Origin of the sequence: Ectopseudomonas chengduensis (assembly GCF_900102635.1) — a bacterium.
GTDB lineage: Bacteria > Pseudomonadota > Gammaproteobacteria > Pseudomonadales > Pseudomonadaceae > Aquipseudomonas > Aquipseudomonas chengduensis.
Genome location: NZ_FMZQ01000014.1, coordinates 42,558 through 100,228 on the forward strand (window position 1 = coordinate 42,558; position 57,671 = coordinate 100,228).

Consider the following 57,671-nt stretch of genomic DNA (forward strand, 5'->3'; position numbering starts at 1 on the left):
GCCATTGAATATGGCGGACTCAGGAGGATTCGAACCTCCGACCGCTCGGTTCGTAGCCGAGTACTCTATCCAGCTGAGCTATGAGTCCGTTTGGTGTTTTTATACCAGATCACCTCTGGTTGATTCGCCAGCCAGGCTTACGCCTGACTCGCTGAATAATGGCGGAGAAGGGGGGATTCGAACCCCCGACACCCTTTTGAGGTGTACTCCCTTAGCAGGGGAGCGCCTTCGGCCACTCGGCCACCTCTCCGCAACACGGGGCGCATGATAAACATGTTTTCCCCGTTTGCAAACAAAAATTTGTAGAAAAATTAGTGGCTTGGTTCGTCACCCTTCTCTTTCTGGATGCGCTGGTAGATTTCTTCACGGTGTACGGCAACCTCTTTCGGCGCATTGACACCAATGCGCACCTGGTTACCTTTCACACCCAACACGGTGACAGTCACATCATCACCGACCATCAGGGTCTCTCCGACCCGGCGAGTCAGAATCAGCATTCCTTTCTCCTCAACGGATTACATTTCTCAGGACAACAGTCTGCAAAAAGAAAATGGTGCCAGCTTCCCGCTAAATCAAGCCTGAAAGCCTCCACCCAAGTATTGACCAGCGCGCGCAGAAAGAAAGTTCCCACGTACCAGTCAAAAAGACGAAAGGCGCGGAACCAGCCGCGCCTTTCAAATCAGTTGAATCACTCGCCCTGTCGGGCCGGGGCATCCAGCTCGAAAGCGGTATGCAGAGCGCGTACCGCCAACTCCAGATACTTCTCTTCGATGACCACGGACACCTTGATCTCCGAGGTGGAGATCATCTGGATATTGATGGTCTCCTTGGCCAGGGCTTCGAACATACGGCTGGCAACACCGGCATGGGAGCGCATACCGACACCGACGATGGACACCTTGGCGATATTGGTGTCGCCGACCACTTCACGGGCGCCCAGCTCGTCTGCAGTTTTCTGCAGCACGCCGAGGGCGTTGTTGTAGTCATTGCGGTGCACGGTGAAGGTGAAATCGGTGGTGTTATCGTGCGAGACGTTCTGCACGATCATGTCGACTTCGATGTTGGCGGCGCTGATCGGGCCGAGAATCTTGAAGGCGATGCCGGGGATATCCGGTACCCCACGGATGGTCAGCTTGGCTTCGTCGCGGTTGAAAGCGATGCCGGAAATGATCGGCTGTTCCATGGATTCCTCTTCATCAAGGGTAATGAGGGTGCCCGGCCCCTCCTGGAAGCTGTGCAGGACGCGCAGCGGGACGTTGTACTTGCCGGCGAACTCCACCGAACGAATCTGCAGCACCTTGGAGCCGAGGCTGGCCATTTCCAGCATCTCTTCAAAGGTGATCTTTTCCAGGCGCTGGGCCTTGGGCACCACACGCGGGTCGGTGGTGTAGACACCATCGACGTCGGTGTAGATCTGGCACTCGTCGGCTTTCAGCGCCGCAGCCAGAGCCACGCCGGTGGTGTCGGAACCGCCACGACCGAGGGTGGTGATATTGCCGTGCTCGTCGACACCCTGGAAGCCGGCGACGACGACGACGCGACCGGCCTTGAGATCAGTACGAATCTTCTGGTCATCGATCTGCAGAATGCGCGCCTTATTGTGCGCGCTGTCGGTAAGGATGCGCACCTGGTTGCCGGTGTAGGACACCGCAGGCACGCCGCGCTTGATCAGCGCCATGGCCAGCAGGGCAATGGTCACCTGCTCACCGGTGGACACCATGACATCCAGCTCACGCGCAACCGGCTCGCCATCGGTGATCTGTTTGGCCAGATCGATCAGGCGGTTGGTTTCGCCGCTCATGGCGGAAACCACGACGACGATGTCGTCACCGTTCTCGCGGAACTTCTTCACCTTGTCGGCCACCTGCGCGATACGCTCGATGGTGCCGACGGAGGTGCCCCCAAACTTCTGTACGATCAAAGCCATTTCAAAAAGCCGCCTGATTCCTCGAAGGGCGCCCATTAAACCCGCATCGGGTCATACTGCCAAGGCCCGCCGGACGCACTGCGGGCCCCGCTTTCTCGCTCGTTACGAAGCCTGCTCGACCAGAGTAGCGGCCAGAGCCAGGGCATCATCCAGCTTGCCGGCATCAACGCCGCCGCCCTGAGCCATGTCCGGGCGACCGCCGCCCTTGCCACCCACAGCTGCCGCGGCCTGACGCATCAGGTCACCGGCCTTGACCTTGGCGGTCAGATCCTGGGTCACACCAGCGACCAGCACCACCTTCTCGTCGAACACACCACCGAGCAGAATCACAGCGCTGCCCAGCTTGTTCTTCAACTGGTCGACCAGCGCCAGCAGCGCCTTGCCGTCCAGACCATCGAGACGCGCAGCCAGCACCTTGGTGCCCTTCACGTCCACGGCCGAACCGGCCAGGTCGTTACCGGCGGCGCTGGCGGCCTTGGCCTTGAGCTGCTCCAGCTCCTTTTCCAGCTGACGGTTACGCTCGATCAGGGCCGAGAGCTTGTCCAGCACGGTGTCGCGGCTGCCCTTGACCAGAGAAGCGGCTTCCTTGAGCTGCTCCTCGGCGCCATTGAGCCAGGCCAGCGCGGCTGCGCCAGTGACCGCTTCGATACGACGCACGCCAGCGGCCACGCCGCCTTCGCTGGTGATCTTGAACAGACCGATGTCGCCAGTACGCGATACGTGGGTACCGCCGCAGAGCTCGACGGAGAAGTCGCCGCCCATGCTCAGCACACGCACCTGATCACCGTACTTCTCGCCGAAAAGCGCCATGGCGCCCTTGGCCTTGGCGGTTTCGATATCGGTTTCTTCGGTCTCGACCTCGGAGTTCTTGCGAATCTCGGCGTTGACGATGTCTTCCAGCTGCTTGATCTGCTCGGGCTTGATCGCCTCGAAGTGGCTGAAGTCGAAACGCAGGCGCTGACTGTCGACCAGCGAGCCCTTCTGCTGCACGTGATCGCCCAGCACCTGACGCAGCGCGGCGTGCAGCAGGTGAGTCGCGGAGTGGTTCAGCGCGGTGGCCTGACGCACGCCGGCTTCGGCTTCAGCCTTGACGCTGGTGCCGACACTCAGGCCGCCCTTGGCCACCACACCGTGGTGCAGGAAGGCGCCGCCGGCCTTGGTGGTGTCGCGCACGTCGAAGCGTACGCCGGCACTTTCCAGGTAACCGCAGTCGCCGATCTGGCCACCGGATTCGGCGTAGAACGGGGTCTGATCCAGCACCACCACGCCCTCCTCGCCTTCGGCGAGGCTGTCGACCGCAGCACCGGCCTTGAACAAAGCAATGATCTTGCCGCTGCCGCTGGTGCCTTCGTAGCCGAGGAAGCGGGTGTCGGCGTCGACCTTGACCAGGGCGTTGTAGTCCATGCCGAAGGAGCTGGCGGAGCGGGCGCGCTCGCGCTGCGCCTCCATCTCACGTTCGAAGCCTTCCTCGTCCACCGACAGCTCGCGCTCGCGAGCGATGTCGGCGGTCAGGTCAACCGGGAAACCGTAGGTGTCGTACAGCTTGAACACCACGTCGCCCGGGATGACCGAGCCTTTCAAGCCAGCCAGATCCTGCTCGAGGATCTTCAGGCCCTGCTCCAGGGTCTTGGCGAACTGCTCTTCCTCGGTTTTCAGCACACGCTCGATGTGCGCCTGCTGCTGCTTGAGCTCGGGGAAGGCTTCGCCCATCTCGGCCACCAGGGCGGCGACGATCTGGTAGAAGAAGCTGCCCTTGGCGCCCAGCTTGTTACCGTGGCGGCAAGCGCGACGCACGATGCGGCGCAGCACGTAGCCACGGCCTTCGTTGGACGGGGTGACACCGTCGGCGATCAGGAAGCTGCAGGAACGGATATGGTCGGCCACCACTTTCAGCGAAGCCTGGCCTTCATTGCTGCAGCCAATGGCCTTGGCCGAGGCAGCCAGCAGGTTCTGGAACAGGTCGATCTCGTAGTTCGAGTTGACGTGCTGCAGCACGGCGCTGATGCGCTCCAGGCCCATGCCGGTGTCCACGCTCGGCGCCGGCAGCGGGTGCAGCACGCCGTCTGCAGTGCGGTTGAACTGCATGAACACGTTGTTCCAGATCTCGATGTAGCGGTCGCCATCTTCTTCCGGGCTACCGGGTGGGCCGCCCCAGATGTGCTCGCCGTGGTCGAAGAAGATCTCGGTGCACGGGCCGCACGGGCCGGTATCGCCCATTGCCCAGAAGTTGTCGGAAGCGTATGGCGCGCCCTTGTTGTCGCCGATGCGGATCATGCGCTCGGCCGGTACGCCAATTTCCTTGTTCCAGATCTCGTAGGCTTCGTCATCGGTGGCGTAGACGGTGACCCAGAGCTTTTCCTTGGGCAGGTTCAGCCACTTGTCGGAGGTCAGGAATTCCCAGGCGTAATGAATGGCGTCACGCTTGAAATAGTCGCCGAAGCTGAAGTTGCCCAGCATCTCGAAGAAGGTGTGGTGACGCGCGGTGTAGCCGACGTTTTCCAGGTCGTTGTGCTTGCCGCCGGCACGCACACACTTCTGGCTGGTGGTGGCGCGGGTATAGGCGCGCTTTTCCAGGCCCAGGAAGCAGTCCTTGAACTGGTTCATGCCCGCGTTGGTGAACAGCAGGGTTGGGTCGTTCGCCGGAATCAGCGAGCTGGAAGCGACACGGGTGTGCCCTTTTTCTTCGAAGAAGCTCAGGAAGGCTTCACGGATTTCTGCGCTTTTCATAGGGATATCCACGGAATCAGGCGGCCATGGCAAAGCCGGCGAAGCAGACAAAGTGAAAACGTAGCGAGCGAAGGTCAGGCAAGGCGCCACGACCAACGGGAGTAACAGCCAAAGGCTGGCCCGAAGGATGAGCGCCAGCGAATCAAACCGGCGAAGAACGCACTGGGCTCGCAAACGAGTTTACGAGTTGTAAATGAGCATTCTGAGCCGGTTTTTAACGCAGCATGACCGAGCGCAGTAGTTTTCACGCAGTCTGCAAAGGGCCGCATTATATCGGGCCCACCGCGCGCGGCTAGTACCTTGTTGATAGCCGACAGCTATGAACTGTCGGCATATTGCTCAATGAGAGCGAAAAGCGGCGAACGCCTCGATCACCCGCTCGATTTGCTCAGCGCTGACATCCAGATGAGTGACCAGACGAAGGCGCGGCGCGGCACTGACGGCGATGCCGCGTTCGGCCATGAAGGCCTTGATCTGCCCGGCGCGCTCACCAAGTTGCACATAGACCATATTGGTCTGCACCGGCTCGACGCTATAGCCCAGTTCGGTCAGTGCAGCGCCCAGGCGCGCCGCGTTGGCGTGATCCTCAGCCAGGCGCTGAACCTGATGCTGCAGGGCATACAACCCCGCCGCCGCCAACACCCCGGCCTGACGCATGCCGCCACCGACCATCTTGCGCAGACGCCGCGCCTTGGCAATCAGCGCAGTACTGCCACAGAGCACCGAACCGACCGGCGCACCGAGGCCCTTGGACAGGCATACCGAGACCGAGTCGAAGTGCTGGGTAATTTCGCGCGCCGGCACACCGAGCTTGACCGCGGCGTTGTACAGGCGGGCACCATCGAGGTGCAGGCTCAAGCCACGGCGGCGAGTGAGTTCGCGGGCGGCAGCCAGGTAGTCGAGCGGCAGCACCTTGCCCTGCATGGTGTTTTCCAGGGCCAGCAAGCGGGTACGGGCGAAATGAAAGTCATCCTGCTTGATCGCCGCCTCAACCTTGGCCAGATCCAGCGAGCCGTCGGCCTCACCCTCAATCGGCTGCGGCTGGATGGAACCGAGCACGGCCGCACCACCGCCCTCGTACTTATAAGTGTGTGCCTGCTGGCCAACGATGTACTCGTCACCGCGCTCGCAATGAGCCATCAGGCCCAGCAGGTTGCTCATGGTGCCGGTGGGGACGAACAGCGCCGCCGCGAAGCCCAGCTCATTGGTCAGCCAGGCCTCCAGACGGTTTACCGTGGGGTCTTCGCCATACACGTCATCGCCCAACTCGGCAGCCATCATGGCTTCGCGCATGGCAACAGAGGGTTGGGTGACGGTGTCGCTACGCAGGTCGATCAGGGGCATGACAGGCTTTCCCGGCAATTGGCGAAAGGCTCATGCTAAAGAGGTCGCACAGACGGTGAAAGATACAGTTGCGCGATAAAGCAACTTGCCGACACCGTAGCCCGGATGCAATCCGGGGAAAATGTGCCGGTCATCCCCGGATTGCATCCGGGCTACAGCAAGCCGGCACCATCGTCCGGGACGATGAGAATGGCGGCGCGCAGGCCATTCTTGACCTTGGGATTGGGGAAAATGATCCGCGCGCCCTTCTCCTCCACCATCCAGCGACTGTCGGCGATGTCTTCGGCGAGCAGGTAACCGGGCTCCAGTTCGGTGAAGTTTTCGATATCCGCCGGCAGGTGCAACTGGAAGCTGTCGCTGTGCTTGATGACCTCACGTGATACCGAAAACAGCTGCAAGCCATCGAGCGTCGGCTCACCGCTGATCACTTCGCGCCCTTCGATCAGAGCGTGCAGCGCATTCTCCAGCAGGTCGAGGTTGACCAACTCGTTCTGACCGAAGGCGCGCGCCTTGCCCAACTCTAGGGTGAAAGCCTCGGCACCAAGCTGCGCATAGGTGTAGGCGCTGAAGGTGATCGAAGACTTGTTCTGCAGCAGCACCGCCTCGATGCCGGCAGCACGCAGGCGCTCCAGCTCACGCCGTGAGTGAGCGCGACCTTCCTGCCAGGGATAGAGGGCAAACTGCTCGATCTTCGAGCCGCGAATGGCGGTGTGCAGGTCGTAATGCAGGCGAGTGCGGCCTGTTTGCTTGCCGAAAAAGGTGGCGGCCAGATGCTCCAGGTCGCAGGCGCGAATAGCCTCGAAGCCACTGGATTGCTCGTGACGACCACTGAACAGGCGATTGAGATCCTGCTCGATATAGCGCTCACCGCGGCGCATGGCCTCGGGATTGCCGAACAGAAAGAGAATACGAGCCGCCGGATGCAGTTCATTGCGCGCGATGCCGCGCAGCAGACGATCGAGCAGCTCGATTGGCGCGGTTTCGTTGCCATGGACGCCGGCCGATAGCAGCAGGTCAAGGCCATTGTCGCGCGCTGCAGGCGGAGTCACCTCCAGCGCACCTTCGTCGAGCCAACGCAGACGCGTACCATCGGGCGTCAGTTGAATCTTCGCCGACGGCTCGTGGCCGGCCAGGGTCAGTTCAAGCAGTTTGCCGAGGGCAAGCATGGGGACTCCTTGGTTCGCAGCATTTCCGTAGGGTGGGCTGAAGCGGAGCGCCGCCCGGCCCACCCTACCAGGTTCAATCAGTGGTTGCAGTCCGGGCCATGAACATGATCATCCTCGTCGGCAATCATCGGCTCCATCTCCAGTTGCAGGCTGACCAGGTTGGTGGCCTGCGGACGCAACAGCAGGTTGACGTACTCGGTATCGCCCTCTTCCACATCGACACCGATCAGCAACTGATCGCCAACGGCCTGGACCCACAGCTCCTTGCCCTGCCAGACCACGGCAAAGCGGCTGCAGGAGGTTTCCAGTTGGGTACCGTCGTTGTCTTCAAGAATCAGTTGCAGCGCGTCGCTCATAAAATCTCCGGGAATCGAGGTCAGGTTCAGGCTATCTGGAAAGGATAGACCGAGCCCAGTTTAAGGATCTGCGTCAGTTCATCCAATGCCGTGCGGCATTCGGTGAGCAATTGCGGGTCGGCCAGATCGGCTTCGCTGAGGCGGTCGCGGTAATGCTTGTCGACCCAGGCCACCAGGGTGTCATGCAGCGCGTCGCTCATCAGCACGCCCGGATTGACCGCAGCCAGCTCCTGCTCATTGAGCGCCACACGCAGGCGCAGGCAAGCAGGACCACCGCCGTTCTGCATGCTCTGCTTGAGGTCGAACACCCGCACCTCGCGGATCGGCCCGCCACTCGCGGTCAGTTGCTCCAGGTAGCGCCAGACGCTGGCGTTGCTCTTGCACTCCTCTGGCACCACCAACAGCATGCTGCCATCGGTGCGCGTCAGCAGTTGGCTGTTGAACAGGTAGGAACGCACCGCATCCTGCACGCTGACGGCAGAAGCTGGCACGCAGATGGCCTGGAAGTTACCGCCGCGCCGGGCCAGTTTTTCACCCAGTTCGGCCAGTACCTTGTCGGTGCCCAAGAAGGCATCCTGGTGATAGAGCAGCACCTCGCCGTTGCCCACGGCGATCACGTCGTTGTGAAACACGCCCTGATCGATCACCTCCGGATTCTGCTGGGCGAACACCACCCCGGCCTTGCCCAGGCCATGCAAGCGAGCCACCGCGTGAGAGGCTTCCAGAGTCTGCCGCGCCGGGTAGCGCTGCGGGGCCGGATAGCGGCTGTCGAAAGCGCTGCGGCCGTAGACGAAGAACTCTACACCGGCGTCGCCATAGCCCTTGCAGAAACGCGTGTGGTTGGCCGCACCTTCGTCACCGAACTGACTGACCGCCGGCAACGCCGGGTGATGAGCGAAGTGCTTCTCGCTGGCGAACATCGCCTGCAACACCCGACTGGTGGTGGGGTGCTCGATACTGCGGTGGAACTTGCAGTTGAGGTTGGCGGCGGTGAAGTGCACGCGGCCATCTGCCGTGTCGGCGCTGGGACTGACAGTGCAGGAATTGGCCGTCCACATGCTGGAGGCCGAGCTGCTTGCAACCAACAAAGGCATGGCGCCCTTGGCGGCCTTCTGGATCACCTGCGCGTCACTGCCGGTAAAGCCCAGGCTGCGCAGCGTGGCGACGTCCGGACGCTCCTGCGGGGCCAGTACGCCCTGCTTGAAGCCCATGTCCATCAGCGCCTTCATTTTCGCCAGCCCCTGCTTGGCGGCCTCCTTGGGGCTCGACACGGCCTGACAGTTGCTCTGCGACGCGACGTTACCGTAGGACAACCCACCGTAGTTGTGAGTCGGCCCGACCAGGCCGTCGACATTCATTTCAAAAGCGGACATCTCATAAGCGGTCATTACAGAGTCACTCCCGGGGTCAGGGTCGCGGGTAAAGCCAGGCTTTCGCTCTCAAGCCCGGCCACCGGGTAGGCGCAGTAATCCGCTGCATAGTAGGCACTGGCGCGATGGTTGCCCGAAGCGCCGATGCCACCGAAAGGCGCAGTGCTGGCGGCGCCAGTGAGCTGTTTGTTCCAGTTGACGATACCGGCGCGGCTGTGCAGCCAGAATTGCTCAAAGCGCGCCTTCGAGTCCGACAGCAGGCCCGCCGCCAGTCCGTAAACGGTGGCATTGGCCTCGGCGATGGCAGCCTCGAAATTGTCGTAGCGGATCACCTGCAGCAGCGGACCGAAGAATTCTTCGTCAGGACGGTCGTTCACGGCCGTGACATCGAGAATACCGGGCGTCAGTAGCGCGGCACCCGCCTGCGGCTGGGTCATCGCCAGCAATGCCGTGGCGCCGCCGGCCAGCAAGTCCTGCTGCGCCTGCATCAGTTGTGCGGCAGCCTGCAGGGAAATCACCGAGCCCATGAACGGTGCCGGCTGCTCGTCGAAACGACCGACCTTGATCTGCCCGGCAACCTGCACCAGACGCACCAGCAGGGCGTCGCCCCACTCCCCTTGCGGCACCAGCAGACGGCGCGCGCAGGTGCAGCGCTGGCCAGCCGAGATGAACGCGGACTGGACGATGGTGTACACCGCGGCATCGACATCCGCGACCTGATCGACGATCAGCGGGTTGTTGCCGCCCATCTCCAGCGCCAGGATCTTGTCCGGGCGCCCGGCGAATTGAGCGTGCAGCAGGTTGCCGGTGCGGCTGGAGCCAGTGAAGAACAGCCCGTCGATACCAGGATGGCCGGCCAGCGCGACGCCGGTTTCGCGACCGCCCTGCAGCAGGCTGAGCACGCCCTCGGGCAGCCCGGCCTCGATCCAGCATTTGACCGTCAGCTCGGCCACCTTCGGCGTCAGCTCGCTGGGCTTGAACAGCACGCAGTTACCGGCCAGCAGCGCCGGCACGATATGGCCGTTAGGCAAGTGGCCGGGAAAGTTGTAGGGGCCGAACACCGCCACCACACCGTGCGGTTTGTGGCGCAACACCGCGGTGGCGTCGCCCAGCGGGCCGCTCTTCTCACCGGTGCGCTCGCGATAGCTCTGAATGGAAATGGCGACCTTGCCCACCATGCTGTTCACTTCGGTGGCAGCTTCCCACAATGGTTTGCCGGTCTCCTCACCAATCGCCCGGGCCACTTCGTCGGCACGCGACTTCAGGCAGGCGGCGAAGCGTTCCAGCACGGCGATGCGGCCATCCAGCGAATGCGCCGCCCACAACGAGAAAGCGCCACGCGCAGCGGCTACGGCTGCATCGACCTGCGCAGCGGTGGCGCCCTGGCCCTGCCAGAGCACGGCCTGGCTGACTGGGTCGAGCGATTGCAGCGACTCGCCCTGACCGGGCTGCCACTGACCTGCGATGTAATGAGTGTTCATCTTGTTTTACCACTCCCAGCATTTTCCGGCGGCCGGCTTGGGCCGCCACGCAAAACCAATAACTCAGCGGTGCGCCGCCAACGGCACGGCGCGTACCTGATCACCCGCCGAAAGGCGTAGGCGCTTGGCCGTCAATGGATCGACCACCAGGGTGCCGGCCGCCAGGCGCGCAGGTGCAACGGTGATACGGCAGTCCTGGCGCTTGCGGTTGTGCACCAGGAACGGCTCGGCGTCATCACCCGGCGTACCGATGGCCAGTACCAGATTCTGGCTGCCCTGCACGGCGCGAATCTTCGCGGTTTCCGCCTCGATGGCCGGGCCCGCGTCGAAGATGTCGACATAGCCCTGATAGCTGAAACCCTCGGCCTTGAGCATGGCCAGCGCCGGTTCGGTATCCGGGTGCACCCGGCCGATCACGGCGCGTGCATCCTCGGACAGAAAGCAGGTATAGAGCGGAAACTTGGGCATCAACTCGGCGATGAAGGCCTTGTTGCCGACGCCGGTTAGGTAGTCCGCCTGGGAGAACTCCATCTTGAAGAAATGCCGACCGAGGCTTTCCCAGAACGGCGAGCGTCCACGCTCGTCGGACATGCCGCGCATCTCGGCGATCACCTTGTCGCCGAACAGCTCGCGAAACTCGGCGATGAACAGAAAGCGCGCCTTCGACAGCAAACGGCCGTTGAGACCAGTGCGGTAATCGGCATGCAGGAACAGCGAGCACAGTTCGGAGTTACCGGTCAGGTCGTTGGCCATGAACAGCGTCGGCACTTGGCGATGGATGTTCAACTCCTGAGAAGCGCTGACGGTCAGGCCGACCCGGTAGTTGTACCAGGGCTCGCGCAGGCCGACGGCGCCGGCCACCGCAGAAATGCCCACCACCTTGCCGGCATCGTCTTCGAGGACGAACAGGTAGTCGGCATCGGCACGTTCGGCCTCGCCACGAAATGCCTTCTCCGCCCAGCCGACCCGGTGCGCCAGGCGCTCCTCGTTGGCCGGCAGCGTGGTCAGGCCAGCGCCGGTGCTGCGAGCCAGGTCGATCAGGGCCGGCAAGTCGGCACTGCGCACGGGACGAACGATCATAAAGCCTCCAGATTCCTCAAGAGCGCCGCCGGCACTCTCCTTCGCCCTTGAAGGGCGCCCTCTCCAGCCGGAGAGAGCCTGTTAAACCGCTACCAACCTGACGCTGGCGCCTTCGCCGACACCCAGGGCCTCGGCCACCTGTGCGCTGAGCACCACAGGCTTGCCCGGCACCCAGTCGAGATCGGCGACGATGGCGCGGAAATCCTGCAGTTGGCCGTTGCTCACCAGATACTGGCGCCCGCCCGCCTCGGCCTCGCCGATCTTCACCGGCACCAGGCGGCTCTGCGCGATGCTGCGGATGCCCGAGGTACGCGCATGCAGGGTCGGGCCACCGTCGAAGATGTCGATGTAGTGGTCGGTCTCGAAGCCTTCGCGCATGAGGATGTCGAAGGTGATCTGCGCACGCGGATGCACCTGGCCCATGGCCTCCTGCGCCTCGTCGGAGAGCAGCGGCACATAGATGGGGTAATGCGGCATCAGCTCGGCGAGGAAGGTGCGGCTCTTCAACCCGCACAGACGCTCGGCCTCGGCGTAGGTCATGTCGAAGAAGTTGCGCCCCAGCGCGTCCCAGAACGGCGAATCACCGTTCTCGTCGCTGTGACCGACGATCTCCACCACCACGGCATCGGCGAAACGCTCCGGGTGACCCGCCATGAACAGCAGGCGGCCGCGCGAATTGAGCTCGGCGAACACGCTGCTGACCAGCGGGCGCTCGACGTAGAAGCTGGTGAGCAGGCTATTGCCGGTCAGGTCATGACACAGCGACAGCACGTGAATCTTGTTGTGGATCTTCAGCTCACGCGAGTTGTGCACGAAGGTTTCGTTGCGAAAGCTGTAGAAGGGCTCGGAATATCCCGCCGAAGCGACGATGGCGGAACAGCCAACCAGGCGGCCGCTCTCGGTGTCCTCGAGGACGAAGAAGTAGCTCTCCTCGCCGTTGAAACTGACCTCGGCGGCGAATGACGCATCCGAGGCGGCGATCTTGTCGCCCAGCCGGTCTGCATCGTCCGGCAATGAAGTGACACCTACCGGGCTGTCAGCAGCCAGTCGCTGCACTTCGGCCAGGTCCGCCATTTGCGCAGGGCGCATCACCAGCATGGGTCACTCCTTCTAAACAGGGTATTTCATAGCCCGGGTCGGGCAAACAGCCGTGGGAGGCGCTTTCGGCTCGGGCATCCTGCTTCGCTCTACCTCCTGCATCCATGCAGTCGCAGCGGCGATTGTCGCGGCTGAAGCGCCTCCCGCAGCAAGTCAGCAAGGACTCAGGCGGCCGTCAGTTTGCTCAGCGCACGTTCGAAACGAGCCAGGCCTTCGTCGATATCGGCATCTTCGACCACCAGGCTCGGAGCGAAACGCACCACGTCCGGGCCGGCCTGCAGAATCATCAGACCCTCGGCAGTAGCGGCATCGAGCACCTGCTTGGCCTTGCCCATCCACGCCTCGTTGAGTACGCAGCCAAGCAGCAGGCCCATGCCACGTACCTGCTCGAACAGACCGTACTGCTTGCCCAGAGCCAGCAGGCGCGTCTTGAACTGCTCGCTCTTGGTCTTCACACCGTCTAGGGTCTGGCGGGTGTTGACGATATCCAGCACCGCCTCACCGACCGCACAGGCCAGCGGGTTGCCGCCGTAGGTGGTGCCGTGGGTGCCGGGCGAGAAGTGCTTGGCCAGGTCGGTGGTGGTGAGCATCGCCGCGATGGGGAAGCCACCACCCAGGCTCTTGGCGCTGGAGAGAATGTCCGGCACCACGCCGTAATTCATATAGGCGAACAGCTCGCCGGTACGACCCATGCCGCTTTGTACTTCATCGAACACCAGGAGCGCGTTGTGTGCGTTGCACAACTCGCGGGCGCCCTGCAGATAGGCCTTTTCGGCCGGCAGCACGCCGCCCTCGCCCTGCACGGGTTCCAGCACCACGGCGCAGGTCTTGTCGGAAATCGCGGCCTTCAGCGCCTCCAGGTCGTTGTACGGCACATGGGTGATGCCCTGGATCTTCGGCCCGAAACCGTCGGAGTACTTAGGCTGGCCGCCGACGCTGACGGTGAACAGAGTGCGGCCGTGGAAGCTGTTGGTAGCGGCGATGATCTCGTGCTTTTCCGGACCGAAGCGGTCATGGGCAACGCGACGCGCCAGCTTGAACGCTGCCTCGTTGGCCTCGGCGCCGGAGTTGCAGAAGAACACGCGCTCGGCGAAGGTCGCTTCGACCAGCTTCTTGCCCAGACGCAGGGTCGGCTCGTTGGTGAACACGTTGGAGATGTGCCACAGGGTATTGGCCTGCTTGGTCAGCGCCGCGACCAGTGCCGGGTGGCAGTGACCCAGCACGTTGACGGCGATGCCGCCGGCGAAGTCGATCAGCTCTCGACCACTCTGATCCCAGACTCGCGAACCCAGGCCGCGCACGGGGACGAAGGCAGCAGGGGCGTAGTTGGGGACCATGAACTGATCGAAATCGGCGCGTTGCACCGCATCGTGCTGAACGGACATCAAAGCTCTCCTGATGAGAAATACCGGCCGCAGAGAGGCGACGAAGCGCCCGAAACGACAGGGGATGCAAGGATTGTAGGGACTGAATCGGGGTCGGCATTGTCGCCATGCGACAACTTCTTACAGCGCCACCCCAGGTTTTCCGCGGGTTTTCGTCCAAGCGACAGAAAGCGTCGGAAAGGCGCAGTTTAATCGCAGATCGCCGCCTGGAGCACGCCGCTGGAAAAATTCTCCGCAAGCTGACCGATCGGTATCGAAAGTCCTGCCTGCGTAGCCCGGATGCAATCCGGGACTGACACCCGATCGCCCCGGATTTCATCCGGGCTACTGCAGTGTAGGAGCGAGCTCTGCTCGCGAAGCTTTGGCGTTACCCCCCGGTTCGCGAGCAGAGCTCGCTCCCACAAGACGGATCAACCGCGCTCGACCGGCGTCGACGTCAGCTCGAAGGGGCTGTTGCTGCGGCGCTGGTTGCGATCGTCGCGCGGCGTGGCGCCGAAGAAGTTGCGGTAGGCGCTGGAGAAGTGCGGGCCCGAGGAGAAGCCGCAGGACAGGCCGATCTGGATGATCGACTTGCTGGTCTGCATCAGCAGCTGCCGTGCCTTGTTCAGGCGCAGCTCCAGGTAATACTGGCTGGGCACGCGGTTGAGGTACTGCTTGAAGATACGTTCGAGCTGACGACGCGACACGCACACGTGCTGGGCGATCTCGTCGGTGGTCAGCGGCTCCTCGATGTTGGCTTCCATCAGCAGCACGGCCTGGGTCAGCTTCGGGTGGCTGGAGCCGAGGCGATTCTGCAGCGGAATGCGCTGACGCTCACCGCCCTCGCGAATGCGCTCGACCACCAACTCCTCGCTCACCGCACCGGCCAGCTCGGCGCCGTGATCGCGCGCCAGCACCGCCAGCAGCAGATCGAGCACGGCCAAGCCGCCGCAGGCAGTCAGCCGGTCGCGATCCCAATCGAACAGATGGCTGGTGGCGATGACCTTGGGGAAACGCTCGGCGAAATCGTCCTGCCAGCGCCAGTGCACTGCCGCGCGATAACCATCGAGCAAACCGAGCTGAGCCAGCGGATAGACCCCGGCAGACAGCCCGCCAATCACACAACCACTACGCACCTGCTGCTTGAGCGCCGCCGCCAGCCCCGCAGACACCTGCGCTGGCGGCGCATCGGCGAGCAGGAACAGCTTGTCCAACCCTTCCAGATGTCCGGCCCAGGGCTCGCCCGGCAGACGCCAGTCACCCGCAGCCAGCGGCTCGGCCTGGAGGAACACCAGCTCGTACACCACTTCCGGATGCACGCGCTGGGCGACACGCAGGGCCTCCTCCGCTAGGGACAGGGTCAGGGCCTTGGTGCCGGGCCAGTACAAAAAGCCGATTCGATGGGGAGTCATTAGTGTCTATTCAATGGGTTCAACGCACCAGTTAAGTGCGAAGTCTAGCTTCTTATTATTTGAGACTGCCGGAAAGGAACTGCTGCAGCCGTTCGGATTGCGGATTGGCCAGCACTTCCTTCGGGCAACCGCGCTCCTCGACCAATCCCTTGTGCAGGAATACCAGCTGATTCGACACCTCGCGGGCAAAACCCATTTCGTGGGTCACCACCACCATGGTGCGACCTTCGGTGGCCAGGTCCTGCATTACCTTGAGCACTTCGCCGACCAGCTCGGGGTCGAGCGCCGAAGTGGGTTCATCGAACAGCATCACCTCCGGCTCCATGGCCAGGGCACGGGCGATGGCCACGCGCTGCTGCTCACCACCACTCATGTGCGCGGGGTAGGCGTCCTTGCGGTGCGCGACGCCGACCTTGGCCAGGTAATGTTCAGCCTTGTCGCGGGCCTCAGCCTTGCTCATGCCGAGTACGTGTACCGGCGCCTCCATCACGTTCTCCAGGGCGCTCATGTGCGACCACAGATTGAAGTGCTGGAACACCATGGCCAGACGCGAGCGCATGCGCTGCAGCTGTTTGGCATCGGCGGCGCGCAGCGAACCGTCCTTGGCCGGTACCAGCTTCAGCTCTTCGTTGTTGAGCAGAATCTTGCCGGCATGCGGCTGCTCGAGCAGGTTCAAGCAACGCAGGAAGGTGCTCTTGCCCGAGCCGCTGGAGCCGATGATGCTGATCACATCGCCAGCCTTGGCCGCCATCGACACGCCCTTGATCACTTCATGGCTGCCGTAACGCTTGTGCAGGTCCTGAACTTCGAGTTTGTACATGTTCGGGTTCTCTTGAATCGTCATGGCATCAGGCCTTGCGCGGGGCCATGTAGGCCAGCCAGCGGCGCTCAGCCAGCTTGAACAGGCGCACCAGGATGAAGGTCAGCGCCAGGTAGAACAGGCCGGCGGTGATGAAGGCCTCGAAAGGCATGTAGTACTGCGAACTGACGGTGCGCGCGGCGCCGGTGATGTCGATCAGGGTCACGATCGAGGCCAGCGAGGTGGTGTGCAGCATCATGATCACTTCATTGCTGTACTGCGGCAGCGCCCGGCGCAGCGCCGAAGGCAGGAGGATGCGCCGATACAGCTTGCCGCGCGACATGCCCATGGCCTTGGCCGCCTCGATCTCGCCGGGCGGCGTGGCCTTGAGACTGCCAGCGAGGATTTCCGCAGTGTAGGCGCTGGTGTTGATGGCAAACGCCAGGCAGGCGCAGAAGGTCGCACTGGAGAAATACGGCCACATGAAGCTGTCACGAATGAACTCGAACTGGGCCAGCCCGTAATAGATCAGAAACAGCTGCACCAGCATCGGTGTGCCGCGAATCACGTAGGTGTAGAGCCAGGCCGGGAAGTTGACCCAAGGCGATTTCGACACTCGCATCAGTGCCAGTGGCAGCGCCAGGCTGAGGCCGAACGCCAGGGAGATCAGCAGGATTTTCAGGGTCACCAGCACGCCGCCCCAGTACAGCGGCAGGTTCTCCCAGATCATTTGATAGTCGAAGATCATAGGTCAGCCACCTTGGTACCCACCGAGTAGCGCTTCTCGAGGAAACGCAGCGCCAGCAAGGAAACGCTGGTCAGCACCAGATAAAGCCCCGCCACCGCCAGGTAGAAGGTGAACGGCTCACGCGTCGCGTCGGCCGCGCTCTTGGCCTTGAACATCATGTCCTGCAGGCCAACCACGGAAATCAGCGCGGTGGCCTTGGTCAGCACCAGCCAGTTATTGGTGAAACCGGGAATGGCGAAACGGATCATCTGCGGCACGAGAATGCGGAAGAATACCTGCATCCCGCTCATGCCATAGGCCGCACCGGCTTCCGCCTGCCCCTTGGGGATCGCCATGAAGGCACCGCGGAAGGTCTCCGACAGGTAGGCCCCGAAGATAAAGCCCATGGTGAACACGCCAGCGACGAAGGGGTTGATGTCGATGTAATCGTCATAGCCGAGCATCGGCGCGATACGGTTCACCATGTCCTGGCCGCCGTAAAAGATCAGCAGGATCAGCACCAGGTCGGGAATCCCGCGAATCACCGTGGCGTAGGTATCACCCAACGCCGCCAGCCAGCGGATCGGCGACAGACGAAAGGCCGCACCCAGCAGGCCGAGGAAGATCGCCACTGCCATGGACGTCAGCGCCAGAAGCAGGGTGAGCCAGGCACCATCGAGAATGGTCGAGCCGTAGCCTTGAAGCATGCGCTAATACCTCTCAGGCACCCCAGGCGCCGCCTAGCACAAAGAAAATTCATGTCGCTCACGCGACGGGCCGCAGGTTGAATACCTAGATTGGTATTTAACGACCCCGCAGAACCAAGAAAAAAGTGGCACAACCTCAAAAGGTTAGTGCCACTTCATCTATCTGGGACGCTTACTCGCCGTAAACGTCGAAGTCGAAGTACTTGTCCTGCACTTCCTTGTATTTGCCGTTGGCGCGGATGGCCAGGATAGCGGCGCTGATCTTGTCGGCCAGCGCCTTGTCACCCTTGCGCACGGCGATGCCCTGACCTTCGCCGAAGTACTTCACGTCGGTGAAGTCCGGGCCGGCGAACGCGAAGCCCTTGCCTGCGTCGGTCTTGAGGAAGCCGTCATCGATGTTCACCGAATCGGCCAGGGTGGCGTCCAGGCGGCCGGACTGCATGTCCAGGAACACTTCGTTCTGCGAGCTGTAGCGCACGACTTCGGCGCCAGCCGGGGCGAAGATGTCGGTGGCGTAGCGGTCATATACGGACGAGCGCTGCACGCCGATCTTCTTGCCTTTCAGGTCGACCAGCGGGTCCTTGATCTCGGTACCGGCCTTCATCGCCAGCTTGGCCGGCGTGGCGTAGTACTTGCCAGTGAAGTCCACGGACTTCTTGCGGTCTTCGGTGATCGACATGGAAGACAGCACAGCGTCGAACTTGCGCACTTTCAGGGCCGGGATCAGACCATCGAATTCCTGTTCGATCCACTTGCACTCGACCTTCATCTCTTCGCACAGGGCGTTGCCGATGTCGTAGTCGAAGCCGGCAATCTGGCCATCAGGAGTCTTGAACGCGAAGGGCGGGTAAGCCGCCTCGATGCCAATGCGCAGCGGCTTCTCGGCCATGGCCAGGGGCGACATCAGGGACAGCGCCAGGGCGCCAAGCAGTGCGATCTTCTTCATTCTTTGCTCCTTCGAATTGGGTATGACATCGATGGCAGTGAGGGGCCCGGGCCTTTTATGGATTGTAGAAGGCGGTGCTGCGCTGTCGTGGTGGACGAGCGACAAAGGGGCCTTGGCTGGGTGTGCGGCATTCTAGCGGCAGGCAATGAGGCGATATTTCCTCAATGCGACAACTAATTACAGAAGCACAGGAAGCGCCGGCGGCAGATATTGACAGCCAGCAAAAGGAGTGATCAAGCAGAAAAGGGTAAACAGATATCTGCAGCAATACTCAGGCCATAAACTGCATAACGCCCGAAGCATGGGCGTTGGAGCCACTTCGTAGTATTCCATGGCGCCACTGACGGCACCTTATCAGGGCAGCGACGTTCCCTAACCGCCCAATCGGGTGCGCGCTGTTACCGCGGCGCCATGCAAATCGTAGGGTGCGCCGCGCGCACCGCGAGAACATTCCATGCAACAGCCGTCGTTACCCCGCGAAACAAGCGCCATTACTTCATGGAGCAACCGTCATTCCCGCGCAGGCGGGAACCCAGAGGCCGCCTGGACTCCCCCCTGCGCGGGAGTGACGGGAGTACTTGTCAATAAATGCACCAGATCAATCGCCCACACGCAAGCTGAGGCGCGCAGTCACGCGGTTTTCCTCGGCGCGGTCCAGCCCTGCTTCCTCGATGCGCACGCCCTGCCCCTCCAACGTCTGAATCCAGCGCAGCAACTGGGCGAATGCCACTGGCTGCAGGTTGACCTGCACCGCGCCAAAGCCCTCGGTATCCAGACGTTCGATCACCAGGCCCTGCTCGGCCGCACTTGCCGTGACCACCCCCTGCAGACGCGCCGGGTCGAGGCTGGCGCGTGGCTGTAGCTCGCGCCCCTGCACCTGTGGCGCACGGCTCTGCATATAGGCGTACAGGGCGCGCTGCTCTTCGAACGCGGCACGCGCGGCCTGAGCCTGACGCTGCACCGGTTGCCACAACGCCAGATAGAACAGCACCAACAGCAGGAAAACGCTCAGCGCCACGAGTGCCAGACGATCACGTGCCGGCAGCGTTTGCCAGCGTTGCGCCAGCGGTGAGCGCTGCCAGTGCAGTTGCACACTTTCGCTCAAACCCGTCCTCGACATGCCCATCATCCTCCTATCACCACGCGTGCACTGACGCCCTCGGCTTCACGGCTGGCCGAGCCCATCTGCACCGACAGGCCGGATTCCTCCAGACGCTCACGCAAACGCTCCAGCTCGGCAAAACCCGGCGCCTGCAATTGCAAAGACAGATCGCCACGGGTCGCGCTGTAATCGAGCTGATTGACCTGCACCAGCGCTGCGCCATCGGCCTGCAGCGCCGCCGCTACTTCGGCCAGCAGGCCCAGCACCGGGCTATCGCCGCCCGTGGACTGCGCCAGATGTTGATCGAACTGCGCCCGCAGGTTGATCAGCTTGCTGTCCTGAGGAAACAACTCACGGTACAGCGCCTCGCTGGACGCGGCATAAGCATCGGCTTCGCGCTGCAGGTACCAGCCCTGCGCGAAATTGAAACCCCACTGCAGCACGAGGCACAGTGCCAACACCCCCACCAGCGGGCGCCAACGCCGCCAACTGTGGCCACTCTGGCGCAGGGCGAACTCCCCCTGAGCCAGATCGACACCGTTGCCCTGAAGCACCAGCCATTGATGCGCGTCCTCCAGCAGATGCACCTCATCCACCGGCTCGGGCAGCACCTGCCCAGCTGGCGCACTGGCGATGCATGGCGATGGGCAACGACCTGCCAGCGCTGGCCAGTCCTCAGTCTGCAAAGCCAGGCGCCAGGGCACCTCGCCACCGAGCAACCAGCGCGACTGTAACCAGAGCAGCTGACTGCCCTGGCGTGGCAGCAGATCGGCATCGACGCGAATCGCCTGCGGCGGTTGCGCCGCGCACAGAGCCAGGCGCTCGCGCAGCCAGCTGGCGCGCAGCGCATAGACGCGGTGACGGCCATCGGCCAGTTGCTCACCCAGCGCCAGGTGCATCAACTCGACCTCTTCAGCCAGCAGTTCCTCCACCGCGAACGGCAGCGCCTGGCGCATCCAGCGCGCCTTCTGCGTCGGCAGTTGCACAGCGCAGGCGGTGACCGCCTCAACCGGCAGCACCAGCTCCCAGTGTGCCGGCAAATCGGCCAATGCCTCGGCCAGGCTCAAGGCGCGACTGTCATCCGCCGTAACGCGCTGCACGGGTAGATCCGCTGAGAGCACGTGGCACGCCTCAGGCGGCAGAAAAATCCATAACGGGTTCATTCTTGTTCTTCCTCGATGGGCCGTGGCGGCATACCGCCCTGCCCCAGATCACGCGCCAGGACACTGACCTGGCCATCATTGCTGCGCTGCAGCAGGCTACGCAATACCACCCGGCGTTCACCCAGGCTCACCTCGCTGAACACCTCGAAATACTGGCTGCCGACCGCCAGCCCCTGTACCACCTGTTCGCCCAACCCGGCGAGCGCAGGCTGAGCAGCGAACGCGGCCGGGCTTAGATACCCCTCGTCACCACGCCCGGCGATCAATGCCAGGGCCGCATCCGGCGTCAATCCATCGGACAGGCTGGAGAGCACCATCGCGCTGGCGGTGTTGACGTTAAGCAACGCCTCGCTCGGCAGCGCACTGACGAAAGGCCGCAGGCGGCGATAGTCGGCCTCCTCCATCTCCAGCAGCAGGCGCAGTTCAGACACGTCGGTGATCTCGCGATTGGCCGTGCGATAAGGCGGTATCGCCAGCAGGTACTGGCCGTCCTCGGCGCCATTGCCTCCCTGCAACTCACTGTCGCTATCGAGCCAGTCCAGCAAGCGCTCGGCATAGGGTTTATCGATGCCCAGACGCAACAGCAGGCGGCGCAGGCGCAGCACCGCCAGCTCGTTGGGCCGCCCCTGGCGCACCAGGCTGTTGAGGTTGAAGCGGCCGTTGGGGTCGACGATGCGTACCCGTAGCTCGCCGCCCTCATCCAGCGGGAACGTCAGCGGCCTGGCCCAAGGTTCCAGCAGGTGATCAACCGGCTGACGTGGATCGCCACGGCGCAAGTCGCGCTCGAGCATCGCCTTAGCCAGCGTCTCGCCCCCCAGGGCGTAGTGCCAGGCCTGGGTCACGTGCAACTGGTTGGCGCTGCTGCGAATCGACAGTTGCTGACGGGCGATCAGCCCGGCGCAGACCACCGTGACCACGGCGACCACCAGCAGCACGGTGATCAACGCCACCCCATTCTGCCGCTTCATGACTGCGGCACCTCGTTAGAATCCGCTGGCGGCACGCCGGCAGCGTTCTGCGCCGGCAGATCGGGCAGGCGCAGCAGACGGCGCAGTTCGCCATAGCGGCGATGCTGCAGGCGCAGTTCCACAGCGCGCGGCAGCTCGGTGAGCAAACCGTCGCCAGAGGCATTGGCTGGTGGCCAGTCAGGCTGCCACTGCCCGTCCTTGTCCAGATAACGCAGGCTCAATGACTCGACACCATCGAGCGCCTGCTGGATCTGCGGCGTGCTGTCCTGCGCGCGATCCAGCACGCGCCAGTAACGCCGCTGCCACTGCTCGCCACTGAGCTGCCAACGCACCCGCTGTACCTCGGCACGCGGTTGGCCGAGTGGGTTGCGCCAGCCGACGCGACTCAGCTCCAGCGCCGTGGCATCAGCCAGATCGCCGTGCAACGCTGGCTGGGCATCACCGAAAGCATCGCGAATCGGCCGTACCGTCACCTGACGCAGATCACGCTCGAAGGCTGACAGGGCGCGGGTCAACTCGCGCAACTGACGCTCGTGCTCGCGGGTGACGGCATCGGCGCTGAGCACGCTGTCGAGCATGCGGTAGGTGGCCAACCCCAGCAGGGCGAAGATGGCGATGGCGATCAGCAGCTCCAGCAGAGTGAAGCCGCGCTGAGCGCTCCAACACATCATGGAGCCCCCAGAAAGCCGCTGAGGGTCACCAGTTGGTAGGGTGGGCTTTAGCCCACCAAGGCTGGCCGCTGTTGGTGGGCTGAAGCGGAGCGCCGCCCGGCCCATCCTACGGGCTGGAGCGAGCGTCGCGAGCGAAATGGCGTCGCCACGGATTCGCGAGCAGAGCTCGCTCCTACGAGGGAGGCAGGTCACTGTGGCGCCCCCAGGAAACCGCTGAGCGTGACCTGCGCCCGCTCACGCAGATCGCCCCTGGCGCCCCGCTCCTCGGCGGCAACCCACAGCGTCACGCGGCGCATGGCCGGCTCGCTGGTGGCCTGAATTTCGCTCTGCCACAACCAGCGACGGCCGGCGAACTCCACCTGGCCCTGGTCGCGGCCATCAGCCGGTGGCGTGTCGGCCAGTTGCAGCTCGGTCAGTCGGTTGTCCGCCACCCACATGGCCAGGGTCTTGTTCTCAAGCTGGCTGGCCGTGCGCACGCTGCGTGCGCTGGCAGTCAGCACGCTGGCGGCAATCAGGGCGAAGATGGCCAGGGCCACCAGCACTTCGAGCAGGGTAAAGCCGCGCGCTGATCTCATCTGGCGCGCCCCGTGCCCAGCTCCTCGACACGCGGCAGACCGAAGCCATCGCTGGACAGTTGCAGACGCAGGCCGTCACGACGGCGTTCGGCGATACGCAGGCGAAACGGCGTCAGCTCGCCACTGGAAAGGATCAGCAACTGCGGTGCATCAGCACTGGCCTCGCCCCCGAGAGTCAAGGCCTCGCCTTCCACTTCGCCCTCCACCTCAAGCGTCACTTCGGCCCACTCCGGCAGGCGATGAGCCTGACGATCCAGCGCCTGCCATTCGTCGCGCTGCGGGTCGTAGCGCAGCACCCGGTAACCCTCGCGGGTAAAGCTCAAGCCATATTCGCGATTGTCCAGCACCGCCTCGTCGACCAGCACACCGATCAACCCACCCAGGCGCTCGGCCTCGCTGCGCAATTCGCGCGCCGGTCCGGCGATACCGGTGCTGAACACCGCCAGACCGATCAGGCTGCCGAGAATGACCAGCACCACCAGCAGTTCGATCAGGGTGAAGCCGCGCTGCGCCTTCAACGTAGGAGCGAGCTCTGCTCGCGAAGTTTTTCTACGACGCATGCTTCGCTCGCGACACTCGCTCCTACAGGCGAACGACGGCATGGTCGAGTCAGAGATCCCAGTTGCCGATATCGGCGTTCAGGTCACTGCCACCCTGCTTGCCGTCGGCGCCAAGCGAATACAGATCGAATGCGCCCTTGGTGCCGGGAGCCAGGTATTGATAGGGGTTGCCCCAGGGGTCGATGGGCAGGCGCTTGAGGTAGCCGTCCTTGTTCCAGTTCTTCGCTTGTGGGTTACCGCTCGGCTTGCTCACCAGCGCCTCCAGGCCCTGCTGGGTGCTGGGGTAGTTGTGGTTGTCGAGCTTGTACATGTCCAGCGCGGCGCCGATGGCGCGAATGTCGTTTTGCGCAGCGGTGACCTTGGCCTGATCGGGCCGACTCATCACCTGCGGCACCACCAGTGCCGCCAGAATGCCCAGAATCACCACCACGACCATGATTTCGATGAGCGTGAAGCCCGCCTGAGATTTTCTCACCTGCTATCCCACCATTTGGTTCAAAGAAAGAATCGGCAGCAGGATGGCCAGTACGATCACCAGCACCACTGCCCCCATGAATACCAGCATGAACGGCTCGAACAAGCCGACCAGCAGAGCGATCTGTGCACCGAGGTCGCTCTCCTGATTCTTCGCCGTACGCGCCAGCATCTGATCCAGCTCGCCGGAGCGTTCGCCGCTGGCGATCATATGCAGCATCATCGGCGGGAACTGGCCGGTGGCCTCCAGCGAGCGGGTCAGGCTGCCACCTTCGCGCACCTTCTGCGCCGCTACCAGCACCTCGCCACGGATCACCCGGTTGCCGATCACCTCGCCAGCAATCGCCAGCGCCTCCACCAGCGGCACACCACTGCGGGTGAGGATCGCCAGGGTCGAGGCAAAACGCGCGCAATCGGTGGCACGCCCCAGCCGTCCGACCAGCGGTATGCGCAGCAGAAATCGATGCCAGCGCAACCTGAACGCCTCGTCACGCAGGGCTGCGCGCAAGGCGACGACCGCCAGGATCAGCGCCACCAGGGCAACCAGCCCCCAGGCCTTGACCCAGTCGCTCAGGGCGATCAGCCCGCGTGTCAGCGCCGGCAGGGTCTGCCCCGAGTCGACGAATACCTTGACCACGTCCGGCACCACGTAGCCGAGCAGGAAGCCGACGATCAGCAAGGACGCGCACATCAGGATCACCGGGTAGAGCAACGCCAGTTGCACCTTCTGCCGCGACTGCTGGCGCTGTTCGGTGTAGTCGGCCAATTGCTCCAGCACCGGGCCGAGGTGCCCGGCATGTTCCCCGGCCGCCACCGTGGCGCGGTACAACTCGGGGAAGGCGGCCGGAAATTCCTTCAGACTGCCGGCCAGGCTATGGCCCTCCAGCACGCGGGCGCGCACCGCCAGGAGCATGCTTTGGATACGCGAACTGGTGGATTGCGCCGCGGCGGCGCGTAGCGCTTCTTCGATGGGCAGCGCCGCCTGGATCAGCGTCGCCAGTTGGCGAGTGACCAGCGCCAGGTCGCGCGCCGACAGGCCACGTACAAAACCCAGGCGTGCCTGCCCACTGTCCTGCTCGCGGCTGCGCGTGGCCTTGACCTCCAGCGGCGCCAGTTGGCGCTCGCGCAGCAGTTGACGCACCTGGCGCGCGCTATCGGCTTCCAGCACGCCTTTCTGCTGGCGGCCGCGCCCGTCGAGGGCGATATATTCAAAGGCAGCCATCGGCAAATCGCTCCGGTTGTTCCCGTAGAGGCGGCTTCAGCCGCGATCTGCGCCAACTCGCGCCCGAAGCCGCACCCACAAGAGCCAATGCCAACATCCCACTTGCCATCATTCCTCTCGCGTCACGCGCAGCACTTCCTCGACCGTGGTCACCCCTTCCAGCACCTTGCGCCGGCCATCGTCACGGATGCTCGGGCCCAGGGTGCGGGCGTGGCGGGTCATGTCCTGCTCGGAAGCGCGGCTGTGCACCAGAGTGCGCATGGTTTCATCGAACACCACCAGTTCGTAGATGCCGGTACGCCCACGATAGCCCTGTTGATGACAATGGGCGCAACCACGGGCGTGGTAAAGCGTCGGCGGCGAACTGGCCGGCACACCGAGCAGCGCGCATTCGGCCTCATCGGCCGCATAGGGTTCCTTGCACGACGGACACAGCACCCGCACCAGACGCTGGGCCAGCACGCCAAGCAGCGATGACGACAGCAAAAAGGGCTCCACGCCCATGTCCACCAGACGGGTAATGGCGCCAATGGCGCTGTTGGTGTGCAGCGTCGACAGCACCAGGTGGCCGGTCAGCGAAGCCTGCACGGCGATCTCGGCAGTTTCCTTGTCGCGGATCTCGCCGACCATCACCACGTCCGGGTCCTGGCGCAGGATGGCGCGCAGACCGCGGGCGAAGGTCATGTCCACCTTGGTATTGACCTGGGTCTGGCCGATGCCTTCGAGGTGGTATTCGATGGGGTCCTCGACGGTGAGGATGTTGCGCGTATGGTCGTTGAGGCTGACCAGGCTGGCGTAAAGCGTGGTGGTCTTGCCCGAGCCGGTGGGGCCGGTGACCAGCAGGATGCCGTGCGGCTTGCGCACCGTCTCTTCCATGAGCTTGCGGTCCTCGGCGCGCATGCCCAGGTGCTGCAGAGACAGGCGCCCGGCCTGCTTGTCGAGCAGGCGCAGCACCACCCGCTCACCATTGGCCGAGGGCAATGTGGACACGCGAATGTCCACCTCGCGCCCGCCGACCTTGAGCGAGATGCGCCCGTCCTGCGGCACGCGCTTCTCGGCGATGTCCAGCCGCGCCATGACCTTCACCCGCGAGACCAGCAGCGCCGCCAGCTCGCGCTTGGGCTCGAGCACCTCACGGAGGATGCCATCGACGCGAAAGCGCACCACCAGGCGCTTCTCGAAGGTTTCCAGGTGAATGTCGGAGGCGTTTTCCTTGATCGCTTCACCCAGGATGGCGTTGATCAGGCGGATGATCGGCGCATCGTCCTCCTGCTCCAGCAGGTCTTCGGTTTCCGGCACCTGATCGGCGAGCGAGGCCAGATCGAAACTGCCGCCGATGTCCTCGGCCAATTGCATGGAAGCGGAATCGTGTTGATAGGCCGCACCCAGCACCTGGGCGAACTCAGGCGCACTCAACACCTGCAGCGGCAGGCGGCGCCCGGCGAAGCGCTGCGCCTCGGCCAGCGCCACCGGGTCACAATCGGCGCGATGGGCCAGGCTGGCGCGCTCATCCTGCATGACGAACACCACACCGTGACGCTTGGCAAAGCTGAAGGGCAGACGGCGCAGCGGAATTTCGAGCAACGAAGTGTTCATGCGTGGCCTTAGAACAGAACCTTATTCGGGTAGCACAGCCTAATCTGGCTATTTGACCCAATGGCTACCTCTAGGACGGTCTTTTTGTGCGTTTATTCAACTATCTTTAACACATCGTCTGTAACTGTACACCCACCCTATTTGGGGGATGCCAACCTCGCGCAGGCTGCTATGATCAGCGCGCGACGCCCAGCACATAAGAAGAACTAGACTGTCGTTTGCGGAGTAATGCTTTTGCCCACCTCGGCCCTTTCCCAGCGGATCAAGGACAATGCCCCGAGCCTGATCGGTATGCTCGTGCTGATCGCCCTGAGCGTGAGTCTGGCCTGGCAGAGTGCCGAATTGCTGCGCCTGGTGCGCGGCCCCGTGCAGCAACCGCTCAGTCAGACTGCGCCAAATCTGCAACAGCGCGCACAGGCGCCCATCGCCCAGTTGTTCGGCAGCCCGCGCGAGGCCGACAGCGGCCCGCCACCGGCCACCAACCTGCAACTGACCCTGCTCGGCAGCTTCGTTCACAGTGACCCGCAACGCTCCAGCGCGGTGGTTCAGCGCCAGGGCCAGAGCGCCCAGCGTTACACCGTCGGCATGGAGGTGGACAGCGGCGTGCGCCTGGATGCCGTCTATGCCGACCGCGTCGAACTGCTGCGCAACGGCCGCCGCGAAAGCCTGGCCTTCCCTCGTCAGCAGAGTGGCCAGTACAGCGTCTATACGCCAGCGGAAGAAACGATCAACGACCCCGTCGAACAACTCGATCAACTCGACCAGAACAACCTCGAACAACTGCGCCAGCGCATGCAAGACCTGCGCGAACAGATGGAAGCCTCTGGCACCCTGCCAGAGGAAACGCCCGCCGATCAGCTCATGGAAAGCGACTGAACCGATGCATGTTCTCCGAAGCAGACTGACCCTCGCCCTCCTCGCCGCCGGCCTGGCCGCTGCCCCCTTGCCCTTGCTCGCGCAGATCGAGCAGGTGCCGGCCAGCGCCAATCAGCAGGAAGAAAGCTGGACCATCAACCTCAAGGGCGCCGACATCCGCGAGTTCATCGATCAGGTCGCCGGCATCACCGGGCAGACCTTCGTCGTCGACCCGCGAGTGAAGGGCCAGGTCAACGTGATATCCAGCACACCTTTGGGGCTGTCCGAGGTCTATCAACTGTTTCTCTCGGTGATGGCCACCCACGGTTTCAGCGTGCTGACCCAGGGCGATCAGGCGCGCATCGTGCCCAACGCCGAGGCCAAGGCCGAAGCTGACGCCGGCCGTCCGGCGCCGGATCGCCTGGAAACCCGCCTGATCCAGGTGCAGCACGCGCCAGTGGCCGAGCTGATCCCGCTGGTTCGTCCACTGGTACCGCAATACGGCCATCTGGCTGCTGTCACCTCGTCCAACGCGCTGATCATCAGCGACCGCAGCGCCAACATCGAACGCATCGAAGACCTGATGCGGCAGCTCGACCGCAGCGGCGCGCAGGACTTCAGCGTGGTGACCCTGCAGCACGCCTGGGTGATGGACGCCGCCGAAGTGCTCAATACCGCCATCGCCCGCGGCCAGGCCAAGGGCACCAGCGCCACCCAGGTGGTGGCCGACGCCCGCACCAACCGCCTGATTCTGCTCGGCCCGCCGGACGCCCGCGCCAAACTGGCCGACCTTGCCCGCTCGCTGGACAGCCCCACCAGCCGCTCGGCCAATACGCGAGTGATCCGCCTGCGCCACAACGACGCCAAGTCCCTGGCCGAAACCCTCGGCGAGATTTCCGAAGGCCTGAAGAATCAGGAAAACAGCGAAACCACTGGCCGGCAGTCGAACATCCTCATCCGCGCCGACGAGAGTCTCAACGCCCTGGTGCTGCTGGCCGAGCCCGATCTGGTCGCCACCCTCGAAGATATCGTGCGTCAGCTCGACGTACCGCGCGCCCAGGTGATGGTCGAAGCGGCCATCGTCGAGGTTTCCGGCGACATCACCGACGCCCTCGGTGTGCAGTGGGCCGTGGATGCCCGCAGCGGCAGCGGCGGCAGGGGCGGCCTGGGCGGGGTCAACTTCGCCGGCACCGGTCTGTCGGTGGGCAGCGTGCTGCAGATCCTGCAAAGTGAGGAAATACCGGAAGACCTCACCCTGCCCGACGGCGCCATCATCGGCATCGGCAGCGACCGCTTCGGCGCACTGATCACCGCACTCTCGGCCAACAGCAAGAGCAACCTGCTGTCCACGCCGAGCCTGCTGACCCTGGACAACCAGAAAGCGGAAATCCTCGTCGGGCAGAACGTGCCCTTCCAGACCGGCTCCTACACCACCGACGCCTCGGGTGCCGGCAACCCCTTCACCACCATCGAACGCCAGGACATCGGCGTGACCCTCAAGGTCACGCCAAGCATCAACGAAGGCGCCACCCTGCGCCTGGAGATCGAGCAGGAAATCTCCTCCATCGCCCCCAGCACCGGGCTCAACGCCCAGGCGGTCGATCTGGTGACCAACAAACGCTCGATCAAGAGCACCATCCTCGCCGACGACGGTCAGGTGATCGTGCTTGGCGGCCTGATTCAGGACGACGTCACCCAGGCCATCTCCAAGGTGCCGCTGCTGGGCGACATTCCTTTGCTCGGCGGGCTGTTCCGCTCCACCCGCGAATCCCATATCAAACGCAACCTGATGGTCTTCCTGCGGCCGACCATCGTCCGCGATGGCGCCGGCCTGGCTGCACTGTCGGGCAAGAAGTACAGCGACATTCGCATCATCGGCAACGGCGGCCCAGACAACGGCCGCCCCAGCATCCTGCCCAGCACCCCGAGCCAGCTGTTCGACGGCCAAGGCGCACCGGCGGTGGATTTGCGGCAGTAACAATAGGGCGTCATCTCGTGGGTGGCTGCAATCCGCCGCAATGGCGATGGCGGGTTGCACCCGCCCTACGCGCTGAATTGTGGAGCACCGCAAACCGTGGGAGGCGCTTTAGCGGCGACAGGCGCTACGGCAATCGCGGCCAAAGCCCCTCCCACTGAGCCAGCGCGACTTGCCTCCCCTCTTCAATCACAGGTGAACCATACATCGTAGGGCGGGTGAAACCCGCCGCAATGGCAATGGCGGGTTGCAACCCGCCCTACGCGCTGAATTGTGGAGCGCCACAAACCGTGGGAGGCGCTTTAGCGGCGACAAGCTCTACAGCAGTCGCGGCCAAAGCCCCTCCCACTGAGCCAGCGCGGCTTGCCTCCCCTCTTCAATTCACAGGTGATCGATACATCGTAGGGCGGGTGAAACCCGCCAGAATGGCAATGGCGGGTTGCAACCCGCCCTACGCGCTGAATTGTGGAGCACCACAAACCGTGGGAGGCGCTTTAGCGGCGACAAGCTCTACAGCCGTCTCGGCTAAAGCCCCTCCCGCTAAGCCAGCGCAGCTTGCCTCCCCTCTCCCGTTTACGGGAGAGGGGCCAGGGGATAGGGCTGAATCGATGTGCCTTTGTAGGAGCGAGCTCTGCTCGCGAAAAGCAGTTCGCTCGCGCCTACACACGACACAGCACGATCAGCTGACTTCCACTCACCCCAGCGCCGGCGTACGCGGCGGGATCAGGCGTTTGCTGCCGGTCGACTCATAGGCCGCCGCCAGCTGCAGCAATGACGAATCATCATAAGCACGGCCGGCGAAAGTCAGGCCCACCGGCATGCCGATATCGGCCATCACGCCCATCGGTACGGTGACAGTCGGCACACCCAGATGACGAATCGCCAGGTTGCCATTGGCCACCCACACACCGTTGCTCCAGGCGATATCGGCAGATGCCGGGTTCACATCGGCATCGGCCGGGCCGACATCGGCCACAGTGGGGAACAGCACCGCATCCAGGCCCAGTTGATCCATCCAGTCTTCCAGATCGATCTTGCGGGTGTGCTCCAGGCCGCGCAGGCCGTCAGGCAGCGTGGCGATCTGGTCCCAGGGTTTGATCCCACGCTTGGCCATGTTGACGTACTCGTCCATGCCCGCCGCCAGATCGCCCTCACGGTTCGGCAGCGTGCCGGGGTCGTGGGGGAAGATCTGCGGGCCATCCACATCGGCCAGGCGGTTGAGTTTCGGATCACCATTGGCCTGCAGGAAATCGTCGAAGGCCCAACCACTCAACTCCCACAGCTCGTCATGCAGGAACTCCGGCGTGACGATGCCGCGATTGAACACGGTTGGCGCACCAGGGCGATCACCCTCGCAGTTGGACACCAAGGGGAAGTCCACTTCCACCACCTCAGCGCCGGCCGCCTCCAGTGCCTGGCGCGCTGCTTCCCACAGAGCGATTACCGTCGGCCGGGTGTGAATGCGCTGGCCCGTCGGGCCGCCGATACCCGGGTTCTCGCTGGTGCCTGCCAGCTCGTCCTTGTTGATGAACATCTTCGGTACGCCAAGGCGCTTACCCTTCAGCGCATCGGCCTTGGCCGCCAGCGCCAGGTAGGACGCGGGGCGTACCTCGGAGGCTTTCGGGATCGGCACCCAGGGCTGCAAACGCCACAGGTCGCCGCGGCTGTCGGCATCGTCGGCTACCACCACATCGAGCACTTCCAGCAGGTCAGCCATGGTCCGGGCATAGGGCACCACCACGTCCATGGTCGGTGTCAGCGGCCAGTTACCGCGCACCGAGATCACCCCGCGCGACGGCGTGTAGGCGCACAGCCCGTTGTTCGAGGCCGGGCCACGCCCGCTGGACCAGGTTTCCTCGGCCAGGCCGAAGGCGGAGAAGCTGGCGGCAGTCGCCGTACCGGCACCGTTGGACGAGCCCGAGGCGAACGGCGCCGTCAGGTAATCGGCGTTATACGGGCTTTCGGCGCGGCCATAGACACCGCGCTGCATGCCGCCATTGGCCATCGGCGGCATGTTGGTCTTGCCCAGACAGATGGCGCCAGCGGCGCGCAGACGCTCGACGGTGAAGGCATCACGCTGCGCCACCAGGTCCTTGAACGCCGGACTGCCGGAGGCCGCCGTCAGGCCCTTGACCAGGTAGCTGTCCTTGGCGGTGTAGGGAATGCCATCGAGCGGGCTCAGCGTCTCGCCACGGGCGCGGCGTGTATCGGACGCCTCGGCCTCCTTCAGCGCATCAGGGTTGCGCACCACCACCGCGTTCAGCCGGGTCGGCGTATCCGGGCCGTCGTAGGCGTCGATACGCGCCAGATAGGCCTTGACCAGCTCGACCGCCGTGGTGCGGCCGGACTCCAGCGCCGCGCGCAGCTCGGCAATGGAAACTTCGGTAACCTCGATCATCGTGTCATCACTCGCGAATGGCGGGCCGCGTCTACGGCCACGGATACGAAAACAGCGCTTGCACGACCGACGCTCACGGGCAGATTCAGTCATGCAGATATGTGCCCGATGATACATCCCACCAGGCCTTCGCAGCAGCCCGCGCCAATGGCCAGGATGCGCGCCAGCCATTACATTCTCGCCACTGATTACGCAGCATTGAGCAGACCTGGCTTATGACCCGCGAAGAACGCATCCATCTGTGGTCGGCGCTGTCGGACGTATTCGTCGACACCGAAGTCGACTACGGATACATCGCCCGTCAGGTGGCAGGTTTCGGCCGTGCCACAGTAAAAGCTGCCTTCTATGAGGACGTCGCTCCTGCGTGCTACTCCAACATGCTCGCGCCCATCCCACCGGTCTGGACAGGCTTCGACAGCGCCTGGCTCAGCGAAACCATCGAGCAAACCCAGGCCGCGCGACGGAGCTCCATCCTGCGCCGCCTGCGCGACCGACTCTTCATCGCCTACCTGCGCCGTGCACTGAAAGCGGAATGGGCGAAGATCGAGCAGGAACTGGATCTCGAACCGTAGGAGCCCGCTTGCGGGCGATGCTTTTATCAGGATCGCCCGCAAGCGGGCTCCTACAGAGTCATCGCCCTGCTCTTAACTGGCGAGCATCACACCATCCCCTGCTATGTTCTTAGTCCCTGCACACGAAACAGGAGAACATCGCCATGCCCCACTTCACCGGCGGCTGCCTCTGCGGCCAGGTGCGTTTCGAAACCAGCGGCCAGCCTTATCGGGTCGGCGTCTGCCACTGCATGGACTGCCGCAAGCACCACGGCGCCCTCTTTCACACCTCGGCGATATTCCCGCAGGACGCGGTAAAGGTAGAGGGCGAAACCGGCCAGTACGCCGGCCGCCACTTCTGCCCGCGCTGCGGCTCGCCGGTGTTCGCACGCTCGGGGGATGAGGTCGAGGTCAATGTCGGCTCGCTGGACGAACCGAACCAGTTCACCCCCACCTACGAACTCTGGACCATCCGCCGAGAAGCCTGGCTACCACCCTTGCCCTTCGACCGCCACTACCCACGCGACCGCGACAGCAGCTCACGCCACGAGTAGAGCCACTCAAGCATCGACTTTGCGCCGGCTTACCCAGCCATGCATCAGCCCGGCCTGGAAGAACTGCACCGGCGCGTCGAACCCGGCGGCCTGGATGATGCCAGCCACCTGCTGCGCCGGTAGCACCGCCACATCACGGGCGTAGGCTGCGCGCGCACGCTCCAGCATCTGCGCATCGACCCCGGCCTCAGCCATAAGCGTCATCCAGCCAGGCAGCAATACCTCGTAGGCCGGTGACCGGATATCCGCCGCCAGGTCGACACTGGCCAGTAGCCCTCCGGGTTTCAGGCGCTGCGCAATCTGGCCGAAGAACGCGGTACGCACCGCGGGTTCGAGTAGGAACTGCGACACCAGAAAACAGGTAGCGCCGTCATAGACCGCCCCAGGCGCCAGCGTATCCAGATAGCCCTCGTGAAAGTCGCAGCGCTGGGCAAAGCCGCCGTGCTCCGCGCGCTGACGGCACAGCTCGAGCATCGCCCCGGACGGGTCGAGCGCGGTGAATCGCCAGCCCGGAAAGCGCTCGGCCAGGTGCGCGATTTCCGCCCCCGTGCCGGTGCCCACGCACAGTATCCGCGCGTCGGCCGGCAGGTCGATGAACAGCGCATCGAGCAGCAAATACAGCGCCTCACGAATCGGCGCCATCCCCGCCCATTGCTTGTCGTAGCCCGCCGCCTGTTGGTCGAACAGCGCCTTGATTTCCTCGTCACGCATGGCCATGCCTCCGTCGAATGATCGTCCTCACGCCTTCCAGTATCCCAGAGCTGTCAATCCCCCCGCCGCGCGGCTACAAGCCCAGTCCAACTTTGTCGGCACTTTGCCAGAGCATCGGGAGACTAACTGACATGTCCCTTCCCAGCGATCCCGATATGCAGAGCCCAACCTTCGAACAGAAAGCCTTCATCCTCCTGCTCGTTCTGGTGACCATCGCCTTCTTCTGGATACTGCTGCCGTTCTACGGCGCGGTGTTCTGGGCCATGGTCCTGGCCGTGGTGTTCGCACCGCTGCAGGAGCGCCTGCTGCGGCGCACTGGCGGCAGAGGCAACCTGACTGCCCTGCTGACGCTGATCATCTGCCTGTTGGTGGCGATTCTGCCGGTGATCTTCATCACCTCAGCCGTGGTGGCCGAAGGTACCGCCCTGTACCAGAAGCTCGAGTCGGGCGAGCTGGATACCGGCGCCTACGTCACCCGCTTCATCCAGATGCTACCGCCGTCGATACAGCAACAGCTCGACCGTGTCGGCATGAACAACCTCGAAGGCCTACGCGAACAGATCTCCAACGGCGCCATGGCCGGCAGCCAATACCTGGCCACCAAGGTATTCGCCATCGGCCAGGGCACCTTCGAGTTCTTCATCGGCTTTTTCGTGATGCTGTACCTGCTGTTCTTCCTGCTGCGCGACGGCAGGGATCTGGTGCATAGAATCCGCACCGCCATCCCGCTGGCCGACACCACCAAACGGCGTTTACAGATCAAGTTCACCCGCGTAGTGCGCGCCACGGTAAAAGGCAACGTGGTGGTCGCCGCCGTACAGGGCGCACTCGGTGGCTTCATCTTCTGGGCGCTGGGCATCTACAGCCCGTTGCTGTGGGGCGTGCTGATGGCATTTCTGTCACTGCTACCGGCTGCCGGCGCCGGCATCATCTGGGCGCCTGTGGCCATCTACCTGATGCTCAGCGGCAGCCTGGTGCAAGGCATCATCCTCACCGCCTTCGGCGTACTGGTGATCGGCCTGGTGGACAATATCCTGCGCCCGATTCTGGTCGGCAAGGACACCCGCATGCCCGACTACCTGATCCTCATCTCCACCCTCGGCGGCCTGGCCCTGCTGGGCCTCAACGGCTTCGTGATCGGCCCACTGGTGGCGGCGCTGTTCGTGGCCAGCTGGAATCTGTTCGGGGCGAAGAAGAAGGTCAGGTTGCCGGATTGAGCCAAGCGAGGAAAATGTCTGCCTGTGGCATGGCACGGCGGACAATTGGTCGCCTTTCGGTATGTCGGTGTATCTGGCTGAGCGCCTCCCAAACAACGCGCGCGTCGAGCGGATGGAGGGGGCTTTCCCACTACTCCTGCCTATATGCCGCAGCGCCGATGATTTGTGAGCGTCTCGCCAGCGAGTAATGTTGGGTGGCTTGGCGACTCAACTACTGCCCTCGCAAGCGATTTTTGACGCGCACCGAGACCGAGAGCAGCGAAGCCAAAGAGGACGCATCTGATATGGTTTTCCGCAGCTGATCTGAGCCTTTTTTGGATTGGATCAGTGCCCTTATAAAGAGGCTCCCGATGCGCTAGTCGAAAGTGCTCGATCGCTCACTATTTCAGGCTCTCTAAAGATCGGATGACATCGAGAGTCTTCAAGATCCCGCATGAATACTTGTTTCACGAGCGTTAACAGCAAGGCACTTTCCGAGTCGCAGCGTGACATCCTCGACATGATCGCAACCGACCGTCATCTGGACGAAATACTCTGCGCCATTTGTCAGATGTTGGACGCACAGTCCCCCGAAATTTTCAGTTCAATTCTGCTTGCTGATGCCGAAGGCAAACGTTTGCTTAACGGTGCGGCGCCCGGTTTGCCGATTGAATACAGCCAGGCGATTCATGGGATGGCCATTGGCCCACAGGAGGGAACCTGCGGTACCGCTGCGTTCCGGCGTGAGCTGGTGGTCACCGAAGACATCGCGCGTGACCCAAGCTGGGAGCGTTTCCGTAGTCTGGCCCTGGGGCATAACCTGCACTCCTGCTGGTCGATGCCCTTACTCTCCCATCAAGGACGCGTGTTAGGTACGTTTGCCTTTTACCAGAACCGCACCCATAAGCCGGACGAGGCGCAGATTCAACGACTGGGTTGCGCGGCCCAACTGGCTGCCATTGCGATCCGCCGTGAGTGTGACGGCCGAAGCCTGGAGGAAAGCGAACAACGTTTTCGTTCACTGTTCACCTACAACCCCAATCCGGTATTCGCCCTCGATCTGGCCGGCAGAATCCAGAATGCGAATCCCGCAAGTTTGAAGCTCAAGCCATACACCATTAGCGACTTGATCGGTCATCACTTTGTCAATCTGGTGATCGAGGAGGAGCAGCAACGGGTAGGTCGACATTTCTCTGCAGCCTGCACCGGAGAGCACCAACGTTTCGAAGCACGGTTTCGCGACGCGAGCGACATGTTGTTGACCATGGACATTTCCAACCTGCCGATCAGGGTCAATGGCGAGATCGTCGGGGTATTCGCAGTGGTCAGGGATATCAGCGAGCAAAAGCACTACGAGCGCGAGTTGAGCTTCAACGCCTGCCATGATCGCCTGACGGGTTTGCTTAACCGTGTAACTCTTGAAGATCGGCTTATTGAGTATTGTCACACCAGTCGCCGGCGCAAGCGTCGCCTGGCGGTAATGTGCATCGATCTGGATGGATTCAAATCCATCAACGATTCGCTTGGACACTATTTCGGCGATCAAGTGCTGATTGAGGTGGCGCAGCGTATGGCCCAGCACGTTCGTCCCGGCGATACCATCGTGCGCATGGGCGGCGACGAATTTATCGTTCTGCTGCCGAACCTGCTGCGTGATGACGACGTTGTATCGGTGGCCGAACGACTGATGGCGGGCATAGCCAGGCCCTACTGCATCCGGGGCATTGACCTGCACGTGAGCGCAAGTGTTGGCATCACCCTGAGCGATGGTTATACCGAGCCGCCGATGCAGCTCATTCAGCAGGCCGACATGGCCATGTACAAAGCTAAGCAGCAAGGGCGCAATAATTTCCAGTGGTACACCAGCGATCTTAATGAGCGCGTTTGTGAACACGCGAGACTACGCAACGACCTACAGAAGGCTATCGATACTGAATCGCTCAAGTTGCATTATCAGCCGCAGATAGAAACGCGTACGGGGCGAGTGTCCGGGATCGAAGCGCTGTTGCGCTGGGAGCATCCGCAAAGAGGATTTATCTCACCAGCGGTATTTGTGCCAGTGGCAGAGGACAGTGGCCAGATCATCCCGCTGAGCCTTTGGGTACTCGATACGGCTTGCGCTCAACTGCGCCAGTTAGGCGAACAAGGCATCACTGGCATCTCGATGGCTGTGAACATTTCGCCAATCCATTTCCAGCGTGGTCATTTCGTTCAATTTGTCCAAACCATCCTGGAGAAGCACGGACTCTGTGGTGAGCAGTTGGAACTGGAGATCACCGAATCGCTTTTGCTGCATAACGCTGAACAAGCGATCGACACATTGCACCGGCTCAAGGCTTTGGGAGTGCGCATTGCTCTCGATGATTTCGGCACTGGATTTTCCAGTCTCAGCTATCTCAAACGCTTGCCGATAGACAAGATCAAGATCGACCGCTCGTTTATCCAGGAGCTCGGCACGGATTGCCACGATGCCGCAATCATTCAGGGCATTATCGCTATGGCCCACCACCTGAGCCTGACAGTGGTCGCTGAAGGTGTTGAAACCGAATCTCAGGCGGCTTTTTTAAAGGGCAGCAGGTGCGATGTGTTGCAGGGGTATTACTTTGCCAAACCGATGAAGTACGAAGCACTCGAGGTTTTCTTGAGGGGGGTAAAAGGATAGGCCCTCTTTGAAGGCAGGCCCCTCGCTGTGCTGCAGCCGCGAACTGTCAGCGAGTCTGCCGGAGTGGTCATACCGATAATTTACGGACCCGCTTTAGACCCGTAATCCGCCGCGGCCCAATTCAGCAAGGAAGCATGAACAACAATACACAGTTCCTCATTTCTATCCCATTTCAAACCGCCTGGCGTCCTGCTGATCGCGGTCTGATGACGGCCTGCTCCAACTATCAGGACAAGGATTACCAGGGGAACTGGGCGCCGGAGACGATGACGCCTTATGACCTGCCCAACAACACCCCCGACGCACCCGTTGTGTACTTCGCAACCACGCGATACCGCGCGCTGGGCGTGCCTTTTCACCGTCTGCTGCTGGCCACGCTTGTAGATGGCCAGCAACTGCCGGGTGCCGCTCAATCCTCGATGTTTCCGGCAAGCAGGCTCTACGGCTGACGCCAGGCAAACACTCCCTGAGCTGGTACTGGGTATCCATAAATGCACTGGGTACGGGCGGAGCAAAGTGTGGCTTTAGTGCGAAGAATGTCGAGTTCCGCTCGGGACAGCGCTACGTGGTGGACTTTTCTACTGGCGAAGATATCAGCGGGCCGCCGGGACGTGAGGTCTCGACCATTACCATCAAATCGGAGATTCGCGATTTGAACACGCATGAAGTGATCTATCCATTACCAACCGCCGCGAATCCATAAAACCCGTAGAGGTGGCAGTCCGGTCCGGGACACAGTCATTAGAGTGGATAAACAAATTCCCATTGGCTGGCCCTGGTACCCCGGAGACGGCACCGACGACATTCGTGCGAGGCCTCTACGCCAGCCGCAAGGCCAGCGCCAACGAGATGGACAGCAGCGCGACCAGATTGCCCAGGATCACGATCGACGCGACCTTCTCCGGCTCCTGGGCATAGCGCTCGGCGAACATGAAGTTGAGCACCGCCGGCGGCAGCGCGCCGAAGATCAGCAGGATGTCCGTCTCGCGATCCGACAGGCCAAACGCCAGGCAAAACAGGTAGGCGATCAGCATGCCGGTCAGCGGTGTCGCCACAGCACCGACCGTGCCGATGCGCCACTGCGCGAAGGGCGCAGTGTTCAGGCGCACGCCAAGGGAAAACAGCATCAGGCCCGTGGATACGTCGGCAATGATCTTGATCGCGGAGAGAAAAGGCGGCCACATCGCGATGCCCGACATACTCACCAGCACGCCGGCAACTCCGGCGATGATCACCGGCTCACGGAGCAGCCCCCACACCCTGGCGTTGCGCCCAAGCCACCAGGTGGCAATGGCGAAATGCAGGACGTTCTCTACCAGAAACAGCACCACCGCCGCCGGCAGCACCTGCTCGCCGAAGGCGAACAGCAACAGCGGCAATCCCATGTTGCCGGCGTTCTTGAACATCATCGGTGGCAGTAGGGTTTTCGGTGCATAGCCCAGCCGGCGGGCAATGGGCCAGCCGAGCAGGCCGGAGCCAAGCACGATGACCAGGCCACCGAGAGCGATCATCTGCACTTCGGCCAGATCGACGCTCTTGCCCGCCAGCGCCGAAAAGATCAGCGCGGGCACGAAGATGCCCATGTTGACCTGGTTGGTGGCGATCATGTCCGGGCGATGCTTGCGACCATACAGGTAGCCAACCGCGATGACCGTGAACACGGGGAAAACGATGCTCACGATCTGCACGAGCATGGGGCAACCTTAGCCGCTGGCGAGTAGAGGGTGCTAGGCGACTCAGCCTTGCGTCGGTGTACCGTTGAGGGCGTAGTAGCTGCGGATCACCTGGCTGTCGTCAGCCCGCCCCTCGCCGCGCCCGGAGGTAGCGAGGAACAGTTGGTGCGCCACCGCGGCAATCGGCAACGCAGCCTGCGCGTCGCGCCCGGCTTCGAGGACGATGCCCAGATCCTTGACGAAGATGTCCACCGCGCTGCTGACCTCGGGTTCGGCCTGCAGCATGCGCGGGCCGCGATCCTTGAGCATCCAACTCGATGCCGCCGAACCACCCATGATTTCCAGCAGTACCGGCAGATCGACACCGACCTTGGCGGCGAGCGCAAAGGCTTCGGCGACCACGGCAATGTGCACACCACACAGCAACTGGTTGACGGCCTTGACCGTTGCGCCCTGCCCGGCTCGCTCGCCGACATGGAAGATGCGCAGGCCAATGCCCTCGAACACCGGCTGTACCGCTTCGAAGGTGGTGCGCTCACAGGCCGCCATGATGGTCAGCGAACCGGCGATGGCGCCCGCAGTGCCGCCCGACACCGGCGCATCGACGAAGCGGCGCCCTGCTGCGCTCACCCGCGCGGCAATGCGCTCGACGGCAGCGGGTGGACAGGTCGCCATCAGACAGACGATGCCATGATCGGCCAATGTCTCCAGTGCGCCATTGTCGAACAGCACCTGCTCGGCCTGGGCGGCATTGACCACCATCAGGATCAGCACATCGGCACCGCTGGCGGCAGAGGCAGCGTCGGCTGCCGCCTCCCCGCCCGCCTCAGCGAGTGTGGCGAGCGCCGCAGAATTGAGATCGATACCACGCACAACGTGGCCCGCGGCGAGCAGGTTCTTGGCCATGGGCAGGCCCATCGAGCCAAGCCCGGCAAATGCAATCGTAGTCATGGGAATTCCTTGCATGGCGCAGCCCTAGCATGCGCCGGGGCTGCGCTGATCAGTACAGGGTGAAAGCCGGAATGAAGGAGACCAGGCCGAGTACGATGATCGCCACTAGGTAGAACGGCCAAAGCTCGCGCACCACTGCCCCGACCTTCTCGCGCGAAATCGCCGAGGCGATGAACAGCGTCGTGCCCACCGGCGGTGTAAACAGGCCGATACTCAGGTTGACCACCATCATGATGCCGAGCTGGGTCAGGTCGAGACCAATGGCGTTGCCGATGGCGACGAAGGTCGGCCCCAGCAGCAGGATCGCCGCCGGCAGGTCGAGGAACATGCCGACCACAACCATGATCAGGTTGAGCATGAGGATGACCATCCACGGCGAACTCAGGGTTTGTGCGGTCCATTCGGCCACGGCGGTCGGCACCGACTCGACGGTCAGCACATAGCCCACCAGGTTCGAGGCGGCGATCACCAGCATCACCACACCGGTGGTGATCGCGGTGTGCACCAGCGCGTCGTAGAGGCGGCGCAGGGTCAGGTCGCGATAGACCAGCATGCTCACCATCAAACCGTAGAATACCGCCAGTACGCTGACCTCGGTCGGTGTGGCGATGCCAGCGCGCAGCAGGATCACGATGAAGGCTGGCATGGCCAGTGCCGGCGTTGCCGCAATGGTCACACGCAGCACACCTTTCAAGGTGACCTCACTGGCTAACCGCTTGAAGCCACGCAGACGGCCTGACAGGTAGCAGGTCAGCATGAAGCCGACGCACAGCAACAGCCCCGGCACCAGGCCGGCGAGAAACAGCGCGGCAATCGACTGGTTGGACACGGCAGCGTAGAGAATCAGCGGAATCGACGGCGGAATCAGCCCGGCGATGGTTGCTGACGACGCGGTTGCGGCGGCGGCAAAGGCGCCCGGATAGCCCTCGCGCTTCTGCCAGGGAATCAGCATCGAGCCAAGCGCCGAGGCCTCCGCCACGGCCGAGCCGGACACCCCGCCGAATACGGTCGAGCCGACCACCGTGACCTGGCCGAGCCCGCCATGGAAGCGACCGACCAGCATGGTGGCGAAGTCGATCAGCCGCTTGCCCAGCGTGCCGCCCATCATCAAGCTGCCCGAGAGCATGAAGAACGGAATCGCCAGCAGCGGGAAACTCTGCGTGGGCTGAAAGATCTTCACGATCGCCGCCACGCTGGGAATGCCGCCGACGGTGACAGCCGCAATACCCGAGCTGATCAGCAGCGCGTAGCCGACCGGCAACGCCAGCGCCAGCAGCACGGCGAAGACCAGAAGCATCATGAGCGTCATACGTCGTCCTCGATTTGATGTGCGCGAACAGCCAGGGGATCGCCGGCATACAGCAGGTGAACCAGCGTGGTGAGTGCGGTGAAGGCAAGGCCGACGAAGCCAGCGATCATGGCCAGATACGCCCACTTGGCCGAGATTCCGGTGACCGGATAGATCTCGCCACCGGTGATCTCGATCACATCGAGCCCCACCCAGGCCAGGTAGAAAAAAGTGGCGCAGATCAACGCCTGATGGCCGATCAGCAGCACCCGATTGCCACCTCGACCAATCCAGCCCTGGATGGCAGTGACAGCGATGTGCTGACCGCGTTGGGCAGCTAGCACGATGCCGCCCATCACCAGCCAGGGGAACAGGATATTGGGCATCTCGGTGGGCCAGCCCATGCCCTGATTGGTCAAGTAGCGAACCACTACCTCGGCCATCAGGGCCACGAACATGACCACCAGCGCAGTGATCACGGCGACCACGCTGAGCGCCACTATCGCGTTGTCCACCCACCTCGCCATCTGCGCCAGAGCGCCGGACTGCAACGAGTCGTTGCTGGAGGTTTGGACGGCCATCATTGCTTACCTGCTTCCGAAACGATCAGTTCCACCAGCTCGGGATATTGCTTCGACCACTTGTCGTAGACCGACTTGGTCTTGGCAGCGAATGTGGCCTGGTCGATTTCGTTGATCGCGACTCCAGCTTCGGTGAGCTTGGTGCGCAACTCGATATCGGCAGCCAGGGACATCTCGCGGTTGAGCTTGCCGGCTTCGATCGCGGCGTCCTTGATCGCCGCCTGATCAGCCTTGGACAGACCGGCCCAGATCATCTTGCTGGCCAGCAGCGGCGTGGTCTCGTACTTGTGCCCGGTCAGCGAAATGTACTTCTGTACCTCGTAGAGTTTCGAGGAATAGACGTTCATCAGCGGGTTTTCCTGACCGTCGAACACGCCCTGCTGCAGGGCGATGTACAGCTCGGAGAAAGCCAGCGGACCGGGGTTGGCGCCAAGCGCCTTGAAGATGTCCAGGGTCATGGCATCGGGCGGCGTACGCACCTTGATACCCTGCAGGTCTTCGGGCTTCACGATCGGACGCTTGTTGTTGCTGGTGTGACGAATGCCGTTGTCCCACAGCGCCAGCACCACCAGCCCCTTCTTGTTGGCTGCCTCGTCGAGCTTGGCGCCGACCGGGCCATCGACCACCTTGTAGGCATGTTCGAGATCACGGAACAGGAACGGCAGACCGACCAGGTTGAACTCCGGCACCACGCCAGCAGTGCTGCCCTGGGAGTTGGTGCTGAAAGCAAGGGTGCCCAGGCGCATGTTGGTCAGCGATTCGACGTCATCGCCGAACTGCGCGCTGCCGCCCACCTCGACCTTGACCCGACCTTCGGTCTTCTGCTCGACCAACTCGGCGAACTTCAGAGATGCCACCGCCTTCGGATTGCCCGGCGCGGCGTTATGGGAGAGGCGCAGCACCTGCTGTGCCCAACTGGTGGAGGCAGTAGCCAATGCAAAGGTTGCGGCCACAGCAATCAGTGTCTTTTTCATGAGCTTTACCTTGCGTTTCTTATTGATATTGTCTGCATGTCTTGCTTATTGCAGGTCGTCCGTGCGGACCTTATGGCAGCGCCCGCACGTGGCCAACCCGGTGCTGCTCAACCGTGGATGAGCATGCCTCCGTTGACGTCGATCACCGCACCGGTGATGTAGGCCGACAGGTTCGAGGCCAGGAACAGGTAGGCACCGGCCACTTCCTCGGCGTTGCCCAGGCGATTGAGCGGGATACTGGCGGCAATCTCGGTCTTCTGCTGGTCGCTGAGTTTGCCGGAACTAATGTCGGTCTGGATCAGGCCTGGGGTGACGCAATTGACGCGGATGTTGCTCGGCCCAAATTCACGCGCCATGGCCTTGGCCAGCCCCAGCACACCGGCCTTCGCCGCCGAGTAGTGCGGGCCGCCGAGGATGCCGCCACCACGCTGGGCCGACACCGACGACATGCAGGCGATGGAGCCGCTGCCCTGCGCCTGCATGTGCGGAATGACGGCCTGGGACAGGTACAACACGCCACGCAGGTTGACGTCGAGAATGCGATCCCAGCTTGCCGGATCGATTTCCAGGGTCTTCACCGGCTGGGTAATGCCGGCGTTGTTGATAAGCACGTCGATGCGGCCGAAGTCGGCGATGGCACGCTCGGTGGCCTGCAGGCAGGCGTCCTTGTCCGCCACGTTGCAGGCATAGCCGCGATGCTGCGGGCCGATGGCAGTTGCCGCTTCAATGGCAGCACCCTCGTCGAGATCGAGAATGGCCACCGTGGCGCCATGGCTGGCGAACAGGCGAGCGGTAGCCAGGCCGATGCCCCGCGCCGAGGCCGCGCCCGAAATCATGGCAACCTTGCCGTCGAGAAGAAGAGCGTTGTTCATGTAGAAGATCCTCGCATTAGCGCCGGCACCCGGCGCTTGGAAATGTGGTTTGGCGTGGGGGCTGCGTTCAGCCGAGCCAACCTTTGATAGTGGCCGACATCGCTTCGATGGAAATCCCGTAGCGGTCATGCAGAGTCGGTAACGCGCCGGCATCGAGGAAGGCATCGGGCAGCGCAATCTGGCGGAACTGCGGCATCACACCGGCAGTTAGCAGCGCCGTCGCAACGGCTTCGCCAAGCCCACCAACCGTGCTGTGGTTTTCCGCCACCACGACCAGGCGACCAGAGCGGCCTGCCTCGCGCAGGATGGTCGCCACATCGAGCGGCTTGATGGTCGGTACGTGCAACACGCCGACATCGACCTTGTCCGCCTCGAGCGCCTTGGCCACTTCCAGTGCGCGCATGGTCAGAATGCCGGACGAGATCACCAGCACGTCGCGGCCATCGCGCAGCATCTTGGCCTTGCCCAGTTCGAAGCTGTAGCCGTACTCGTCGAGCACCAGCGGCACGTTGCCGCGCAGCAGGCGCATGTATACCGGGCCGTTGTGCGCGGCGATCTGCGGCACGGCCTGCTCCGTATCGAGCGCATCACAGGGGTCGACTATGGTCATGCCGGGGATGCCACGCATCAGCGCGATGTCCTCGGTGGCCTGGTGGCTGGGGCCGTAGCCGGTGGTGAGACCAGGCAGCGCGCAGCACAGCTTGACGTTGAGGTTTTCCTCGGCGATTACCTGGTGCACGAAGTCGAAGGCACGCCGCGTAGCGAACACCGCGTAGGTGGTGGCGAAAGGAACGAAGCCTTCCTTGGCCATGCCGCCGGCAGCAGCCATCAGCAGTTGCTCGGCCATGCCCATCTGGAAGAAGCGATCCGGGTAGGCCTGCCCGAACAGATGCAGGTCGGTGTACTTAGCCAGGTCGGCGGTAAGACCGACGATCTCCGTGCGGTTGGCGGCCAGTTCGACCAGGGCCTTGCCGAATGGGGCCGACTGTACGCGCTGCCCTTCGGATGCAATCGAGGCGATCATCGCTGAGGTGGTCAGGCGTGGTTTCTTGGCGGTGGTGCTCATCGGGCAGCTCCCTGGGCTTGGTCGAGAATATCGAGGGCCTGCTGCCACTCGGCCTGGTCGACGCGAATGAAGTGGTTCTTCTCGCGGGTTTCGAGGAATGGCACGCCCTTGCCCATCAGGGTGTCGCAGAGGATCACGCGCGGCTTGGCGTCGGTGAGATTGCGCGCGGTGTCGAAAGCCTCGATGACCGCGGCGAGATCGTTGCCGTCGACACGCTGAACATGCCAGCCGAACGCGGCCCACTTGTCGGCGAGCGGCTCGAAGCCCAGCACCTTGGTCGAAGGGCCATCGGCTTGCTGGTTATTGATGTCCACCAGGCAAATCAGATTGCCCAGGCCATGGTGAGCCGCGCTCATGGCTGCTTCCCAGGTCGAGCCTTCGTCCAGTTCGCCATCGGACATCGAGTTATAGACGAAAGCCGGGTTGCCCTTCAGACGCAGACCGAGCGCCATGCCCACTGCAATCGGCAGGCCCTGGCCGAGCGAGCCACCCGACATTTCCATGCCCGGGGTATAGGTCGCCATGCCGGACATGGGCAGGCGGCTGTCATCGCTGCCGTAGGTTTCCAGTTCGTCCTCGGGAATGATCTTCGCCACGATCAACGCCGCGTAGAACGCGATGGCGTAATGGCCGTGGGACAGCAGAAAGCGGTCGCGGCCCTCCCAACTTGGGTCATCTGGACGCAGGTTCAGCGCATGGCAATAGGCGGTCGCCAGCACGTCGGCGTAACCCAGCGCCTGACCGACGTAGCCTTGGCCTTGGACCTCGCCCATCTGCAGCGCGAAGCGGCGGATGCGATAGGCGCCTTCGGCAACCTTGGCGTGGACGGAAGAATTATTGTTCTGCACGCGGTTCTCCTTGCTATGGCCCGACACTGGATGCTGCCGGAGCCTCATATGTCTCGATTGGAGAGAGCCTCTCCAGGCTTGCCAAGGGCGCTGAATCAGCACGCTTGGCGAGTGAGACAAAGCGTATTCGCTTGATTTTTTGACCTCAAACGAATAGTTAAGGCAGATAGGTGAACTGAGTTCATGTGAAAACGCCATGCAAAACCGGGTTTCCCTCAAGGCCATTCAGGCATTCGAAGCAGCGGCGAGACTGTCGTCCTTCGCACTCGCAGCCGAGGAACTGTTCGTTACCCCCTCGGCCGTCAGCCACCAGATCAAGCTGCTCGAAGAGCAATTTGGTGTTCGCCTGTTCCATCGCGTTCACCGCGCAGTGGTACTGACCGATGCTGGCCGTGTGTATGCGGAAGAGGTCTCGGCGGCCTTTGCCAAGATCGACATCGCCACCCGTGAGCTGGGGCGCACCGCAAAAAGCGACATCCTCACCGTGCACTCCACACCCAGTTTCGCCACGCAGTGGCTGATGCCGCGCCTGGCCCGTTTCAGCGCGTTGGAGCCGGACATCGACGTGCGGCTGAATTCTTCGTATCCGGCACCTGCCGACCTGCTGACCCAGGGCGTGGACATCGATATCCGCTATGGCATGAAACGGCTGCAACCCGCTGGCACCATGGTGCTGCCCTTCCCCGCAGAAACCATCGTGCCGCTCTGTGCGCCATCGCTTGCGCATGGGGAACACGCAATCCGTGCACCTGAGGATCTGTGTCACCACACCTTGATTCACAGCGAGGTGTGCCTGGTCAGTTGGCGCGACTGGATGCGCCAGCACCGCAAAGTGCCGCTGGATATATCACGCGGGCCACGCTTCGATCGCTCGTTCATGGCCATCAGTGCAGCCGTGGATGGTTTGGGGATTTGCCTCGAAAGCCTGCTGCTCGCGCAACGCGAGCTGGCCAGTGGGCAACTGGTGGCACCGCTTGGCCTGGGAGGACCAAGGGTGCAGGGCTACACCTTCAACCTGCTGCGCTCACGTGCGGAGCTACCGAAGATACGCAGCTTTCAGGACTGGCTGTTTGGCGAGCTTGAGGGCCGGCCCTGAGAAGCAGCGCAAATGCCCGTCGGTTTTGCATAGCAGGCATTGGCAGTGACACGCCTCTTTAGCTGGTGTTTGAGCCAGCCTGCCGTCAATGATGCTCGATGCGATTTCGCCCGCCGCGCTTGGCGCAGTACAGGGCGATATCGCTGCGCGACAGGGCGGCCTCGACGCTGGCATCACTGGCATTGAGCGATGAGATGCCGACGCTGACAGCGAGGAAGATCGGCTCCCCGGCATGCAGGATCGGCGCCCTGGCCAGTTCGCTCTGGATGCGCGTGGCGAAGTGCATGGCCTTGTCCAGACTCGCATCGCTGAGCACCACAGCGAACTCTTCGCCACCCAGTCGCCCGGCGGTGTCGGTCTTGCGCAGCTGGCCGCTTAGAATTCCCGCGAAATGGCGCAGCGCCTGGTCGCCGACATCGTGGCCCCAGCGGTCATTGATGGTCTTGAAGTAGTCCAGGTCGAACATCAGGATCGCCGCACTCTGTTCAGGGCTGCGTTGCAGGCGCGCCAGCTCTGCCTCGAGCTGACACATGAAGTGCCTGCGGTTGGCGAGCTGGGTGAGGAAGTCGGTGGTGGCGAAGGCCTGCAGCTCGGCCTCGATCTGCTTGCGTTCGGTCACATCAGTCATGAAGCCATGCCAGATCACGCTGCCGTCTGCTTCGCGGCGCGGGCAGGCTTCACCCTGGCACCAGGCGACTTCACGCCCCGGCACCTGCACGCGAAACTCCAGATACCAGTCCGTCAACTCCTCGGCCGATAGCTGCAGGGAATCGATGAAGACCATGCGGTCATCCGGGTGAACGATGGCGGTCAGCGCCTCAGCGTCCTGCATCAGTTGCATGGCGCTGAGGCCACAGATGGCTTGCGCGCCGGCGCTGGCGTAGGTAACGGCGTACTTGCCATCGCTCTGCCGGCGGACCTGGAAGACCATGCCGGGGATTTCATTGGTCAGGTCGGTCATCAGGGTGGCGGTCTGCTGTACCTGCTCGGACAGGCGGCGCATGGCAGTGATGTCGGTGGTGGTGCCGATCATTCGCAGCGGTTTGCCATGCTTGTCGCGCTCGACCACCTTGCCGCGGCTGCACACCCATTTGTACTGGCCGTTGCGGCAACGCAGACGGTGCTCCACCTCATAGGCATCGGTACGCTGATCCAGGTGTGCCTGGATGGTCGCGCGCACGTAGTCGAGATCGGCTGGATGTACGCGGGTATAGCTCTCTTCGATGCGATTGCCGATTTCGTGGTCGGCATAGCCGAGCAGCGCCTTCCAACTGCTGGAGTAGTAAATCTCGCCGCTGCTGATGTCACGGTCCCAGATACCGGTGCCACTACCGGCGATGGCCAGCGCCATGCGTCGTTCACTATCGCGCAGGGCGGCGATCTCATGACGCTGCAGGGCTTCGTCGGTCTCGCGTGCCAGTAGATCGAGGGCCAGGGCGGCGAAATCCAGCAGAGCTTCGCGCTGTTTGGCGTCGAGTGTATGTGGCCGGTCGAAATGCAGGTACAGCGTGCCGAGCCGGGCGCCTGTTTGCGCCTGTAGTGGCCAGACGAGCGTGGTGGGCGTGGTTTCGCTGATGCCGATGATCTTCGCCACATCGCTCAGGCCAGGGCTGGCCCAAATATGGCGCGCAAAGCCGGCACCGGAAACCAGCACGGCGGCCGAGTCGAAATACCGGCCAAGCAGGCGCACTAAGCCATCGAGCCGCTCATCATTGGCACTGCTGGGCGCATTGACCGAACACAGGGGCTGCATAGTGATTCTGTTTGGATAGAAACGCGGAAGACGCCTGATATTGATACGCCATTAGCTGGCCGGCGTCTAATCGTTCGTGCAGGTCAGGCCACTGTGCATCGGCCGTTGCGCCGACTGCTCAATCTGAGACGGCTCTAGCCAGAGCCTTTGCGGCCCCTGTGGCTTGATTTCGAACTGGTCGAGCGCACCAGAATTGTTATGATATAACGTCTGAACTGAAGATAATTCGTCCGACCGGACAACCCGCTGCCGCCAGGAGACTCGCCAGCCCGCGCAGCAAACCAGCGCAACACCCTCCCCTCACTTAGAAAACGCAACGCTAGGAATACCCATGAAAGCCACTTCGGCCTCCCTCGCCGTCATGACCGCCCTGGTCACGACTCAGATTCACGCTGCCTCATCCGGCAACTCCACCGTTTCGCTCGGCTCGGTCTACGTCACCCCCGAGGCCAGCGGCACGCTGCGCACCGATAGCATCCTGAGCTCGGTCGACATCATGGGCAGTGACAAGATCGAGGATAAGAACGTGATGAACAGCTGGGAGCTGGTAGGCCAGATGCCCGGCATCCAGCTGACCGAGACGCGCATGGGCGCCGAATCCGGCAAGGTGACCTTCCGCGCCTTCAACGGCGAGGGCTACATCAATGGCATCAAGACGCTGATCGACGGCGTGCCGAGCAACGTCAACAGCGGCAACCAACGCTTCATCGACATGATCTTCCCGCTGGACATCGACTACATCGAGGTGGTGCGCGGCACCAATGACCCGCGCTACGGCCTGCACAACATCGGCGGCAACATCAATTTCGCCACCCGTCAGGGCGGCAACTACACCGACGGCCGCCTGACCTACGGCAGCTTCAACACCCGCGAATTCCAGCTGGCCGTCGGCCACGAGGAAGGCAACTTCGCGCAGAACTACTTTCTGGCCAAGCAGGATTCCGACGGTTTCCGCGACCACAGCAACTCCAACAAATATTCCCTGGGCGGCAAATGGTTCGTCACCGATGACGAGCAGACCATGAAGCTCGGCGTGATCGCCCGCCTCTACCACCACCAGGCAGAGGAGCCGGGTTTTCTCACCGCGCAAGAGCTGGCCGCGAGCCGCTCGCAGTCGCCGGAGAAGAATGCCAACGATGGCGACGACCGCGACATGAAGCACCTCAGCGCGCATGCCGACTTCCAGCTCAGCGACGACCTGAGCCTGAGCAACAAGCTGTACTACAACAGCTACGACGATGACCGCACCGTGACTTTCACCAGCTATCCGGTCGGCAATGCCCCGCGTCAGCGCCGCCAGTGGGAAGAGCGCCAGACTGGCGTGCTGAGCAACCTGACCTGGCGCGCCCACGAGATGCTGACCCTCGACGGCGGCATCAACTACGAGCAGCAGAACAACGAATACCGCCGCTACCGCTACAACTTCGGCATTCCCACCGATTTCGACGCGCCGCCGGCCCGCACGCAAAACGACCACAGCTACACGCTGTACAACACCGGCGCCTATGCCCAGGCGATCATCCAGCCCATCGAGCAGCTCAAGATCATCCCGGCGTACCGCGTCGACAAGTTCTCCGGTAATACCGAGCTGATGAACGGCGAGAAGGCCGAGCTGCAGGACTACGGCTGGATCGAACAGCCCAAGCTCAGCGTGGTGTACAGCATCACCCCGGACATCAACGTCTACGCCAACTGGGGGCGCACCTTCCAGATCCTCACCGGGTCCACCGCACCGGCCTACATGACCGCCGGCCAGGCTTCGTACAAACCGTCGATCAACACCGGCAAGGAAGTGGGGGTGAAGTTCAAACCCTTCGCCGGCTCGGAAGCGCGCATCGCCGTGTGGCAACAGGAAGCTACCGATGAAGTGGCCAACATGCCGAGCACCGGCACCACCGTCGGCCTGGGTGAAACCAAGCGTCGCGGCATCGACATGCAGCTCACCGCACAGCTGAACGATCAGTGGACGGTGTGGGGCTCGCACGCCATCCAGGAAGCCAAGGTGGTCAGCGCGTTCACCGCTGGTGGGCAGTCGCTGGCGGGCAAGGAGGTGTTCTCCACGCCGCGCTACATCAGCAATGCCGGGGTCGATTACCAGTTCAACGACGCCTGGCGCTTCGGCCTGTCGGCCCGCGCCCAGGGCGACTACTACATCGACGAGCTGAACCAGCAAGGCAAGTACGGCGGCTTCGCGGTGCTCGATGCCAACGTGCGCTATCAGGTATCGGCCACCACCAGCCTCGACCTGCAGATGAAGAACCTGACCGACCGCGACTACGAGTACGTATGGTTCGACAACTTCTTCTGGGCCGCTGGCGACGAACAACCGATGTTCTCCCCTGCCCCAGGTCGCTCGGCCTATCTGTCGGTGAACATGAAGCTGTAACGCCGGAGCCACTCGGAAAGACTCCGCAACTCGACCTGTAGGAGCCGGCTTGCCGGCGATCGCGTCAGCCAACCATCGCCCGCAATCGGGCTCCTACAGCGCACGACATCGTGCCAATGCCGAGCGAACGTAGGGTGCGCCGTGCGCACTGGATATTTTCGAGGTGCCAGTTGGTGCGCACGGCGCACCCTACGTCAAAGGCTCTCAGAGGTACTTCAACCAGCGAATGTCGCGGCGCCGCGCCTTGAGCAGAGCGAACCACTGCGTGGGCGCAAACAGCAGCAGCGCCAGCAGCACGGTCGCAGCCCAGATCCAGCCCATCGAGTCGAAGCCGAAGTAATGCCCCTGGTTCGCGCCCCAGATGGCGAAGGCGGCGATGTAGAGCAGCTTCAGCACGTACAGGTGCAGCAGGTAGAAGAACATCGGCGCGCTGCCGAACACAGCCAGCGTGCGCACCATGCGCCCATCGTTGCGGCGCTCGAAGTAGGCCAGCAGCAACAGGCCGACGCCCAGCGTCAGCGCCAGGAACAACAGCGACGGCGGGTATTTGGTGATGTTGAACAGGCCCATCAGCGTTTGCAGTGCGGTTTCTTCCACGGCCCAGGGTTTCTCGCCATAGCCGTTGAGCAGGCGCAGCATCACGAACAGCGCCAGCGCAGCGAAACCGGCGCGACGCAACCATTGCAGACGCTGCTCGGGCGCGCTGGACCAGCGGAACCACGGGCCGATCACATAGCCTAGGGCAATCACTCCGATCCACGGCAGCACCGGGTACGACGTGCGCAGGCGCAGCGTGTCGGAAAACCCGATCCAGCCGCGGTCATGCAGGATCGCCCAGGGAATGTGCAGCGCCGACTCCGGGCCAAAGTGCAACCCATCGAGCAGGTTGTGCCCCGCCACCAGCGCCAGGCCCAGCACGGCCAGCAGCGTTCGCGGCAGCCACAGCAGCACGGAGAGCGTCAGCATGCTCAGGCCGATGGCCCAGATCACCTGCAGGTAGATCACCGTGGGCGGGAACTGGAAGGTCCAGGCGAAGTTGACCAGGGTGAACTCCAGCACCACCAGAAACAGCCCGCGCTTGAACAGGAAGGCGCTGGTCGCCGTCCGGCTCATCTGCTTCTCGCCATAGAGAAACGCCGAAAGCCCGGTGAGCAGGATGAACACCGGCGCGCACAGGTGCGCCAGGGTACGGCTGAAGAACAGCGCAGGCTCAGTAGCGGTCACGTCCATCGGGTCGCCGACCTGCTGGTGCAGGTAGAAGGTTTCGCGAACGTGATCGAGCAACATGAAGAGGATGACCAAACCGCGCAGGGCGTCGATCGAGAGCAGACGATTGGAGGACATGGAAGGCTTCGAATGGGGCTTGAAGAGAACGTAATACTATAACCAGATTCTGCCGAGCCGATGCCATCCCCCTTCGGCGCAGAGCCTTCAGCGCGAGAAGCGTCTTCGATAATCCCGCGGCGAAATCGCTAAATGACGTTGGAATGTCGCACGCATTCGCTCTTCGTCACCGAAGCCGCATTGCCTGGCGATAACATCGATATTGCGGGTGGAGTCCTCCAGCAACCTGCGCGCGGCTTCGAGGCGGAAAATTTCCACTGCCTTGGCCGGCGTGCGCCCGGTCTTCTGTTTGTACAGGCGGGAGAAATGCCGCGGGCTCATGTGGCAGCGCTCGGCCATGGTCTCGACATTCAGCTCCGGGCTGCTCAGGTGATCGCCCAACCAGCGGTGCAGCTCATCGAAGGTCGAGGTGTCCTTGGCCTGTGCCTGCAACAGCTCGCTGAACTGCGCCTGCCCGCCAGGACGCTTGAGAAAGACCACCAGCTCACGCGCCACCTGCATGGCCACCTCTCGCCCGCAATCGGCCTCGACCAGTGCCAAGGCGAGGTCGATACCGGCACTGACACCCGCAGAGGTCCACACTGCGCCCTGCTCGATAAAGATGGCGTCGTTGTCCACTTCGATGGCCGGGAAACGCGCCTTGAGCATGTCGCACATCGCCCAATGCGTCGCCGCGCGCTTACCCTCGAGCAAACCCGCATGAGCCAGCAGAAAGGTGCCACTGCATACGGAGGCCGTGCGCCGCACTCGACGTGCGTTGCTGGCGATCCAGGCGATCAGTTCGGCCGATTCGGCCACCGCCCGCTCGATTTCCGGCGCGCCCGGCACGATCAGCGTATCGACCTGCGCCAGTTGTACCTCTGCCAGCGGCTGGGTATCCACCACCAGGCCTTCGGCAGTGCCCACCAAACCGCCCGCAAGGCTGACAGTGAGGCGCTCGTAACCCGGCAAACCGCGTTCGTGCATGGCCTTGGTGGCCGCCCAGAACACCGTCTGCGCGCCGGTAAGATCGAGCAGACCCACTTGCGGGTAGGCGAGGAAGAGAACGGTACGCGGGCGAGTTGGCATGATTTCGGGGGTATATGTCGTATCTGCCGAAATGCTCCTCTCCTAGCATGGCTCCGTCAAACGAAACGAGCCAAAGCCAGGAGTACCAGATGAAACAACGCATTCTGATTGTCGGTGGTGGTTTTGCCGGGGTATGGAGCGCCCTCAGTGCCATGCGCCTGCTCGATCAACACGGACGAACGGATATCGGCGTGACCATGCTCGCCCCCCAGCCGGAGCTGCGCATTCGACCGCGCTTCTACGAGCCGAATGTGCAAAGCATGAAAGCGCCTCTCACCGAGCTGCTGGCAGCCGTGGGTGTGGAATTCGTCCAGGGCACGGCCGAGGGTATCGATGCATCGCGTCAGCAGGTCAGCTATCGCGACGCCGCCGGAAAGCCGGGGAGCCTGAGCTACGACCGCTTGGTGCTGGCCTCGGGTAGCCGCCTGATGCGCCCAGCGCTGGAGGGCATGGAGGCGCATTTGTTCGACGTCGATGAAATCGAGCAGGCGGTGCGCCTGGAGCAGCACCTGGCGAGCCTGGCAGAGCGTCCGCCAAGCACCGCACGCAATACCGTGGTGGTCGCCGGCGGCGGCTTTACCGGCATCGAGACCGCGACGGAAATGCCGGCACGCTTGCGCGCCCTGCTCGGCGATGACGCCGCCATTCGCGTGGTAGTGGTCGATCGTGGCGAAGAGATTGCCGCCGCGCTGGGTGATGGTATTCGTCCAGCGATCAGCGAAGCGTCGCGGGAACTGGGAATCGAATGGTGCCTGGGACGCATGGTGGTGGCGGTCGATACCGATGGCGTGACCCTGGATGACGGCCAGCGTATCGCCTCCAATACCGTGATCTGGACCGTGGGTTTTCGCGCCAGCGCACTGACCGAGCAGATCAGTGCTCCACGCGATCATCAAGGCCGACTGCAGGTCGACAGCCAGCTCAAGGTCCAGGGTCAACCTGCAATCTTCGCAGCAGGCGATACCGCCCGCGCCGCAACGGACGATGTCGGCAACTTCAGCGTGATGTCCTGCCAGCACGCCATCGCCTTGGGTCGCCACGCCGGCAACAACACAGCAGCCGAATTGATCGGGGTAGCGACGACGCCCTACAGCCAGCCCAAGTACGTGACCTGCCTCGATCTCGGTGCCTGGGGTGCGGTGTACAGCGAAGGCTGGGATCGCCAGGTAAAACTGATCGGCAGTGAAGCCAAGACGCTGAAGCAGCAGATCAACAGCCTGTGGATCTACCCGCCGGTCGCTGATCGCGCCATCGCCCTGGCAGCCGCCGATCCGGCGATTCCAGTGGCCTGAGCGAACCAGCCACTTTCCTCCCAACCTGAACAAAGCGCGGCGAAGGCAGTCGGAAAAGCAGGACAATCGTCACGGAAACCCTGCCCCATGCTGCCCAACCGCGCTCTTCTCTCCGCTTTCGTCATGGCCGTGCTGAGCCCTCTTGCCAGCGCGCAGGAACCGCTGCGCATCCAGAGCCTGCAGCGCTGCGGCGACTTGCTCGCCAGTGAAAAGCAGGAATGGTGCATGCAGGTGCGTGGCCTTGGCGCGAAGTTGCCCAGGCTGCGACTCGGCGACGACACCCTGCCCGCTTCAGCGGTCAAGCGCACTGGCGATGGCCTGCGCCTACAGTTGAACAGCACCGAACACCGCAGCGCGCCGCTGTGGCTGGAGGACGGCTCGCGCGTCAGCAATCCAGTGTGGCTGTCGCTGCATCGCAGCCATGTGCTCGCTGCCGGCCCGGATGAAGTGGCGAAGAACATGGATGGCCTGACCACCTATGTCGATCTGGTCAGTCTGCTGATCGAGGAAAGCCACGACGGCCTCGACGAGGCCAGGCGCCTGGCGAAGAAGTACAACGCCAAGGTGGTCGGCGCCATCCCACCGCTGAACGTCTACCAACTGCGCCTGCCGGTGAAGAACCTGACCGAGCGCGATGCGCTGGTGCTGCGCATCGGCAACGAAACCAGCGTCGATGCCGTGGTGGTGGAAGAAAGCGCACCGGAGCGCGGCGAAGAGCGCGAAGCCTCGCGCCAGCCAGCACGCAAACCGGAAAAGAACTCCGAAGAATGGGCGGCGAACCGCTTCATGGATGCGGTGAACTATTACCAGCGACGCATCCCGGCGGGCGAGACGCCCATAGAGGCCGAACCGATCCGCGTCGGCGTGATCGAGCGCAATGTCGATTTCGATTCGCCCGACTTCGCCGATTACCTCGGCGCCTGCCCCGATGGCAAACCGCGCACCTGCGTCTATGCGCGTGATGCCGACGAGCCGGACAACCACGGCAGCACCGTGGCCGGGATTCTCGCCGCGCACTGGGACAAGGGCGGCAACACCGGTTTCCTACGCGGGTTGGACAAGGCCAGCCAGGGCTTCGAAGTCATCGTCGAGCGCAACTCGGACGCCGGCATCACCGCCAACATCGCAGCCTCGGTGAACCTGGTGGAAGACGGCGTGCGCGTACTCAACTGGAGCTGGGGCATCCACCGCGTCGGCACGCGCAACGTCGAAGGCGACGAGATCGATTCGCTGGTGCGCTCCGGCATCGCCATGAGCGGCTACGAAGAGCTGCTGGAGGAGTTCTTCCTCTGGCTGCGCGAGGAACACCCGGACGTGCTGGTGATCAACTCCGCCGGCAACGGTTCGTCCTTCTCCGGTCGGGACGAGTACCGCCTGCCCTCCTCCTTCATCACCGAGCAATTGCTGGTGGTCGGCGGGCATCAGCGCAACAAGGAAAAGGAGGTCGATATCGACGACCCGAGCTACGTGGTCAAACGCAACTCGTCGAACATCGACATGCGCGTCGACATCATCGCCGCGGCCTGTGCCCGCGCTTCAACCCGTGAGGTCGATGCGTCCGGCGACGTGCATTGCGGTACCTCCTACGCCACGCCCCTGGTCACCGGTGTGGTCGCCGCCATGCTGTCGATCAATCCGCGTCTGCAGCCGGAACAGGTGCGCATGCTGCTACGGCGCAGCGCCATGACCATCGGCGGTGATTACGACTTCGAACCGATGGACGCCGAAGACCTGACCGCGCCGATCCTGCCATCGGAGCGCAACTACAAGATGAGCGACAAGGACGTGGGTCGCTCGGCGCGGCTGGATATGCAGAAGGCGCTGGACCTGGCGGTACAGAGTCGCGATCGGGTGCGTTGAGGGCCGCTCAGGTCACTCGCCAGAAACTCGCTCGTAGAGTTCGACCGGCTCCAGCTTGCCCTGGCAGCCGCACTGGCTGTGGCCCAGGCCCAGATGGCGGAAGCCGGCCTTGAACAGCACTCGGCCGGATTGCGGATTGCGCGCCAGGTGGCTGGCGTGCAGGCGACGCAGACGCAGTTGCTGAAAGGCGAAATCCACCAGGGCATTGCAGGCTTCGCTGGCGTAGCCACGGCTCCAGTAAGGCACGCCGATCCAATAGCCTACCTCGGCCTCGCCGCGGCCGATGTCCTTGAGCGCCATGCTGCCGACCAGCTTGCCGCTGGCCGACTCGGTGATGATGAAGTTGGCCGCCGTGCCACTGGCCCAATCCTGCGCGCAGCGCTCTATCCACTGCTGCGCCAGCTCGGGCGGATAAGGATGGGGAATGCTGCTGGTGACATCGGCAATACGAAAATCACCAGCCAGACGTTGCACCTCGGCAGCATCCTCCGGCTGCGGTGGGCGCAACGTCAGACGTTCGGTTTCGATGCGATGCTCATCCATCTGCGTCTCCTGTCAAACCCGCAGGGTGCGCTGCGCGCACCGGCGCTTATCCCGAATTGCCCACTCAGACCGGGGACGGCCCGATGGGATAGAACTGCCCGGCACTCCACACCCCCAGCCAAGGCTTGCCGTCCACTTCGCGCTCCACCGCCAGTTCCACCAGTTGGTAGAACACGTTGCGATGAATCAGCGCTTCGAGGTTACGCCGCACCAGAATATAGGGCGAGGGTTCGAGTGTCGCAGGGTCGATCTCCACCCGAATCGGGTGCTCGACGCCGGCCACGACCTCGTCCTCGACGTTGGTGGTAAAGCGCAGCACCTGCGCTTCGCCCTCACCTT

Annotated in this window: 51 protein-coding genes and 2 tRNA genes (1 of these 53 only partly in view); 11 read left to right on the plus strand and 42 right to left on the minus strand. The window is 63.0% G+C overall.

Going from position 1 to position 57,671, the window contains the following annotated elements:
• Window positions 1–11: 11 nt before the first annotated feature.
• From BLS08_RS19995 to gspE, 27 genes are all read right to left on the minus strand, one after another.
• Window positions 12–88 (minus strand) — tRNA-Arg (locus BLS08_RS19995).
• 71 nt (window positions 89–159) lie between these two features.
• Window positions 160–250, minus strand: a tRNA-Ser gene (locus BLS08_RS20000).
• 61 nt (window positions 251–311) lie between these two features.
• Complete coding sequence (gene csrA, locus BLS08_RS20005; RefSeq protein ID WP_003244478.1) at window positions 312–497, minus strand: carbon storage regulator CsrA; 186 nt, start codon at window positions 495–497, stop codon at window positions 312–314.
• Between the two features lie 191 nt (window positions 498–688).
• Entirely contained in the window at window positions 689–1,927 is a 1,239-nt protein-coding gene (locus BLS08_RS20010) for an aspartate kinase (RefSeq protein ID WP_017677541.1), read from the minus strand.
• Between the two features lie 102 nt (window positions 1,928–2,029).
• Entirely contained in the window at window positions 2,030–4,654 is a 2,625-nt protein-coding gene (alaS, locus tag BLS08_RS20015) for an alanine--tRNA ligase (RefSeq protein WP_017677542.1), read from the minus strand.
• 339 nt (window positions 4,655–4,993) lie between these two features.
• Window positions 4,994–5,998 (minus strand): low-specificity L-threonine aldolase, encoded by a 1,005-nt coding sequence (ltaE, locus tag BLS08_RS20020; protein ID WP_017677543.1) that lies wholly within the window; start codon window positions 5,996–5,998, stop codon window positions 4,994–4,996.
• 152 nt (window positions 5,999–6,150) lie between these two features.
• Entirely contained in the window at window positions 6,151–7,164 is a 1,014-nt protein-coding gene (gene astE, locus BLS08_RS20025) for a succinylglutamate desuccinylase (RefSeq protein WP_017677544.1), read from the minus strand.
• Between the two features lie 77 nt (window positions 7,165–7,241).
• Complete coding sequence (locus tag BLS08_RS20030; RefSeq protein ID WP_003461883.1) at window positions 7,242–7,520, minus strand: hypothetical protein; 279 nt, start codon at window positions 7,518–7,520, stop codon at window positions 7,242–7,244.
• Between the two features lie 26 nt (window positions 7,521–7,546).
• Window positions 7,547–8,893 carry an N-succinylarginine dihydrolase gene (gene astB / locus BLS08_RS20035; RefSeq protein WP_090337357.1) on the minus strand — a complete coding sequence of 449 codons (1,347 nt, stop codon included), beginning with the start codon at window positions 8,891–8,893 and terminating at the stop codon, window positions 7,547–7,549.
• A gap of 14 nt (window positions 8,894–8,907) precedes the next feature.
• Window positions 8,908–10,371 (minus strand): succinylglutamate-semialdehyde dehydrogenase, encoded by a 1,464-nt coding sequence (gene astD / locus BLS08_RS20040; RefSeq protein WP_090337334.1) that lies wholly within the window; start codon window positions 10,369–10,371, stop codon window positions 8,908–8,910.
• A gap of 63 nt (window positions 10,372–10,434) precedes the next feature.
• Complete coding sequence (astA, locus tag BLS08_RS20045; RefSeq protein WP_021488629.1) at window positions 10,435–11,451, minus strand: arginine N-succinyltransferase; 1,017 nt, start codon at window positions 11,449–11,451, stop codon at window positions 10,435–10,437.
• Window positions 11,452–11,532: 81 nt separating this feature from the next.
• Window positions 11,533–12,549: an arginine/ornithine succinyltransferase subunit alpha gene (gene aruF / locus BLS08_RS20050; protein WP_017677548.1), complete on the minus strand. Its 1,017-nt coding sequence runs from the start codon at window positions 12,547–12,549 to the stop codon at window positions 11,533–11,535.
• 164 nt (window positions 12,550–12,713) lie between these two features.
• A complete protein-coding gene (locus BLS08_RS20055; protein ID WP_017677549.1) occupies window positions 12,714–13,934 on the minus strand; it encodes an aspartate aminotransferase family protein in 1,221 nt (406 codons plus the stop codon).
• Between the two features lie 410 nt (window positions 13,935–14,344).
• Window positions 14,345–15,325, minus strand: coding sequence for a transcriptional regulator ArgR (gene argR / locus BLS08_RS20060; RefSeq protein ID WP_026088623.1), 981 nt, complete (start codon window positions 15,323–15,325; stop codon window positions 14,345–14,347).
• Window positions 15,326–15,380: 55 nt separating this feature from the next.
• The gene (locus BLS08_RS20065) at window positions 15,381–16,145 is read right to left on the minus strand and encodes an ABC transporter ATP-binding protein (protein WP_017677551.1); all 765 of its coding nucleotides are present in this window, start codon (window positions 16,143–16,145) and stop codon (window positions 15,381–15,383) included.
• A 28-nt stretch (window positions 16,146–16,173) separates the two neighbouring features.
• On the minus strand, window positions 16,174–16,872 hold the full coding sequence (locus tag BLS08_RS20070) for an ABC transporter permease (protein WP_017677552.1): 699 nt from the start codon (window positions 16,870–16,872) through the stop codon (window positions 16,174–16,176).
• On the minus strand, window positions 16,869–17,558 hold the full coding sequence (locus BLS08_RS20075; RefSeq protein WP_017677553.1) for an ABC transporter permease: 690 nt from the start codon (window positions 17,556–17,558) through the stop codon (window positions 16,869–16,871). Before BLS08_RS20075 ends, BLS08_RS20070 begins: the two co-directional genes overlap by 4 nt.
• 172 nt (window positions 17,559–17,730) lie before the next feature.
• Window positions 17,731–18,504, minus strand: a complete 774-nt coding sequence (locus BLS08_RS20080) for an ABC transporter substrate-binding protein (protein WP_017677554.1) — start codon at window positions 18,502–18,504, stop codon at window positions 17,731–17,733.
• A gap of 598 nt (window positions 18,505–19,102) precedes the next feature.
• The gene (locus BLS08_RS20085; protein ID WP_100227607.1) at window positions 19,103–19,624 is read right to left on the minus strand and encodes a type II secretion system protein M; all 522 of its coding nucleotides are present in this window, start codon (window positions 19,622–19,624) and stop codon (window positions 19,103–19,105) included.
• A gap of 5 nt (window positions 19,625–19,629) precedes the next feature.
• Window positions 19,630–20,769, minus strand: coding sequence for a type II secretion system protein GspL (gspL, locus tag BLS08_RS20090; protein WP_017677556.1), 1,140 nt, complete (start codon window positions 20,767–20,769; stop codon window positions 19,630–19,632).
• The gene (gene gspK, locus BLS08_RS20095; protein ID WP_017677557.1) at window positions 20,766–21,737 is read right to left on the minus strand and encodes a type II secretion system minor pseudopilin GspK; all 972 of its coding nucleotides are present in this window, start codon (window positions 21,735–21,737) and stop codon (window positions 20,766–20,768) included. The genes gspL and gspK overlap by 4 nt, the downstream gene beginning before the upstream one ends.
• Window positions 21,734–22,408, minus strand: a complete 675-nt coding sequence (gene gspJ, locus BLS08_RS20100; RefSeq protein WP_026088625.1) for a type II secretion system minor pseudopilin GspJ — start codon at window positions 22,406–22,408, stop codon at window positions 21,734–21,736. Before gspJ ends, gspK begins: the two co-directional genes overlap by 4 nt.
• A gap of 188 nt (window positions 22,409–22,596) precedes the next feature.
• Complete coding sequence (gene gspI / locus BLS08_RS20105; protein ID WP_017677559.1) at window positions 22,597–22,983, minus strand: type II secretion system minor pseudopilin GspI; 387 nt, start codon at window positions 22,981–22,983, stop codon at window positions 22,597–22,599.
• Window positions 22,980–23,501, minus strand: a complete 522-nt coding sequence (gspH, locus tag BLS08_RS20110; RefSeq protein WP_017677560.1) for a type II secretion system minor pseudopilin GspH — start codon at window positions 23,499–23,501, stop codon at window positions 22,980–22,982. The genes gspI and gspH overlap by 4 nt, the downstream gene beginning before the upstream one ends.
• Before the next feature lie 91 nt (window positions 23,502–23,592).
• The gene (gene gspG / locus BLS08_RS20115; protein ID WP_026088626.1) at window positions 23,593–24,018 is read right to left on the minus strand and encodes a type II secretion system major pseudopilin GspG; all 426 of its coding nucleotides are present in this window, start codon (window positions 24,016–24,018) and stop codon (window positions 23,593–23,595) included.
• 3 nt (window positions 24,019–24,021) lie between these two features.
• Complete coding sequence (gene xcpS / locus BLS08_RS20120) at window positions 24,022–25,239, minus strand: GspF family T2SS innner membrane protein variant XcpS (RefSeq protein ID WP_017677562.1); 1,218 nt, start codon at window positions 25,237–25,239, stop codon at window positions 24,022–24,024.
• Window positions 25,240–25,347: 108 nt separating this feature from the next.
• A complete protein-coding gene (gspE, locus tag BLS08_RS20125; RefSeq protein ID WP_026088627.1) occupies window positions 25,348–26,835 on the minus strand; it encodes a type II secretion system ATPase GspE in 1,488 nt (495 codons plus the stop codon).
• Window positions 26,836–27,063: 228 nt separating this feature from the next.
• On the opposite strand from gspE, the gene BLS08_RS20130 reads away from it, so the two are divergent.
• Window positions 27,064–27,711 carry a type II secretion system protein N gene (locus tag BLS08_RS20130; protein ID WP_017677564.1) on the plus strand — a complete coding sequence of 216 codons (648 nt, stop codon included), beginning with the start codon at window positions 27,064–27,066 and terminating at the stop codon, window positions 27,709–27,711.
• A 4-nt stretch (window positions 27,712–27,715) separates the two neighbouring features.
• Window positions 27,716–29,668, plus strand: coding sequence for a type II secretion system secretin GspD (gene gspD / locus BLS08_RS20135; protein WP_017677565.1), 1,953 nt, complete (start codon window positions 27,716–27,718; stop codon window positions 29,666–29,668).
• A gap of 691 nt (window positions 29,669–30,359) precedes the next feature.
• Here the strand turns inward: gspD and BLS08_RS20140 are convergent.
• On the minus strand, window positions 30,360–32,063 hold the full coding sequence (locus BLS08_RS20140) for an amidase (protein WP_017677566.1): 1,704 nt from the start codon (window positions 32,061–32,063) through the stop codon (window positions 30,360–30,362).
• Window positions 32,064–32,278: 215 nt separating this feature from the next.
• On the opposite strand from BLS08_RS20140, the gene BLS08_RS20145 reads away from it, so the two are divergent.
• Window positions 32,279–32,635, plus strand: coding sequence for a DUF7079 family protein (locus tag BLS08_RS20145; protein WP_017677567.1), 357 nt, complete (start codon window positions 32,279–32,281; stop codon window positions 32,633–32,635).
• A 143-nt stretch (window positions 32,636–32,778) separates the two neighbouring features.
• Window positions 32,779–33,168 carry a GFA family protein gene (locus tag BLS08_RS20150; RefSeq protein ID WP_017677568.1) on the plus strand — a complete coding sequence of 130 codons (390 nt, stop codon included), beginning with the start codon at window positions 32,779–32,781 and terminating at the stop codon, window positions 33,166–33,168.
• 6 nt (window positions 33,169–33,174) lie between these two features.
• Here the strand turns inward: BLS08_RS20150 and BLS08_RS20155 are convergent, their stop codons facing one another.
• The gene (locus BLS08_RS20155) at window positions 33,175–33,879 is read right to left on the minus strand and encodes a class I SAM-dependent methyltransferase (RefSeq protein ID WP_017677569.1); all 705 of its coding nucleotides are present in this window, start codon (window positions 33,877–33,879) and stop codon (window positions 33,175–33,177) included.
• 155 nt (window positions 33,880–34,034) lie between these two features.
• Between BLS08_RS20155 and BLS08_RS20160 the strand changes: the two genes are divergently transcribed.
• From BLS08_RS20160 to BLS08_RS26610, 3 genes are all read left to right on the plus strand, one after another.
• The gene (locus BLS08_RS20160; RefSeq protein WP_026088629.1) at window positions 34,035–35,096 is read left to right on the plus strand and encodes an AI-2E family transporter; all 1,062 of its coding nucleotides are present in this window, start codon (window positions 34,035–34,037) and stop codon (window positions 35,094–35,096) included.
• Between the two features lie 433 nt (window positions 35,097–35,529).
• Window positions 35,530–37,737: a putative bifunctional diguanylate cyclase/phosphodiesterase gene (locus BLS08_RS20165; RefSeq protein WP_017677571.1), complete on the plus strand. Its 2,208-nt coding sequence runs from the start codon at window positions 35,530–35,532 to the stop codon at window positions 37,735–37,737.
• Window positions 37,738–37,871: 134 nt separating this feature from the next.
• Window positions 37,872–38,186, plus strand: a complete 315-nt coding sequence (locus BLS08_RS26610) for a hypothetical protein (RefSeq protein WP_017677572.1) — start codon at window positions 37,872–37,874, stop codon at window positions 38,184–38,186.
• 369 nt (window positions 38,187–38,555) lie between these two features.
• On the opposite strand, the gene BLS08_RS20175 is transcribed toward BLS08_RS26610, so the two are convergent.
• From BLS08_RS20175 to BLS08_RS20210, 8 genes are all read right to left on the minus strand, one after another.
• Window positions 38,556–39,431 (minus strand): AEC family transporter, encoded by an 876-nt coding sequence (locus tag BLS08_RS20175; RefSeq protein ID WP_017677573.1) that lies wholly within the window; start codon window positions 39,429–39,431, stop codon window positions 38,556–38,558.
• Between the two features lie 42 nt (window positions 39,432–39,473).
• The gene (locus BLS08_RS20180; protein WP_017677574.1) at window positions 39,474–40,361 is read right to left on the minus strand and encodes an NAD(P)-dependent oxidoreductase; all 888 of its coding nucleotides are present in this window, start codon (window positions 40,359–40,361) and stop codon (window positions 39,474–39,476) included.
• A gap of 49 nt (window positions 40,362–40,410) precedes the next feature.
• Window positions 40,411–41,670: a TRAP transporter large permease gene (locus BLS08_RS20185; RefSeq protein WP_017677575.1), complete on the minus strand. Its 1,260-nt coding sequence runs from the start codon at window positions 41,668–41,670 to the stop codon at window positions 40,411–40,413.
• Entirely contained in the window at window positions 41,667–42,230 is a 564-nt protein-coding gene (locus BLS08_RS20190; protein WP_241032999.1) for a TRAP transporter small permease, read from the minus strand. Before BLS08_RS20190 ends, BLS08_RS20185 begins: the two co-directional genes overlap by 4 nt.
• Entirely contained in the window at window positions 42,230–43,204 is a 975-nt protein-coding gene (locus BLS08_RS20195; RefSeq protein ID WP_017677577.1) for a TRAP transporter substrate-binding protein, read from the minus strand. The genes BLS08_RS20190 and BLS08_RS20195 overlap by 1 nt, the downstream gene beginning before the upstream one ends.
• A gap of 107 nt (window positions 43,205–43,311) precedes the next feature.
• Complete coding sequence (locus BLS08_RS20200; protein ID WP_017677578.1) at window positions 43,312–44,076, minus strand: SDR family NAD(P)-dependent oxidoreductase; 765 nt, start codon at window positions 44,074–44,076, stop codon at window positions 43,312–43,314.
• Between the two features lie 67 nt (window positions 44,077–44,143).
• Window positions 44,144–45,142, minus strand: coding sequence for a transketolase family protein (locus BLS08_RS20205; RefSeq protein WP_017677579.1), 999 nt, complete (start codon window positions 45,140–45,142; stop codon window positions 44,144–44,146).
• On the minus strand, window positions 45,139–45,990 hold the full coding sequence (locus BLS08_RS20210; protein ID WP_017677580.1) for a transketolase: 852 nt from the start codon (window positions 45,988–45,990) through the stop codon (window positions 45,139–45,141). Before BLS08_RS20210 ends, BLS08_RS20205 begins: the two co-directional genes overlap by 4 nt.
• Window positions 45,991–46,186: 196 nt before the next feature.
• On the opposite strand from BLS08_RS20210, the gene gcvA reads away from it, so the two are divergent.
• Window positions 46,187–47,086 carry a transcriptional regulator GcvA gene (gcvA, locus tag BLS08_RS20215; protein WP_017677581.1) on the plus strand — a complete coding sequence of 300 codons (900 nt, stop codon included), beginning with the start codon at window positions 46,187–46,189 and terminating at the stop codon, window positions 47,084–47,086.
• Between the two features lie 85 nt (window positions 47,087–47,171).
• On the opposite strand, the gene BLS08_RS20220 is transcribed toward gcvA, so the two are convergent.
• Window positions 47,172–48,839, minus strand: coding sequence for a sensor domain-containing diguanylate cyclase (locus BLS08_RS20220; protein WP_017677582.1), 1,668 nt, complete (start codon window positions 48,837–48,839; stop codon window positions 47,172–47,174).
• Window positions 48,840–49,170: 331 nt separating this feature from the next.
• On the opposite strand from BLS08_RS20220, the gene BLS08_RS20225 reads away from it, so the two are divergent.
• Window positions 49,171–51,225, plus strand: coding sequence for a TonB-dependent receptor (locus tag BLS08_RS20225; RefSeq protein WP_017677583.1), 2,055 nt, complete (start codon window positions 49,171–49,173; stop codon window positions 51,223–51,225).
• Between the two features lie 204 nt (window positions 51,226–51,429).
• Here BLS08_RS20225 and BLS08_RS20230 read toward each other — a convergent pair whose 3' ends face one another.
• Both BLS08_RS20230 and BLS08_RS20235 read right to left on the minus strand, forming a co-directional pair.
• Window positions 51,430–52,569 carry an acetyltransferase domain-containing protein gene (locus BLS08_RS20230; RefSeq protein ID WP_017677584.1) on the minus strand — a complete coding sequence of 380 codons (1,140 nt, stop codon included), beginning with the start codon at window positions 52,567–52,569 and terminating at the stop codon, window positions 51,430–51,432.
• A gap of 87 nt (window positions 52,570–52,656) precedes the next feature.
• Window positions 52,657–53,637 (minus strand): GlxA family transcriptional regulator, encoded by a 981-nt coding sequence (locus tag BLS08_RS20235; protein ID WP_017677585.1) that lies wholly within the window; start codon window positions 53,635–53,637, stop codon window positions 52,657–52,659.
• 89 nt (window positions 53,638–53,726) lie between these two features.
• Here BLS08_RS20235 and BLS08_RS20240 point away from each other — a divergent pair, with 89 nt between their 5' ends.
• Together BLS08_RS20240 and BLS08_RS20245 are read left to right on the plus strand one after the other, a co-directional pair.
• On the plus strand, window positions 53,727–54,929 hold the full coding sequence (locus BLS08_RS20240) for an NAD(P)/FAD-dependent oxidoreductase (protein WP_017677586.1): 1,203 nt from the start codon (window positions 53,727–53,729) through the stop codon (window positions 54,927–54,929).
• A gap of 123 nt (window positions 54,930–55,052) precedes the next feature.
• Window positions 55,053–56,789, plus strand: a complete 1,737-nt coding sequence (locus BLS08_RS20245; protein WP_394327966.1) for a S8/S53 family peptidase — start codon at window positions 55,053–55,055, stop codon at window positions 56,787–56,789.
• A 12-nt stretch (window positions 56,790–56,801) separates the two neighbouring features.
• Here the strand turns inward: BLS08_RS20245 and BLS08_RS20250 are convergent, their stop codons facing one another.
• Together BLS08_RS20250 and BLS08_RS20255 are read right to left on the minus strand one after the other, a co-directional pair.
• Complete coding sequence (locus tag BLS08_RS20250) at window positions 56,802–57,332, minus strand: GNAT family N-acetyltransferase (protein ID WP_017677588.1); 531 nt, start codon at window positions 57,330–57,332, stop codon at window positions 56,802–56,804.
• Window positions 57,333–57,396: 64 nt separating this feature from the next.
• Window positions 57,397–57,671 carry the end of a DUF1285 domain-containing protein gene (locus BLS08_RS20255; RefSeq protein WP_017677589.1) on the minus strand. 295 nt of this gene lie beyond the right edge of the window, so the window shows 275 of its 570 coding nt (coding positions 296–570); the start codon falls outside the window, past its right edge; the stop codon is at window positions 57,397–57,399.

Coding starts and splice junctions, on each gene's coding strand:
- BLS08_RS20155 (WP_017677569.1), bottom strand. CDS start 33,879: ATGCGTGACGAGGAAATCAAGGCGCTGTTCGACCAACAGGCGGCGGGC.
- BLS08_RS20225 (WP_017677583.1), top strand. CDS start 49,171: ATGAAAGCCACTTCGGCCTCCCTCGCCGTCATGACCGCCCTGGTCACG.
- gspJ (WP_026088625.1), bottom strand. CDS start 22,408: ATGATGTGTTGGAGCGCTCAGCGCGGCTTCACTCTGCTGGAGCTGCTG.
- BLS08_RS20065 (WP_017677551.1), bottom strand. CDS start 16,145: ATGTACAAACTCGAAGTTCAGGACCTGCACAAGCGTTACGGCAGCCAT.
- BLS08_RS20140 (WP_017677566.1), bottom strand. CDS start 32,063: ATGATCGAGGTTACCGAAGTTTCCATTGCCGAGCTGCGCGCGGCGCTG.
- BLS08_RS20070 (WP_017677552.1), bottom strand. CDS start 16,872: ATGATCTTCGACTATCAAATGATCTGGGAGAACCTGCCGCTGTACTGG.
- aruF (WP_017677548.1), bottom strand. CDS start 12,549: ATGCTGGTGATGCGCCCTGCGCAAATGGCGGACCTGGCCGAAGTGCAG.
- astE (WP_017677544.1), bottom strand. CDS start 7,164: ATGCTTGCCCTCGGCAAACTGCTTGAACTGACCCTGGCCGGCCACGAG.
- BLS08_RS20030 (WP_003461883.1), bottom strand. CDS start 7,520: ATGAGCGACGCGCTGCAACTGATTCTTGAAGACAACGACGGTACCCAA.
- BLS08_RS20240 (WP_017677586.1), top strand. CDS start 53,727: ATGAAACAACGCATTCTGATTGTCGGTGGTGGTTTTGCCGGGGTATGG.
- gspI (WP_017677559.1), bottom strand. CDS start 22,983: ATGAGATCAGCGCGCGGCTTTACCCTGCTCGAAGTGCTGGTGGCCCTG.
- BLS08_RS20160 (WP_026088629.1), top strand. CDS start 34,035: ATGCAGAGCCCAACCTTCGAACAGAAAGCCTTCATCCTCCTGCTCGTT.
- BLS08_RS20200 (WP_017677578.1), bottom strand. CDS start 44,076: ATGAACAACGCTCTTCTTCTCGACGGCAAGGTTGCCATGATTTCGGGC.
- BLS08_RS20010 (WP_017677541.1), bottom strand. CDS start 1,927: ATGGCTTTGATCGTACAGAAGTTTGGGGGCACCTCCGTCGGCACCATC.
- ltaE (WP_017677543.1), bottom strand. CDS start 5,998: ATGCCCCTGATCGACCTGCGTAGCGACACCGTCACCCAACCCTCTGTT.
- alaS (WP_017677542.1), bottom strand. CDS start 4,654: ATGAAAAGCGCAGAAATCCGTGAAGCCTTCCTGAGCTTCTTCGAAGAA.
- BLS08_RS20205 (WP_017677579.1), bottom strand. CDS start 45,142: ATGAGCACCACCGCCAAGAAACCACGCCTGACCACCTCAGCGATGATC.
- xcpS (WP_017677562.1), bottom strand. CDS start 25,239: ATGGCTGCCTTTGAATATATCGCCCTCGACGGGCGCGGCCGCCAGCAG.
- BLS08_RS20075 (WP_017677553.1), bottom strand. CDS start 17,558: ATGCTTCAAGGCTACGGCTCGACCATTCTCGATGGTGCCTGGCTCACC.
- BLS08_RS20080 (WP_017677554.1), bottom strand. CDS start 18,504: ATGAAGAAGATCGCACTGCTTGGCGCCCTGGCGCTGTCCCTGATGTCG.
- BLS08_RS20235 (WP_017677585.1), bottom strand. CDS start 53,637: ATGCCAACTCGCCCGCGTACCGTTCTCTTCCTCGCCTACCCGCAAGTG.
- BLS08_RS20190 (WP_241032999.1), bottom strand. CDS start 42,230: ATGGCCGTCCAAACCTCCAGCAACGACTCGTTGCAGTCCGGCGCTCTG.
- BLS08_RS26610 (WP_017677572.1), top strand. CDS start 37,872: ATGAACAACAATACACAGTTCCTCATTTCTATCCCATTTCAAACCGCC.
- gspL (WP_017677556.1), bottom strand. CDS start 20,769: ATGAACCCGTTATGGATTTTTCTGCCGCCTGAGGCGTGCCACGTGCTC.
- BLS08_RS20185 (WP_017677575.1), bottom strand. CDS start 41,670: ATGACGCTCATGATGCTTCTGGTCTTCGCCGTGCTGCTGGCGCTGGCG.
- astB (WP_090337357.1), bottom strand. CDS start 8,893: ATGTCCGCTTTTGAAATGAATGTCGACGGCCTGGTCGGGCCGACTCAC.
- BLS08_RS20175 (WP_017677573.1), bottom strand. CDS start 39,431: ATGCTCGTGCAGATCGTGAGCATCGTTTTCCCCGTGTTCACGGTCATC.
- csrA (WP_003244478.1), bottom strand. CDS start 497: ATGCTGATTCTGACTCGCCGGGTCGGAGAGACCCTGATGGTCGGTGAT.
- BLS08_RS20085 (WP_100227607.1), bottom strand. CDS start 19,624: ATGTCGAGGACGGGTTTGAGCGAAAGTGTGCAACTGCACTGGCAGCGC.
- BLS08_RS20055 (WP_017677549.1), bottom strand. CDS start 13,934: ATGTCCGTTCAGCACGATGCGGTGCAACGCGCCGATTTCGATCAGTTC.
- BLS08_RS20165 (WP_017677571.1), top strand. CDS start 35,530: ATGAATACTTGTTTCACGAGCGTTAACAGCAAGGCACTTTCCGAGTCG.
- BLS08_RS20230 (WP_017677584.1), bottom strand. CDS start 52,569: ATGTCCTCCAATCGTCTGCTCTCGATCGACGCCCTGCGCGGTTTGGTC.
- gspK (WP_017677557.1), bottom strand. CDS start 21,737: ATGAAGCGGCAGAATGGGGTGGCGTTGATCACCGTGCTGCTGGTGGTC.
- astA (WP_021488629.1), bottom strand. CDS start 11,451: ATGATCGTTCGTCCCGTGCGCAGTGCCGACTTGCCGGCCCTGATCGAC.
- BLS08_RS20195 (WP_017677577.1), bottom strand. CDS start 43,204: ATGAAAAAGACACTGATTGCTGTGGCCGCAACCTTTGCATTGGCTACT.
- gspD (WP_017677565.1), top strand. CDS start 27,716: ATGCATGTTCTCCGAAGCAGACTGACCCTCGCCCTCCTCGCCGCCGGC.
- argR (WP_026088623.1), bottom strand. CDS start 15,325: ATGACTCCCCATCGAATCGGCTTTTTGTACTGGCCCGGCACCAAGGCC.
- BLS08_RS20130 (WP_017677564.1), top strand. CDS start 27,064: ATGCTTTTGCCCACCTCGGCCCTTTCCCAGCGGATCAAGGACAATGCC.
- BLS08_RS20150 (WP_017677568.1), top strand. CDS start 32,779: ATGCCCCACTTCACCGGCGGCTGCCTCTGCGGCCAGGTGCGTTTCGAA.
- gcvA (WP_017677581.1), top strand. CDS start 46,187: ATGCAAAACCGGGTTTCCCTCAAGGCCATTCAGGCATTCGAAGCAGCG.
- BLS08_RS20250 (WP_017677588.1), bottom strand. CDS start 57,332: ATGGATGAGCATCGCATCGAAACCGAACGTCTGACGTTGCGCCCACCG.
- BLS08_RS20245 (WP_394327966.1), top strand. CDS start 55,053: ATGGCCGTGCTGAGCCCTCTTGCCAGCGCGCAGGAACCGCTGCGCATC.
- BLS08_RS20220 (WP_017677582.1), bottom strand. CDS start 48,839: ATGCAGCCCCTGTGTTCGGTCAATGCGCCCAGCAGTGCCAATGATGAG.
- BLS08_RS20180 (WP_017677574.1), bottom strand. CDS start 40,361: ATGACTACGATTGCATTTGCCGGGCTTGGCTCGATGGGCCTGCCCATG.
- BLS08_RS20145 (WP_017677567.1), top strand. CDS start 32,279: ATGACCCGCGAAGAACGCATCCATCTGTGGTCGGCGCTGTCGGACGTA.
- gspE (WP_026088627.1), bottom strand. CDS start 26,835: ATGAACACTTCGTTGCTCGAAATTCCGCTGCGCCGTCTGCCCTTCAGC.
- astD (WP_090337334.1), bottom strand. CDS start 10,371: ATGAACACTCATTACATCGCAGGTCAGTGGCAGCCCGGTCAGGGCGAG.